Annotated in this window: 52 protein-coding genes and 5 pseudogenes (2 of these 57 running past the window's edge); 13 read left to right on the top strand and 44 right to left on the bottom strand. The window is 70.4% G+C overall.

The genetic code is table 11. The annotated features are described in order from the left end of the window. Positions 1–507 carry the 5' portion of an NCS2 family permease gene (locus ACWD4J_RS03085; protein WP_451393488.1) on the bottom strand. 954 nt of this gene lie to the left of the window's left edge, so 507 of the gene's 1,461 nt are visible here — the first part of the coding sequence; its start codon is at positions 505–507; the stop codon falls past the left edge of the window. 267 nt (positions 508–774) lie between these two features. Between ACWD4J_RS03085 and ACWD4J_RS03080 the strand changes: the two genes are divergently transcribed. The 3 genes from ACWD4J_RS03080 to ACWD4J_RS03070 all read left to right on the top strand — a co-directional run bounded on the left by ACWD4J_RS03080 (position 775) and on the right by ACWD4J_RS03070 (position 3,194). Then, entirely contained in the window at positions 775–1,344 is a 570-nt protein-coding gene (locus tag ACWD4J_RS03080) for a SigE family RNA polymerase sigma factor (protein WP_451393487.1), read from the top strand. Further along, positions 1,344–2,183 carry a hypothetical protein gene (locus ACWD4J_RS03075; RefSeq protein WP_451393486.1) on the top strand — a complete coding sequence of 280 codons (840 nt, stop codon included), beginning with the start codon at positions 1,344–1,346 and terminating at the stop codon, positions 2,181–2,183. The genes ACWD4J_RS03080 and ACWD4J_RS03075 overlap by 1 nt, the downstream gene beginning before the upstream one ends. 180 nt (positions 2,184–2,363) lie before the next feature. Beyond that, positions 2,364–3,194: a pectate lyase gene (locus ACWD4J_RS03070; RefSeq protein WP_451393485.1), complete on the top strand. Its 831-nt coding sequence runs from the start codon at positions 2,364–2,366 to the stop codon at positions 3,192–3,194. A gap of 116 nt (positions 3,195–3,310) precedes the next feature. Here ACWD4J_RS03070 and ACWD4J_RS03065 read toward each other — a convergent pair. The 18 genes and pseudogenes from ACWD4J_RS03065 to ACWD4J_RS02980 form a co-directional block, all read right to left on the bottom strand. Continuing rightward, a pseudogene (locus ACWD4J_RS03065) lies at positions 3,311–3,625 on the bottom strand (right-handed parallel beta-helix repeat-containing protein); the annotation flags it as partial. A 118-nt stretch (positions 3,626–3,743) separates the two neighbouring features. Further along, positions 3,744–4,541, bottom strand: coding sequence for an HAD family acid phosphatase (locus ACWD4J_RS03060; RefSeq protein ID WP_451393484.1), 798 nt, complete (start codon positions 4,539–4,541; stop codon positions 3,744–3,746). A gap of 128 nt (positions 4,542–4,669) precedes the next feature. After that, on the bottom strand, positions 4,670–5,782 hold the full coding sequence (locus ACWD4J_RS03055; RefSeq protein ID WP_451393483.1) for a right-handed parallel beta-helix repeat-containing protein: 1,113 nt from the start codon (positions 5,780–5,782) through the stop codon (positions 4,670–4,672). Positions 5,783–5,826: 44 nt separating this feature from the next. Then, positions 5,827–6,957: a pectinesterase family protein gene (locus ACWD4J_RS03050; protein ID WP_451393482.1), complete on the bottom strand. Its 1,131-nt coding sequence runs from the start codon at positions 6,955–6,957 to the stop codon at positions 5,827–5,829. Positions 6,958–6,959: 2 nt separating this feature from the next. Next, positions 6,960–8,258, bottom strand: coding sequence for a pectate lyase family protein (locus tag ACWD4J_RS03045; protein ID WP_451393481.1), 1,299 nt, complete (start codon positions 8,256–8,258; stop codon positions 6,960–6,962). A gap of 176 nt (positions 8,259–8,434) precedes the next feature. Further along, positions 8,435–9,268, bottom strand: coding sequence for a rhamnogalacturonan acetylesterase (locus tag ACWD4J_RS03040; protein ID WP_451393480.1), 834 nt, complete (start codon positions 9,266–9,268; stop codon positions 8,435–8,437). A 122-nt stretch (positions 9,269–9,390) separates the two neighbouring features. Further along, on the bottom strand, positions 9,391–10,737 hold the full coding sequence (locus ACWD4J_RS03035) for an ABC transporter substrate-binding protein (RefSeq protein ID WP_451393479.1): 1,347 nt from the start codon (positions 10,735–10,737) through the stop codon (positions 9,391–9,393). A gap of 134 nt (positions 10,738–10,871) precedes the next feature. Next, positions 10,872–11,927: pseudogene (locus ACWD4J_RS03030) on the bottom strand (pectate lyase family protein); the annotation flags it as partial. A gap of 37 nt (positions 11,928–11,964) precedes the next feature. Then, on the bottom strand, positions 11,965–13,551 hold the full coding sequence (locus ACWD4J_RS03025; protein ID WP_451393478.1) for a glycoside hydrolase family 43 protein: 1,587 nt from the start codon (positions 13,549–13,551) through the stop codon (positions 11,965–11,967). Then, positions 13,548–14,366, bottom strand: coding sequence for a DUF6807 domain-containing protein (locus tag ACWD4J_RS03020; RefSeq protein ID WP_451393624.1), 819 nt, complete (start codon positions 14,364–14,366; stop codon positions 13,548–13,550). Before ACWD4J_RS03020 ends, ACWD4J_RS03025 begins: the two co-directional genes overlap by 4 nt. Positions 14,367–14,398: 32 nt before the next feature. Further along, positions 14,399–15,580, bottom strand: a complete 1,182-nt coding sequence (locus tag ACWD4J_RS03015; RefSeq protein WP_451393477.1) for a Gfo/Idh/MocA family protein — start codon at positions 15,578–15,580, stop codon at positions 14,399–14,401. Continuing rightward, entirely contained in the window at positions 15,577–15,801 is a 225-nt protein-coding gene (locus ACWD4J_RS03010; protein ID WP_451393476.1) for a hypothetical protein, read from the bottom strand. Before ACWD4J_RS03010 ends, ACWD4J_RS03015 begins: the two co-directional genes overlap by 4 nt. Before the next feature lie 5 nt (positions 15,802–15,806). Next, positions 15,807–16,700, bottom strand: a complete 894-nt coding sequence (locus ACWD4J_RS03005) for a carbohydrate ABC transporter permease (protein WP_451393475.1) — start codon at positions 16,698–16,700, stop codon at positions 15,807–15,809. A gap of 17 nt (positions 16,701–16,717) precedes the next feature. Then, the gene (locus ACWD4J_RS03000; protein ID WP_451393474.1) at positions 16,718–17,674 is read right to left on the bottom strand and encodes a carbohydrate ABC transporter permease; all 957 of its coding nucleotides are present in this window, start codon (positions 17,672–17,674) and stop codon (positions 16,718–16,720) included. Between the two features lie 137 nt (positions 17,675–17,811). Beyond that, positions 17,812–19,569, bottom strand: a complete 1,758-nt coding sequence (araD, locus tag ACWD4J_RS02995; RefSeq protein ID WP_451393473.1) for an L-arabinonate dehydratase — start codon at positions 19,567–19,569, stop codon at positions 17,812–17,814. 42 nt (positions 19,570–19,611) lie between these two features. After that, positions 19,612–20,520 carry a dihydrodipicolinate synthase family protein gene (locus ACWD4J_RS02990; RefSeq protein WP_451393472.1) on the bottom strand — a complete coding sequence of 303 codons (909 nt, stop codon included), beginning with the start codon at positions 20,518–20,520 and terminating at the stop codon, positions 19,612–19,614. Then, positions 20,517–21,182, bottom strand: coding sequence for a GntR family transcriptional regulator (locus ACWD4J_RS02985; protein WP_451393471.1), 666 nt, complete (start codon positions 21,180–21,182; stop codon positions 20,517–20,519). Before ACWD4J_RS02985 ends, ACWD4J_RS02990 begins: the two co-directional genes overlap by 4 nt. A 153-nt stretch (positions 21,183–21,335) precedes the next feature. Next, entirely contained in the window at positions 21,336–22,106 is a 771-nt protein-coding gene (locus ACWD4J_RS02980) for an MBL fold metallo-hydrolase (protein ID WP_451393470.1), read from the bottom strand. A gap of 166 nt (positions 22,107–22,272) precedes the next feature. Here ACWD4J_RS02980 and ACWD4J_RS02975 point away from each other — a divergent pair, with 166 nt between their 5' ends. Further along, positions 22,273–22,599, top strand: coding sequence for a hypothetical protein (locus ACWD4J_RS02975; protein WP_451393469.1), 327 nt, complete (start codon positions 22,273–22,275; stop codon positions 22,597–22,599). A 147-nt stretch (positions 22,600–22,746) separates the two neighbouring features. Further along, positions 22,747–23,029 (top strand): annotated as a pseudogene (locus ACWD4J_RS02970) (FHA domain-containing protein); the annotation flags it as partial. Positions 23,030–23,693: 664 nt separating this feature from the next. Here the strand turns inward: ACWD4J_RS02970 and ACWD4J_RS02965 are convergent. The 3 genes from ACWD4J_RS02965 to ACWD4J_RS02955 all read right to left on the bottom strand — a co-directional run bounded on the left by ACWD4J_RS02965 (position 23,694) and on the right by ACWD4J_RS02955 (position 26,619). Next, complete coding sequence (locus tag ACWD4J_RS02965; RefSeq protein WP_451393468.1) at positions 23,694–24,284, bottom strand: TIGR03086 family metal-binding protein; 591 nt, start codon at positions 24,282–24,284, stop codon at positions 23,694–23,696. Positions 24,285–24,412: 128 nt separating this feature from the next. Further along, a complete protein-coding gene (locus ACWD4J_RS02960; protein WP_451393623.1) occupies positions 24,413–25,603 on the bottom strand; it encodes a hypothetical protein in 1,191 nt (396 codons plus the stop codon). Between the two features lie 56 nt (positions 25,604–25,659). Next, the gene (locus ACWD4J_RS02955; RefSeq protein ID WP_451393467.1) at positions 25,660–26,619 is read right to left on the bottom strand and encodes a 5-dehydro-4-deoxyglucarate dehydratase; all 960 of its coding nucleotides are present in this window, start codon (positions 26,617–26,619) and stop codon (positions 25,660–25,662) included. Positions 26,620–26,903: 284 nt separating this feature from the next. Between ACWD4J_RS02955 and ACWD4J_RS02950 the strand changes: the two genes are divergently transcribed. The 5 genes and pseudogenes from ACWD4J_RS02950 (at position 26,904) to ACWD4J_RS02930 (ending at position 31,431) form a co-directional block, all read left to right on the top strand. Beyond that, positions 26,904–27,713 carry an NAD-dependent epimerase/dehydratase family protein gene (locus tag ACWD4J_RS02950; protein WP_451393466.1) on the top strand — a complete coding sequence of 270 codons (810 nt, stop codon included), beginning with the start codon at positions 26,904–26,906 and terminating at the stop codon, positions 27,711–27,713. A gap of 313 nt (positions 27,714–28,026) precedes the next feature. Next, positions 28,027–28,788: a DeoR/GlpR family DNA-binding transcription regulator gene (locus tag ACWD4J_RS02945; RefSeq protein ID WP_451393622.1), complete on the top strand. Its 762-nt coding sequence runs from the start codon at positions 28,027–28,029 to the stop codon at positions 28,786–28,788. 193 nt (positions 28,789–28,981) lie between these two features. Next, positions 28,982–29,390: pseudogene (locus ACWD4J_RS02940) on the top strand (extracellular solute-binding protein); the annotation flags it as partial. After that, positions 29,383–29,949 (top strand): annotated as a pseudogene (locus ACWD4J_RS02935) (zinc-binding dehydrogenase); the annotation flags it as partial. The pseudogenes ACWD4J_RS02940 and ACWD4J_RS02935, both read left to right, overlap by 8 nt. A 255-nt stretch (positions 29,950–30,204) precedes the next feature. Beyond that, positions 30,205–31,431 (top strand): TerD family protein, encoded by a 1,227-nt coding sequence (locus ACWD4J_RS02930; RefSeq protein WP_451393621.1) that lies wholly within the window; start codon positions 30,205–30,207, stop codon positions 31,429–31,431. Positions 31,432–31,611: 180 nt separating this feature from the next. On the opposite strand, the gene ACWD4J_RS02925 is transcribed toward ACWD4J_RS02930, so the two are convergent. The 8 genes from ACWD4J_RS02925 to ACWD4J_RS02890 all read right to left on the bottom strand — a co-directional run bounded on the left by ACWD4J_RS02925 (position 31,612) and on the right by ACWD4J_RS02890 (position 40,525). Next, on the bottom strand, positions 31,612–31,839 hold the full coding sequence (locus ACWD4J_RS02925) for a hypothetical protein (protein WP_451393465.1): 228 nt from the start codon (positions 31,837–31,839) through the stop codon (positions 31,612–31,614). Positions 31,840–31,943: 104 nt separating this feature from the next. Continuing rightward, entirely contained in the window at positions 31,944–33,527 is a 1,584-nt protein-coding gene (locus ACWD4J_RS02920; protein ID WP_451393464.1) for a TROVE domain-containing protein, read from the bottom strand. Between the two features lie 491 nt (positions 33,528–34,018). Further along, a complete protein-coding gene (locus tag ACWD4J_RS02915; protein WP_451393463.1) occupies positions 34,019–35,479 on the bottom strand; it encodes an alkaline phosphatase PhoX in 1,461 nt (486 codons plus the stop codon). Between the two features lie 443 nt (positions 35,480–35,922). Continuing rightward, positions 35,923–37,362 (bottom strand): hypothetical protein, encoded by a 1,440-nt coding sequence (locus tag ACWD4J_RS02910; protein WP_451393462.1) that lies wholly within the window; start codon positions 37,360–37,362, stop codon positions 35,923–35,925. Between the two features lie 412 nt (positions 37,363–37,774). Next, positions 37,775–38,506 (bottom strand): SRPBCC family protein, encoded by a 732-nt coding sequence (locus tag ACWD4J_RS02905; protein WP_451393461.1) that lies wholly within the window; start codon positions 38,504–38,506, stop codon positions 37,775–37,777. 26 nt (positions 38,507–38,532) lie between these two features. Then, on the bottom strand, positions 38,533–39,231 hold the full coding sequence (locus ACWD4J_RS02900; RefSeq protein ID WP_451393460.1) for an ArsR/SmtB family transcription factor: 699 nt from the start codon (positions 39,229–39,231) through the stop codon (positions 38,533–38,535). A gap of 161 nt (positions 39,232–39,392) precedes the next feature. Then, the gene (locus ACWD4J_RS02895; protein WP_451393459.1) at positions 39,393–40,118 is read right to left on the bottom strand and encodes a DUF3618 domain-containing protein; all 726 of its coding nucleotides are present in this window, start codon (positions 40,116–40,118) and stop codon (positions 39,393–39,395) included. Beyond that, positions 40,115–40,525, bottom strand: a complete 411-nt coding sequence (locus ACWD4J_RS02890) for a phage holin family protein (protein WP_451393458.1) — start codon at positions 40,523–40,525, stop codon at positions 40,115–40,117. Before ACWD4J_RS02890 ends, ACWD4J_RS02895 begins: the two co-directional genes overlap by 4 nt. 251 nt (positions 40,526–40,776) lie before the next feature. Between ACWD4J_RS02890 and dapA the strand changes: the two genes are divergently transcribed. After that, on the top strand, positions 40,777–41,676 hold the full coding sequence (gene dapA / locus ACWD4J_RS02885) for a 4-hydroxy-tetrahydrodipicolinate synthase (protein ID WP_451393457.1): 900 nt from the start codon (positions 40,777–40,779) through the stop codon (positions 41,674–41,676). Here dapA and ACWD4J_RS02880 read toward each other — a convergent pair whose 3' ends face one another. Together ACWD4J_RS02880 and ACWD4J_RS02875 are read right to left on the bottom strand one after the other, a co-directional pair. Further along, positions 41,677–42,894, bottom strand: a complete 1,218-nt coding sequence (locus ACWD4J_RS02880) for a WD40 repeat domain-containing protein (RefSeq protein WP_451393456.1) — start codon at positions 42,892–42,894, stop codon at positions 41,677–41,679. Beyond that, on the bottom strand, positions 42,891–43,457 hold the full coding sequence (locus ACWD4J_RS02875) for a SigE family RNA polymerase sigma factor (RefSeq protein WP_451393455.1): 567 nt from the start codon (positions 43,455–43,457) through the stop codon (positions 42,891–42,893). The genes ACWD4J_RS02880 and ACWD4J_RS02875 overlap by 4 nt, the downstream gene beginning before the upstream one ends. 260 nt (positions 43,458–43,717) lie before the next feature. Between ACWD4J_RS02875 and ACWD4J_RS02870 the strand changes: the two genes are divergently transcribed. After that, complete coding sequence (locus ACWD4J_RS02870; RefSeq protein WP_451393454.1) at positions 43,718–43,927, top strand: hypothetical protein; 210 nt, start codon at positions 43,718–43,720, stop codon at positions 43,925–43,927. 16 nt (positions 43,928–43,943) lie between these two features. Here ACWD4J_RS02870 and dapD read toward each other — a convergent pair whose 3' ends face one another. From dapD to ACWD4J_RS02855, 3 genes are all read right to left on the bottom strand, one after another. Then, positions 43,944–44,939 (bottom strand): 2,3,4,5-tetrahydropyridine-2,6-dicarboxylate N-succinyltransferase, encoded by a 996-nt coding sequence (gene dapD, locus ACWD4J_RS02865; RefSeq protein WP_451393453.1) that lies wholly within the window; start codon positions 44,937–44,939, stop codon positions 43,944–43,946. Positions 44,940–45,116: 177 nt separating this feature from the next. Beyond that, on the bottom strand, positions 45,117–45,656 hold the full coding sequence (locus tag ACWD4J_RS02860; protein WP_451393452.1) for a TetR/AcrR family transcriptional regulator: 540 nt from the start codon (positions 45,654–45,656) through the stop codon (positions 45,117–45,119). Continuing rightward, positions 45,656–45,976, bottom strand: coding sequence for a DMT family transporter (locus tag ACWD4J_RS02855; RefSeq protein ID WP_451393451.1), 321 nt, complete (start codon positions 45,974–45,976; stop codon positions 45,656–45,658). Before ACWD4J_RS02855 ends, ACWD4J_RS02860 begins: the two co-directional genes overlap by 1 nt. Positions 45,977–46,258: 282 nt before the next feature. Here ACWD4J_RS02855 and ACWD4J_RS02850 point away from each other — a divergent pair, with 282 nt between their 5' ends. After that, a complete protein-coding gene (locus ACWD4J_RS02850; RefSeq protein WP_451393450.1) occupies positions 46,259–47,320 on the top strand; it encodes a DUF7847 domain-containing protein in 1,062 nt (353 codons plus the stop codon). Between the two features lie 26 nt (positions 47,321–47,346). On the opposite strand, the gene ACWD4J_RS02845 is transcribed toward ACWD4J_RS02850, so the two are convergent. The 9 genes from ACWD4J_RS02845 to sufB form a co-directional block, all read right to left on the bottom strand. Beyond that, positions 47,347–47,712: a VOC family protein gene (locus ACWD4J_RS02845; RefSeq protein ID WP_451393449.1), complete on the bottom strand. Its 366-nt coding sequence runs from the start codon at positions 47,710–47,712 to the stop codon at positions 47,347–47,349. A gap of 49 nt (positions 47,713–47,761) precedes the next feature. After that, positions 47,762–49,714: an Ig-like domain-containing protein gene (locus ACWD4J_RS02840; protein ID WP_451393448.1), complete on the bottom strand. Its 1,953-nt coding sequence runs from the start codon at positions 49,712–49,714 to the stop codon at positions 47,762–47,764. Positions 49,715–50,091: 377 nt separating this feature from the next. After that, positions 50,092–50,424, bottom strand: a complete 333-nt coding sequence (locus ACWD4J_RS02835) for a metal-sulfur cluster assembly factor (RefSeq protein WP_030403776.1) — start codon at positions 50,422–50,424, stop codon at positions 50,092–50,094. Next, positions 50,421–50,879 carry a Fe-S cluster assembly sulfur transfer protein SufU gene (gene sufU / locus ACWD4J_RS02830; RefSeq protein ID WP_351296297.1) on the bottom strand — a complete coding sequence of 153 codons (459 nt, stop codon included), beginning with the start codon at positions 50,877–50,879 and terminating at the stop codon, positions 50,421–50,423. Before sufU ends, ACWD4J_RS02835 begins: the two co-directional genes overlap by 4 nt. 13 nt (positions 50,880–50,892) lie before the next feature. Further along, a complete protein-coding gene (locus ACWD4J_RS02825) occupies positions 50,893–52,149 on the bottom strand; it encodes a cysteine desulfurase (protein ID WP_451393447.1) in 1,257 nt (418 codons plus the stop codon). Continuing rightward, a complete protein-coding gene (gene sufC / locus ACWD4J_RS02820; RefSeq protein WP_451393446.1) occupies positions 52,146–52,910 on the bottom strand; it encodes a Fe-S cluster assembly ATPase SufC in 765 nt (254 codons plus the stop codon). The genes ACWD4J_RS02825 and sufC overlap by 4 nt, the downstream gene beginning before the upstream one ends. 7 nt (positions 52,911–52,917) lie before the next feature. Next, positions 52,918–53,247, bottom strand: a complete 330-nt coding sequence (locus ACWD4J_RS02815; protein WP_351296305.1) for a non-heme iron oxygenase ferredoxin subunit — start codon at positions 53,245–53,247, stop codon at positions 52,918–52,920. Next, the gene (gene sufD / locus ACWD4J_RS02810; protein WP_451393445.1) at positions 53,244–54,422 is read right to left on the bottom strand and encodes a Fe-S cluster assembly protein SufD; all 1,179 of its coding nucleotides are present in this window, start codon (positions 54,420–54,422) and stop codon (positions 53,244–53,246) included. The genes ACWD4J_RS02815 and sufD overlap by 4 nt, the downstream gene beginning before the upstream one ends. Positions 54,423–54,488: 66 nt before the next feature. Further along, positions 54,489–55,880, bottom strand: partial view of a Fe-S cluster assembly protein SufB gene (gene sufB / locus ACWD4J_RS02805; protein WP_451393444.1) — the 3' portion only. Its footprint extends 30 nt past the window's final position; only the last 1,392 of its 1,422 coding nucleotides appear in the window; the start codon falls outside the window, past its right edge; it ends in the stop codon at positions 54,489–54,491.

The following is a 55,880-nucleotide window of genomic DNA, read 5'->3' as shown; positions in this document are numbered from 1 at the left end:
GATGAACAGACCGATGCCGACACTGATCGCCTGCTTCAACGGCTGCGGAATGGCATGCATGATCGCCTCGCGCAGCCCGGTGACGACCAGGACGCAGATGAGCAGGCCCTCGAGGACCACGAGGCCCATCGCGTCGGGCCAGCTCATCAGCGGGGCTATCTGGAACGCGACGACGGCGTTCAGGCCGAGACCCGCGGCCAGCGCGAGCGGAAGGTTTCCGCCGACGCCCATGATCACGGTCATCACGGCGGCCACCAGTGCGGTGGCGGTGACCAGTTCGGGCCCGTCCAGCTGATGACCGAATTTGTCCTTCGCGCTACCCAGGATGATCGGGTTGAGCACGAGGATGTAGGCCATGGTGAAGAACGTGGCGAAGCCGCCGCGTATCTCGCGGGCGAACGACGAGCCCCGGGCGGTGATCCGGAAGAACCGGTCCACGGGGTTGGCGGCCGCGCCGCCCACCGGTGGCCGGTCGGTCACCTGGCTCGTTCTGCTGGTCTCGGGCATGGGATCGGGCTCCTCGGATCATGCATGCGGATGCTGGCTGGATTGTTGCCGTGGTGAGCGCGTTTCAGGTTTTCTCCGTGTTACGGAAAGCGTTCGGCGAATCGTACGAGCCTGTGCACGTCGTTCGAATCCTCGTGCGGCCACTGGTACGCTCGCGCTGCTCGCCCCGGCGAGCACGGGGGCACCACGGACCGCACACATCACGGACACCACCGCACGCGTATACGCGCATACACGCGGGCAGCGCTGGGGGAAGGGGAGGATTCCGTGGGCACTGCCGTCGACGACCCGGCCGCGGAGTTCCATGCCTTCTTCGAGAACCACTACGCCGAACTGGCCCGGCTGGCCCATCTGTTGACCGGTGAGTCCGATGCCGCGGACGATCTGGCGGCCGACGCGTTGCTGGCGCTGTGGCATCACTGGGACCGGGTGCGCGCGGCCGAGCACCCGGTGGCGTATGCGCGGGGCGTCGTGGCGAACCTCGCCCGCACGCGCATACGCAGCGCGGTGCGGGAGCGGCGGCGTATCGCCCTGTTCTGGTCGCATCGCGACGAAGGGACCGAGAACCCGGACGTCTCGGCGGTCGTCGACGTCCAAGAGGCACTGCGGCGGCTGCCGTTCCGCAAGCGGGCCTGCGTCGTACTGCGGCACGGCTTCGACCTGTCCGAGAAGGACACCGCGCTCGCACTCGGCATATCGGTGGGTACGGTGAAGAGCCAGACCTCGAAAGCCATGGCGGAACTGGAGCGGTCGCTGGGCGCGGTGGACGCGCCGCGGCGGATGCAGACCGCGGCGACCGCCACAAGACTGCCCCGGCCCACGGGAGGGAGGGACTGATGGACAACGAACTGCGCACCCTGCTGCGTGATGCGGCCGAAACTCACCGGCCGGACCGGGCACGGATGCTGGCGCGCATCGAGCGCGGCATGGCCGCCCCGGATGCGTCATCGGGCGTCCACCGTCTTTCGCCGCGCCCGGTGTTCGCCTGGGCGCGGATCGTCGGCGCCACGGCGGCCGTCGCGGGCGTGATGGCCGTCGGCGGGTACGCGGTCGCCTCCGCCGTACGCGACGACACCCCCGTCGAGCAGAAGGTGGCGGTGTCGCCGAGCCCGGAGCCGTCCCCGTCGGCGACGACGAGCCGTGGACCCGCGCCGGACGACACCCCCAAGGCGTCTCCTTCGCCTCGCCGTACGGCGAAGCCGAGCCCGACACCGACGCGCACGCAGGGCGAGGAGGAGCCGTCGCGCACCCCGCAGGCGACGCCCGCGGCGAGCACCCAGGACGGACCCCTGTGGTCGGACGGGTCGATCGACCCGGGCAGCAGCGAGTACTGGGCGCAGAGTGACGTGACGATCAAGACGACCAAGGTGCTGACGTCGCTGACGGTCGAGCTGCACATCGCCAAGACCGACGGCGTCTCCTCGACCGGTGGCTGGCGGTCCCTGCCCGAGCAGGACTTCACCTACACGGTGGAGGAGAAGGACGGCTTCCTCGTCTACCGCTGGACCCTCAAGGACGGCCGTACGGTGCCAGCGGGCCAGTACGTGTTCGCGGGCCAGTACAACCACGCGCAGGGCGGCCGGGACGCCGGCGACGACTGGTATGCGGCGACGGCCCAGGCCGACGGTGAAGGCCTGAGCGTTCGGGGGGACTTCGCGCCGGTCTCCGGCGGCTGACGTCGCCGGATCAGGGGCCGGGGGCCGGTCAGCCGGCCGGGTTCCGGTTCGACGGCCCGGACCGGTGACGCCCAGCCCGGCGCCGTCGAAAGAATTCTTCCGTTCCGCGGCAACTTTTCGCGCGGGCTGCGGCAACCACAAGGCGCAGAGCGTCGGTTACCCGCACCGGAGGAACTGATCATGGCCTCAAGACCCGGACACCGCGCACGCCACCGCCGCCGCACCGGCCGCCGGCGTGCCGCCGCCGCCGGGTTCGCCGCGTTCGCGCTGACCGGTGCCGCCCTCATGACCAGTGCGATGCTCTCGCCGGCCGGCGCGGCCGGCGCGTGGCCGACGGCCAGGGGCGCCCGGGCAATCTCCTCCACCATCGACGTCTCGGGCACCTTCGACGGCGGCCTCAAGCGGTACTACGGCAGCGACGGCCTCGGCGGCGACGGCCAGGACGAGGGCCGGAATCCGGTCTTCAGGCTCGAGGACGGGGCCGTGCTCAAGAACGTCGTCCTGGACGCGCCGGCCGCAAAGGGCGTGCAATGCCAGGGAAGTTGCACGCTGCAGAACGTGTGGTGGGAGGACGTCGGCGAGGACGCCGCCACCTTCGGGGGCACCACCTCGTCGGCCGTGTACACGGTGTACGGCGGTGGCGCGCAGAAGGCATCGGACACGGTGTTCCGGTTCAACGGCGCCGGAAAGCTCGTCGTCACCAGGTTCCAGGTGGCGGACTTCGGCGAGCTGGTGCGTTCGTGCGGCACCTGCTCGACGCAGGCCGAGCGGTCCGTCGTCGTCAACGACGTGGACGTGACGGCACCGGGCGGCGCCATCGTCGGCATCGACTCCGGCCGCGGTGACACGGCGGCGCTGCACAACGTCCGGATCCACGGCGACACCGGCAAGAAGATCAAGCCCTGCGTCCGCTTCCAGGACGGCGACACGGGCGACGAGCCCGCTCAGATCGGCACCGGTGCGGACGGCACGTACTGCCGCTACACGGCCTTCGATCTGACCTACGGCTGACGGGCCGCGTCGCGTCGCCCCCCGGCGCCTGAGCCCGTCCGTGAGAGCCGCCGCCTCCCTCTTCCCCCCTTGGAGGCGGCGGCTCGGCACGTGCGCGGGCCGGTGGACGGCCGCTGTCAGTTCATGGTCGATCCGATGGTGGTCGAACCGGTCGTGAGGAACGTGGTGGCCGGCAGCGAACCGTCCGCCTTGCGCGCGCCGCACGCGGTCGTCGCGTCCGTGGACCTGAAGGACGGTGTGGAGATGCCGCTGTCCCAGTTGTTGCCGGCGCTGACCGTGGAGGAGCCCATCTTGGCCAGGCCGGCCTTGTTGTTCACGGCGAGGTTCCGCGCGAGCCGCGCCGTGCCGGTGGCGAAGTAGAAGCCCGACTGGGCGTTCGCGTATGCGGTGTTGCGGCCCAGCAGGATGGCTCCGGTGTTGCTGTTCTCGGTGAGGAACGGGCGGAGCCCCTCCGGAGGGTGCCTCCGGAGGGGTTTCCCTTCCCGCTTCCGCTCCCTTGTCGCCACCGTGGCCGAAAAGGTTGCCGCGGGCGTACCCCGAATTTCCGTTCTACTCCACGTAGTAGGTGGGGTTCGGGAACTTGTACGTCCGGTCGGCGTAGCCGCCCTCGAGGTCCGAGTACTGGTCGCCGAAGTTGGCCACGATGTCGTAACCGAGGGACTCGATGTGCTTGCGGGTGCCGGACTTGTACTGCACGGTCGTGCAGGTCCAGGTGGACGCCGTCGCACAGTCGCTCAGATACGCGGGCGGGTTCGCCTTGTCCTTCAGGAACATGTGGTCGGCGTCGAGGTTCACGTCGATGCCGTTCTTCTTGAGGTTCTCGACCGCGTACGGGCGCTGCGCCTCGCTCAGCCCGGAGTTGTAGAAGACCTCGACTCCCGCCTTCTGCGCGTACGCGATCAGCTCGGGCGTGCCGAAGACGGCGGGGCGGTCGGCCTTCGCCACATAGGCGGCCCAGGTGGTGCTGTTGTAGGTGTAGTTGGTTCTCCTCTCGTAGTCGAGGCTGAGCAGCAGGGTGTCGTCGATGTCGAAGACGACCGCGGGCTTGGCGCCCTTGTGCTCGGCCTTGGCCGCCGCCTGGGCGATGTACTTCTTGGCGGCGGCCTCGATGCGCGCCAGGTCCTGGGCGTACGGGCTGTCATCGGACGCCTGGTAGACGCCGTCGCTGTCGAGCGTGGTGCCGTAGTAGGAGTCGATCTCCTTGACGAGGAGCCCGATGTTGTGGGGCTCGGCGGTGGTGTTCTCGGTGGGGCGGTCGGCGGAGGCGACGCCGGTGCCGAAGAGGGCGGCGCCGGCGAGGGCGCAGGAGGCGGCCACCACGGCGGCGATGCGTATGGGCTTATGCATGACAGGTATCTACGCGCATCACACGGCGCAGCGCACGCCCCGTTGCCCGATCGATACCTTTTCCACAGGGAAGGTTGAACGACCGGGCTCAGGGCGTGCCGCGCGCAGTTACCAGTCCGTCGTCGTCACTAGTCCATCGTCGCGCCGATGGTGCTGCTGCCCGTGGTCAGGAACGTGGTCTTGGGCAGCGACCCGTCGGACTGGCGGGCGTTGTACGTGGTCGACGCGTCCGTCGAGACGAAGGACGGGGTGGAGATCCCGGAGTCCCAGTTGTTGCCGGATGAGACGACCGAGGAGCCCTTGTTGACCAGGCCGGAGCCGTTGCTCACGGCGAGGTTCTTGCCGAGCCTGGCCGCGCTGGTGGCGAAGTAGTAGCCCCACTTGCCGTTGGCGTAGGCCGTGGTGCGGTTGATGACGATGGCGCCCTTGTTGCTGTTCTCGGTGAAGCCGTTGCCGGCGTCGTCCCAGGCGGCCGAGTTGTTGACGACGTGTGCGACGGTCTCGCCGTCGCCGCCGAGCTTGTAGCCGTTGCCGTCGCCCGCGAAGGCCGAGTCGCCCCAGCGGTTCTTGCCGTTGCCGAAGGACCAGGTGTGCTCGATGGTCACCGGCGAGGAGAACGACCACAGGTCGATGCCGTCGTCCGAGTTGTTGTAGAGACGGGTGCCGGTGACGAGGTTGCCCGTGCCGGAGCCGAACTTGATGGCCACGCCGTCCGCGTTCTCACCGTGGCCCGCGGGGTCGTAGTTGCCGTAGCTGTCCAGGTTCTTGACCGTGTTGTTGGTCGTGTTGTCGCCGGTGAGCGTGAACCCGGAGTCGCCGCCGTTGATGGTCTTGATGTTGCTCCAGTACGTGGAGGCGCACGACTGGCACACGACCGCGCTGTCCGGCGAGTTCTGGAACGTGATGTTGGAGACCGTCCAGTAGTCGGCGGTCAGCTTGAAGATCCAGTCGCCGTCCGGGAGGTTCGACCCGTCGATCTTCACCGTCTCGGAGCCGTAGGGCTGGAGATAGATCCGGCTGGAGGACGTGCCGTTCGCCGTCGACTCGAGGGTCGCCGTCGGGTAGTACGTGCCGCCGCGGACCTGGATGGTGGTGCCGGCCGTGGCGTTCTTCAGAGCGCTGGACAGTTCGGCCGAGGTGCCGACCACGACGGTCGCGGCCTGGGCCTGGGTGGGCAGTACGGCGAGCCCGGTGCCGAGGGCGAGGGCCGTGACCAGGGTGGTTGCGATGCGACGCTGCATGAGTGCAGGTCCTTTCGTGGGGGGTGGAAGGAGCTTGCCGACCTCTATGCGGGCGGCTGTGCGCCCGGCGTCCAGTCACCGAGGTACGTCGCGCGGGTGTGCAGAGCGGCTTCGTCGTCGGTGAGCTGGGGCCGGTTCTCGGGCACGGTGATCTCCGCGCCCGGGCCTGTGTTGCGGTACTCGCGGAAGCGCTGGTCCTGCCACGGGAAGCTGCTCGACATGTTGGTGTAGGGCGCGACCGCGTCGATGCCAGGACCGATGTGGGTGTCGCGGACGGTCAGCATGGGCCTCGCGGTGGTGTCGGAGCTGGGCACCCAGGGGCGGGCCAGCTTGTAGTACGCCTCCGGGGCCTCGCTCGTGACCTGGCCCCTGGTGACCAAGTAGCCGCGCGGGTTGGCTCCGGAGGTGGACGGCGCGAAGACGAAGCCGTAGGGGGCCCCGGCCAGGTCCGTGCGGTCGAGGGTGTGGAAGCGGCAGCGCTCGAAGACGGCGGTGGCCCGGCCGAAGACGAAGTCGACGTCGCCCTCCACGTAGCAGTTGCGGAAGTACTGGCGGGCGAACACGCCGAGGGCCATCGAGTCCGCGTACAGCGTGTCCTGGTGCCCGAGGAACCGGCAGTGGTGGAACGCCGAGCGGTCGCCCTGCACCTTGATGGCGACGGCCTGGGTGCCGGTGAACCCGGGGTGGTCCGCGCGCAGCCAGTCGTTGGCGAAGGTGATCGAGCAGGCGGTGAAGCCGTCGGCCTGCACGGTCGTGGTGGCCGAGCCGGTCGTGCCGTACGTGCCGCCGCCGGGCTTCGGGGTGCCGGCCGCGTTGTCGTACACGATCACGACGTCACGCGCGTCCTCGGAGGCGCCGATCCACGTCATCTCCGTACGGGCGACGCTCACGGCGACCGTCTCGCGGTACGTGCCCGGGGCGATCACGAGCGTGTAGCCACTGCCGTTCGCCGCCGTCACGGCGGCCTGGACGGTGGTGAAGTCGCCGGCGCCCCCGGCGTCCACGTACAGGGTCCGCTCGGTGAGGCGGTCGGACGGCGAACCGTAGCAGCCGAACGGCGAGCCCTCGCTGACGTTGCCGGCGGCGTGAGCGCCGGACGGGAGGCCGAGCGCGAGTGCGGCTCCCGCGCCCGCGACCACGAAGGAGCGTCTGCTGAGCAGTGGTTGCCGGTTCATCGTCAGCAGACCTTTCCGGCGCCCGCGCGGTGGTCGACGATGCCGGGGACGGCACGCGGGTCGTCGACCTTCGTGCGCAGCGTCGGCGTCCATCCGGCGCCCGACTGGAGGGTCTCCCCGGGGATCTCCGCGTTGTGGACGGCGATGAGGTCGGTCAGCTCGCCGTTGACGTAGTTGTTCTCGGCGGTGAGCGGCGCCTCGCTCCACTTCTTCAGCGTCTTGGCGGCGCTGACGTCCTCGGGCAGCGAGAACGCGTTGTCCGACGCGTACAGATGGGAGGAGGCGCCGACGCCGAAGGAGTAGGTGTACGACTGGTCCCCGGTGACCGTGTAGTGGTTGTTGTACGCGTCGACCTGGCCGAAGCGGACGCGTGGCGCGCGCTCCACGATGCCCTCGAAGTGGTTGTGGTGGAGCGTGACCTTGAGCTTCCCGGCGTCGGTCGAGCCGGCGCTGTCGCTGTTGCCGATCATGAGGGTCTTGTCGTGGTTCTCGAAGGAGTTCCAGGACGCCGTCACGTAGTCGGCGCCGCGCACGATGTCCAGCAGGCCGTCGTGCTGCTGGTAGACCTCGCCGAAGTACGACGGCAGCGTGCTGTCGGGGTAGCGGCCGTCGGTGAGCGTGTTGTGGTCGATCCACACGTGGGTGGAGCCGTAGACGACGACCCCGTCGTACTCGGAGTTCCAGGCTCCGGTGGCGCCGTCGGTCGGGTCCCACTGCGGGAAGCAGTCGAGGGGGGCCTCGATGGTGAGGTTGCGGACGACGACGTTGTCGACGCCCTTGATCTGCAGGCTGCCGCCGAGGATCCCGGCATCCTTGCCGACACCGACGATGGTCGTGTTGGCGGGGACGTTCGCCTTGATGGCCTTGTCCTGGTTGGCGGCGGACGCGGCGCGCAGGTCCTCCTGCTCGCCGCTGACCGTGTTCTCGTAGCCCCAGACGGCCGGGTCGTAGTCGGCGAGGTACTGCTGGAAGTCGTACCCCTCGGCCTCGAAGGCGGAGCAGCCCTCGGAGACGGCGTCGATCATGCCCTTGACCTTGATGATCTTGGGTGCGGTTCCGCCGTCCTCCAGCGCGGCTCTGAACTCCGCCCAGGTGGTGACGGTGTAGACGTGCTCGGCGTCGGCCGCGGCACCGCCTGTCGTGCCGGTGCCCTCGGAGGCCCAGCCGTCGTTCGCGGCGAGGGTCTCGCGGCCGAGGTCGCGGTCCTGGGCCTGGGCGCTGGTGCCCGTGACGCCGAGGACGAGGGCGGTGCAGCCGACGAAAGAGGTAATGGCATGGGCATGCCATGATCGCGTGCGCATGGGTGCGGGTTCCTTTCGAGCGGAGACTTTCGCGCGGAGTTCGGAGGGTGCTTTCGACAGGGGCGAGTGGCGCGCTGCCAGGAGCGCGCGGCTGTGATGTCGTGCGGGCTCCGCCGCGTGGGCACGACGGCCGGCCACGGAGCCCGCGGATTCGAAGAGGGCCTACGGCACAGCGGCTACGCCTCCGGCCAGGTGATCCACGACTCCGGGATCTCGTCGTCGAGCCGGCGCACGTCGCGCGGCGCCAGCACCCGCCGCGCGACCAGCTGCTCGGCGACGAGCCGGGCCACGGCGATCGCGCCGGGCGGATTGAAGTGGGTGTTGTCCTGCTCCGTCTCTGTCCAGTTGAAGTACCGTTTCGTCTCCTCGATGCCGAGCTTCTGCCAGAGCGCCAGCGACAGGGCCTGGATGTCGAGGAGCGCCACGCCCTCCTCCTCGGCGAGGGCGCGCATCGCCGCCGGGTAGTCGCCGTGGGTGGGCAGGGCGTTGCCGCCCGCGTCGAACTTTCTGCGCTCCACCGGGGTGGCCAGCACCGGGCGCGCGCCGCGGGCCCGCGCCCCGTCCACGTACTGGCGCAGACAGTCCTGGTAGGTCGTCCAGGGCTCGGTGTACCGGGTGGGGTCGGCGGTCTTCTCGTCGTTGTGGGCGAACTGGATGATCAGGAGGTCGCCGGGCCGGATCGCCTCCAGGATGGTCGCGAGCCGTCCCTCGTCGATGAAGCTCTTCGAACTGCGGCCGTTGACCGCGTGGTTGGCGACCGTGATGTCCGCGTGCAGGAAGAAGGGGAGCGCCATGCCCCAGCCGGTCTCCGGGGCGGCGTCGGCGTACTTCTGGGCGGCGGTGGAGTCGCCGGCGATGTAGAGGCTGCGCATACGGCGAGCTCCCGAGCCGGAGGAGGTGGCGGATGCCGGGCCCTGTGCCTCGAAGGCCTGAGAGGTGCCCTCTGCCGCGAGGGCGAGGGGCAGGGCGGCGAGGGCCGCCGCGGTGGCCTGTCTGCGAGTGAGGGACACGTCGTTGTGCCTCGCTTTCACACGGGTGGTTCGGGCCGGCGGCGGGGCGCGAACCCGCGGTCCGCCGCCGGCCCCGTAACGTCAGACGGCCGGACGGCCGCTGCCTGTAAGCAGGGGCAGACTCAGTTCTGCTGCTGCTTCCATTCGGCCTGCGCCTTGTCGAGCTGGTCCGCGAGGGTGTTCAGGAAGTCCTTCGCGGACATCTTGCCGAGCAGCACCTTCTGGAAGTTCGGCTCGTTGTCGGCCTTGCTGACGGTGTTCCAGTCGGGCAGGTAGTACGGCAGCTGCACGATCTTGATGGAGTCGTCGTTCAGTGCCTCCGCGGCGAGCTTGGTGGGCTCTGCCTTCTGCACCCAGTCGTCCTTCGCGGCCTCGGTGTTGGCCGGGATGGAGCCCGCCGACTCGTTCCACTTGCTGTTGGACTCGTGCGAGGCGGCGAACTCGATGAACTTCCAGGCGGCGGACTTGTTCTTGCTGGACTTGAACAGGCCGAGGCCGTCCACCGGGTTGGACACCTGGACGCGCGTACCGTCGTCGAGCGTCGGGTTCGGGATGCCGCGGAACTTGCCCTCACCGAGCGCCTTCAGATGGTCCTGGTAGGAGCCCAGGTTGTGGCTGAGCATGCCGATCTGGCCGCTGTCCCACTGGGCGACCATCTTCTTGAAGTCGTTGTTGACGTCGGCGGACGGGGTGTCCTTCTTGTAGAGGGCGACGTACTTCTCCAGCGCCGCCACGTTCTTGGGGTCGTTGAGGGTGGTCTTGTCGCCGTTCCAGAACGAGGTGATGCCGGACTGCCCGTAGCTCGCGTCGATCGCCTGCGCGATGGAGCCCTCGCCGCCGCGGATGGTGTAGCCGAACTTGTTCTTCTTGGCGTCGGTGAGCTTGCCGGCGGCCTCGTAGAACTTGGACCAGGTGGTGGGCGCGTCCAGGCCCGCCGCCTCGAACAGGTCGGTGCGGTACCACAGCGTGCCGTTGTTGGCGGACGTCGGCACCGTGTACATCTGGTCGCTGCCACCCGCCGCACGGACGCTCTCCACCATGCCCGTGTTCAGCTTGCCCTTGAGCGAGCTGCCGTCGATGCGGTCGCCGAGCGGCTCCAGTGCCCCCTGCGCGGCGATCCCGGCGAGCATGGCCGTGCCCACGCCGCCGACGTCCGGCAGGCCGCCGCCCTGTATGGCCGTGTCGTACTTCGACTGGACGCTCTCGGCCGGGATGCCGACGTAGTTGACCTTGATGTTCGGGTTGGCCTTCTCGAAGTCGGCGATGATCTCCTTCCAGACGTCGGTGCGGACACCGCCGTTGTTGTCCCAGAAGGTGATCTCGCCCTTGCCGGAGCCCTCGTTCCCCTTGTCGCCCGCGGCACCGCTGCCGTCGTCACCGCAGGCGGTGGCGGTCAGCGCGAGTGCGGCGGTCAGGGCGAAAGCGGCTGCCGTCTGACGGCGCCCTCTGCTGCTGCGGATGCTGATCATGCTCGGCTCTCTTCTTCTGGATCTGACGGTGTGTGGGGCAGGTGCGGAGTGGTGCCTGTTCGGGTGGTGCGCGGGGGGTCGATGGCGGTACATCAGTGGCGGTACGGAGCTCAGCCGTCCGTACCGGCGAGGCCGGTGCCGATGTTCTGCTGAGGCCCGGAGAAGCGCGTGACCAGGGCGGGCACGGCGGCCGCCGGGTCCAGCCGGTAGTCGTAGAAGGCGCGCGGGTCGAAGGCCGTGCCCCACTCGTCGTGGCGCCCGGTGGTGTTCTTCAGGATCGAGCCGCGCTGCACCAGCTCGGCGGTGGCGTCGGCCTGGTAGGGGTGCTGGACGCCGTCGTAGTAGCTGTTCTCGATGACCATCTTGGTGTGGCCGCGCGACCAGTTGCCGTACGTCCAGACCGGGTCGCCGTCGGCGACCTGCGCGGAGAGGTAGTTGTTGTACAGATGCGCGTAGGCGCAGTTGTCGGCGGACGGGTTGCGCTGCTTGGTGCCCTCGAACCAGTTGTGGTCGATGGTGATCTGCGTCTTGACGTTGCTCGTCCAGCCGATCCCGAAGGCCTTGTTGTGGTTCGTGAACTGGTTGTAGGAGACGGTGATGTACTGGCTGTCCTTGCGGATGTCGAGCAGCCCGTCACCCATGTGCGTCAGCCGGTTGTGGTCGATCCACACGTGGTCGACGGTGTCCATCTGGATCGCGTCGAAGTCCGTCGTCTTGCCGTCCCAGTCACCCTCCACATAGCTGTCGCGGATGGTGAGGTTGCGGATGATGACGTTGCTCGTGCCGGGGCCCAGGTGCAGCTCGCCGTGGACGATCTCGCCGCTGGTGCCGACTCCGACGATGGTCTTGTTCGAGGTCACGACGATGTCCGAGCCGAACGGCTCGACGTCGATCGCTCCCGCGACGCGGATGACGTACGGCTCGGCGGCCCCCGCGTACGCGGCGAGCGATGCCTGGTCCGTAACGGTGACGACCTTGCCACCCGCTCCACCGGTGGTGCCGCCCTCGAGCGAGGCGAAGCCGTGCGGCTCGTCGGACCACCTGGGGGCCATGGACACCGTCGAGCCGGCGGATGCCTCGGCCGGGGCCATCGCCCCGAGACCGAGGGACGCCACCAGCGCGGTGCCGGCCGCCAGGGCTCTGAATCTGCTTGATCTGATCGGCAAGCGCTTGCCACGGAGGTGCTTCATTGCGGCTCCCAACAGGCGTACGTGCGGATGAAACAGCTCAGCCGATGGTTCTGAACTGCGTGAACGTGGCCGTCCCGGCGTGTCCCCGGCCGGGCGGAGCGGTGGCGAACAGGCCGAGCAGGGCACCGACCCAGCGCCACGGCGTGGCGGCGAAGACCTGCCCGGAGAGCTGGAATCCGTCGCCCGTGTCCGCGTGGAAGCGGCAGCGGGCGCCCTCCGAGACCTCGATCCGCAGCCGGGCCGTGCCGAGCGGCGCGGGCCGCGGATGCGCGGCGTCCCGGTCCCCGTCGGCGGTCTGCTCGGCGAACCGGTGCACCAGCAGGGCGTCCCCGTCGGCGCCGCGCTCGAGCCCGATCCAGCTGTACGCGTCGCCGAGCACCGCCAGCCCGGCCCTCGCGCCCGGTTCCTCGCTGTCCAGGCGCAGCTCGACCTCCGCGGTGAACTCGGCCGCGGGCAGCCGCTGCGTCAGCACATGCGGCAGCCGCCGCAGGTCGTGCGCGCCCTCGGTCCGTGCGGTGCTCTTCCGGGCGGTGCGTACGCAGGTCAGCCGCAGCCCGTCGCCCGGGTGCCGGCTCGTCCAGCCGTCCTGGGGGTTGGCCGTCCACTGCCACTGCGGTCCGTACCGACCGCCGGGGAAGTCGTCGTCGGAGGCCGGGGCGGACACGGGCTGCGCGGGCAGGTCGGGCTTGCGGTGGACGAGGACGGGCTCGCCGTCGTCGCCGAGCACCGGCCAGCCGTCGTCCGACCACCGCATGGGCTGGAGGTGGACGACCCTCCCGTACGCACCACGTTGCTGGAAGTGCAGGAACCAGTCCTCGCCGCGCGCGGTGCGCACCCAGCCGCCCTGGTGGGGGCCGTTGACGGCGGTGCGCCCCTGGGCGAGGACGACACGCTCCTCGTAGGGGCCGAAGAAGTCCCGTGCGCGCAGCGCGCCCTGCCAGCCGGTCTCCACTCCCCCGGCCGGGGCGAGGATCCAGAACCAGCCGTCGTGCCGGTACAGCTTGGGCCCTTCGAGCGTGAACCAGCCGGGGATGCGGTCGCCGTCGACGATCACCTCGCCCTCGTCGAGCAGCCCGGTGGCGTCGGGCCGCATCCGGTGCCCGGTGAGCCGGTTCTTGATCCCGGAGCGGGACCTGGCCCAGCCGTGCACGAGGTACGCATCGCCGGTCTCGTCGTCCCACAGCGGGCAGGCGTCGATGAGGCCCTTGCCGGCCTCGACGAGGTGCGGGGGCGTCCACGGGCCGTGGATCTCCGGGGCGTTGACCTGGTAGACGCCGTGGTCGGGGTCGCCCCAGAAGATCCAGAACCGGTCGTCGTGGTGGCGGATCGACGGCGCCCACACGCCGCAGTCGTGGCGCGGGACGGCGAACGCCTCTGCGGGTTCGAGCCGGTCCAGGGCGTGTCCGGCCAGGGTCCAGTCGACCAGGTCGCGGGAGTGCAGCAGCGGCAGTCCGGGGGCGCGGCCGAAGCTGGACGCGGTGAGGTAGAAGTCGTCGCCGACGCGCACCACGTCGGGGTCGGACCAGTCGGCGTTCAGGACCGGGTTGCGGTACGTGCCGTCGCCGAGGTCGGCCGTCCAGGGTGCCCGGTTCCCACCCGGGGAGCTCGTACTCGGGGAGGTCATGCGCCCACCGCCTTCCGGACGAGGGCCGCCGCCTGGTCCCGGTCGAGGCGGCCGTCGGCTACGACGGTGACGACACGGCGTACGGCGGTGCCGCCGGGGTCGAGGGGCAGCCGCGCGTCGTGGGCGAGCGACGAGCCGACACCGGGGTATTCGGCGGTGCGCACGAACCACGGGTCGCGGCGGGTCACCTCCGTGGCCCCGGCGAACACGAGCGTCCAGTCCCGGCCGACGAGAGCCAGCCAGGGGGCGCGGCTGCCGTGCACCGCCCGCTCCCCCACGGCGTGGGCCGTGAACACGTCGGGGGCAGCGGCCTCCTTGCGGGCCCGCCAGAAGAAGCCGCCGTACGCCGCGCCGGGGCGCCCGTTGGTGGCGGGGCTGCCGAGCGACAGGGCCCGGTCGGTCGTGTTGGTCAGCGAGAAGGTGAAGTCCAGCGCCCAGGCCCTGTCGCTCAGCGTGGTGGCGGCGACCGTGCGCCGCTCGCGCAGCAGCTCGCAGCCGCCCGCGACCCAGCGGAGCTCTTCCATGAACCCGTCGGGGTCGCTGAGCTGGAACGCCTGGTGGCGCTGGGCGCCGTGGTTGTCGAGCTCGGTGGGGCCCTGGTCGCGGACGAAGGTCCGGCCGCCCCAGAAGTTGTACCCCTCGACGTCGGGAACTGCGACACCGACGCCGAGGTGGTGCTTGTGGTCCGCCGGGCTCAGCTCCGTGACGGCGGTGCCGCCCAGCGTGGTGACGGGATGCAGATACGGGCGGGGAGAGAGCCGCGGGTCCAGTTCGGGCCGGACGGTGTAGCGGCCGACGGGCCGGCCCGCACACATCAGCACGAGGGACTCGGTGGTCACGGATGTTTTCACGATGCGGTCACCTCCTCGGACAGCGCCCAGGAGGCGCCCAGCTCGGAGTAGAGGGAGAGGGTGTCGGCGGCGGCCGCGACCAGCCCGTCGACGCCGGGCACGATCCTGCGGGGCGCACTTTCGCCGGGCTCGCTGCACCATGCCCCGGGCGGCAGCGCCACCGGGTCGGGGGCCTGCCGGATCGCCTCGACGACCCGCATGAAGGCGCCCGTCGACTCCGGGGTGACCAGCAGTTCGGCACCCCGGGTGAGGTGGTCGGCGAGGTTCTCCAGCAGATCCGTCCTGTCGTAGAGGATCTCGCTGGGACCGTGTCCCGCCCGCTGGAGCAGGACACGGTCCTGCTTGTACCAGAAGGTGATGCGGCCGCTGGTGCCGTGCACGACGACGTACGGCTCATCGGGCCGCTCCGCGCACAGGGTCGCCGCGATGGCGACGACACTGCCGCGCGTCGTGGTGATCCGTACGCACGAGGTGTCGTCGGACTCGATGGCGTTGGCGCGGAACAGCTCCGTCTCCACCGAGGCCACGTCGTCGGCGCGGGTGGCGCCGTCGAGCGCGAGGGCGGTGGCGACGGCGTGTGCGAGGGGGTTGGTGAGGACCCCGTCGATCACGTCCACGCCGTCGAGGCGGCGGTGTCCGGCCCAGGGGGCGCGCCGATAGTACGCCTCGTCGCGCGCCCACGCCCCGGCGGCGCCGATGCCCACCGGCTCGCCGATCGCTCCTTCTGTGACGAGTTCGCGGATGGCCGCGATCGCGTGCGAGCCGAGCGACTGGAAGCCGATCTGGCAGGCCACCCCGGCCACGGCCACGCCGTCGGCGATCCGCCGGAACTCCGCATACGAGGGCGCGGGCGGCTTCTCCAGGAGAAGGTGCACTCCGCCTTCGGCCGCCGTGAGCGCCAGGTCGGCGTGGGTCGGGATGGGGGTGCAGATCACGGCTGCGACAGCGCCCGTGGATTCCAGGAGGGCGGCGAAGTCCGCTGACTGCCGCACCTGGCCGAAGCCGTCGAGCTCCTCGGCGGTCAGGGGCGTCAACTCGCAGACTCCGGCGAGCCGGACGAGGCCCCTGGCCTGGAGGCGGCGGATGTTCTCCAGGTGCCATCGGCCGTGGCCGCGGGCGCCGGCGAGGACGACGGGAAGTGGTTCTGGTACCGGTGCGGGTGCGGGCGCGGTGCTCATCGGATCCTCCCGGCTCCGGCTCCGCGCGCGACGTCGTGGTCCGCCTTGGCCGCGCTGTCGATCGGGCCGTGCAGCGACGGGATCCAGCCGTCGTCGGCGGCCAGGGTCTCGCGGCTGAGGTCGCGGGTGTCGTCCGCCGACGCGGGAGCGCCGATCGCCGCCAACAGGGCGATACCAAGGGTTACTTGGAGGGCGCGGCGGCCTCTCAGTGAAACCGGCATGAGTCTCATCCCTTCACCGCCCCGGCGCTGAACCCGGTGACCAGCCACTTCTGGATGAACGCGAAGACGATCACGACGGGCAGCGCGGCAACGACACCGCCCGCGGCCAGCGCGCCCAGATCGACGCTGTCCGCGCTCATCAGGGTCGCCAGGCCGACCGGGATCGTCTGCTTGTCCTGGTTGCTGAGGAACATCAGGGCGAACAGGAAGTGGTTCCAGCTGTGCACGAAGGCGAAGGAGCCGACGGCGATCAGTCCGGGCCGCAGCATCGGCAGGACGACGGCGCAGAAGCCGCGGAAGCGCCCGCAGCCGTCGACCCAGGCGGCCTCCTCCAGCGAGTACGGCACGTTCTTGATGAAGCCGCTGATCAGGATCATCGACAGCGGCAGCTGGAAGACGGCCTCGGCGATGATGACGCTGCCCAGCGAGTTGATCATCCGCAGATTGGCGAAGATCTGGAACAGCGGCACCAGCATCAGCGCGCCCGGGATGAACTGCGAGCACAGCAGCGCCAGCATGAAGCCGCGCTTGATCCGGAAGTCGAAGCGGGCCAGGGCGTAGCCGCCGGCGAGCGCCACGACCGTGGTCATCAGCATGGAGGCGACACCCACGAGGAGGCTGTTCTGGAAGAACACCCCGAAGCTGCGCTCGGTCCACACCTTCTCGAAGTGCTCGAAGGTGAGCGGCCAGGGCAGCAGCGAGGTGGAGCCCGCGGGCCGGATCGCGAAGAGCAGCATCCAGTAGAAGGGGATGAGCGTGAAGAGCAGGTAGAGGCCGAGCGGCACATAGATCTGCCAGCGCGGGACCTCGTCCCAGGCCCGCTTCCGGCGCCCGGGTGCGGGACCGCTCGCCGCGGGGGGCACGGCGGCAGGGGCGGCGGGTGCGGTTGTCTCCACCATGTCGGCGTCCTTGGTGATCACTTGTCCTCGCCTCCGAACTTGCTCAGCCGCAGATAGACCATCGAGCAGAAGAGGAGGATCACGAAGGCGATGGAGGTCAGCGCGGAGGCGTAGCCGAAGTCGTGGGAGTCGACGGCGATGGAGGCGATGCGCAGCGGCAGCGTCGTCGTCTCGCCCGCGGGGCCGCCGCCGGTGAGGGTGTAGAGCAGGTCGACGTTGTTGAACTCCCAGACCGCGCGCAGCAGCGTGGACAGGATGATCGCGTCCTTCAGGTGCGGCAGCGTGATGTGGAAGAACTGCCGGACGCGGCCGGCGCCGTCCACCTCGGCCGCCTCGTACAGGTCCTTCGAGACGGACTGCAGGTCGGCGAGGATGAGGATCGCGAAGAACGGCACGCCGCGCCAGAGTTCGGCGGTGACGACCGCCGGGAAGACGGTGCTGGTGTCGGAGAGCCAGGACGTTCCGTACGAGCCGATCCCCATGTCGGCGAGGTAACGGGTGATGCCCGTCTGGGAGTTGTAGATCAGCAGCCAGATCGTCGAGGTGAGGACGCCGGAGACGGCCCACGGCGAGAAGACCAGCGCGCGGGACACGGCCCGTCCGACGAACGTCTGGTTGACGATCAGGGCGAGCCCGAGGCCGAGCAGCAGCTGCAGGACGACCTCGACGACCACCCACTGCAGGCTGAAGCCGAGGGTCGACCAGAACTGCGGGTCGTCGGTGAAGGCGGTGACGAAGTTCTCGAAGCCCGCGAAACCGTTCCGCCAGGGCTTGGTGGGGTTGTAGTGCTGCAGGCTGTAGTAGAAGACGCTGAGCACGGGGTAGGCGATGAAGCCCAGCATCAGCAGGGCGGCCGGCGCGATCAGCAGATACGGGAGCCGGCGCGGCGTCGCGCCCGTGCGGCGCCGTCGGGGCGCCCGGGACCGGGTGGGCGCCCCGGGTGGTCGTTTCGCCACGGCTGCGGCTTGGGCCATGACTGCGCTCCGTTCTGGGGGTCTGGTTCGGCGGGGCAAGCGCTTTCTCGACGGTCGAGGTGCTTGCCGGGCGGCTTTCGGGATACCGGCTGATCAGGGCGGGGCAGGTGGCGTCAGGTCGGGGGACGGCGGCTCGGTCAGCCCGCGTAGGGATCCGGCACCTTCCCCGGTCTGGCGAGGAAGGCGAAGTCGCAGCCGGTGTCGGCCTGGGTGATCTGCTCGTGGTAGAGCGCGCCGTAGCCGCGCTCGAACCGCTCGGGCGGAGGCGTCCACGCGGCCCGGCGCCGCGCCAACTCTTCTTCAGGGACGTTGAGTTGGAGGGATCGCGCCTCGACGTCAAGGTTGATCGAATCCCCGGTCCGTACGAGGGCGAGCGGCCCGCCGACGTACGACTCGGGTGCGATGTGCAGCACGCACGTCCCGTACGACGTTCCGCTCATCCGGGCGTCGGAGATCCGCACCATGTCGCGCACGCCCTGTTTCAGCAGGTGGTCGGGGATGGGCAGCATCCCGTACTCGGGCATGCCCGGGCCGCCCTTGGGACCGGCGTTGCGCAGCACCAGCACATGGTCCGGGGTGATGCCGAGGGCCGGGTCGTTGATGGTGCGCTGCATGGTCTTGTAGTCGTCGAAGACGACGGCAGGGCCGGTGTGCTTGAGCAGGTGCGGCTCGGCGGCGATGTGCTTGATGACGGCGCCGTCGGGGCAGAGGTTGCCGCGCAGCACCGCCACGCCGCCCTCGGTCGCGACCGGGTTGTCGCGGGTGCGGATCACGTCGTCGTTGTGCACGAGGGCCCCGGCGAGCTGCTCGCGCAGGGTGTCGTGGGCGACCGTGGGCCGGTCGAGGTGGAGCAGATCGGTGATCCGGGAGAGGAAGCCAGGCAGGCCGCCCGCGAAGTGGAAGTCCTCCATCAGGTACGGGCCGCCGCCGGGGCGGATGTTGGCCAGCACCGGGACCGTACGGGCGATGCGGTCGAAGTCGTCGAGCGTGAGCCGCACCCCGGCCCGCCCGGCCATCGCGATCAGGTGGATGACGGCGTTGGTGGAGCCGCCGAGGCCGAGGACGGTCGTCACGGCGTCGTCGAAGGCCTCGCGGGTGAGGAACTCGGACAGCTTCCGGTCCTGCCTGACGAGTTCGACGATGCGTAAGCCGGCCGCGGCCGCCATCCGGTCGTGCCCGGAGTCCACAGCGGGGATCGAAGAGGCGCCCGGCATGGTCACGCCCAGCGCCTCCGCCGCGGCGGTCAGCGTGGACGCCGTACCCATGGTCATGCAGTGGCCGGGCGAGCGGGCGAGTCCGCTCTCCAGCTCGCTGATCTCGCAGTCCCCGATGAGCCCGGCGCGCTTGTCGTCCCAGTACTTCCACATGTCGGTGCCGGAGCCCAGGACCTCGCTCCGCCAGTGGCCCGGCAGCATGGGCCCTGCGGGCACGAACACGGCGGGCAGGTCGACGCTCACCGCGCCCATCAGCAGCGCGGGCGTCGACTTGTCGCAGCCGCCCATCAGCACCGCGCCGTCGACGGGATAGGACCGGAGCAACTCCTCGGTCTCCATCGCCAGCATGTTGCGGTAGAGCATGGGCGTGGGCTTCTGGAAGGTCTCGGACAGCGTGGAGACGGGGAACTCGAGCGGGAAGCCGCCGGCCTGCCACACGCCCCGCTTCACCGCCTGCGCGCGGTCCCGCAGATGGACGTGGCAGGGGTTGATGTCGGACCAGGTGTTGAGGATCGCGATGACGGGCTTGCCCAGGTGCTCCTCGGGCAGATAGCCGAGCTGGCGGGTACGGGCGCGGTGGCTGAAGCTGCGCAGCCCGTCGGTGCCGTACCACTGGTGGCTGCGGAGCTGGTCGGGGCTGCGCCGCGCGTTCGCGGCGCGCCCCCTGTTCTCGCCGGTCATATCGACCACCTCTCGCTGGTCATCTCGACCGCCTCTCGCCGGTCATACGGACCACCCCGCGGCGATCGCAGCGACCTCGGCGCGCTGGGCCTCGGGCAGCACCTTGCTCGGGGCGCGTACGTCGCGGCGGCACAGGCCGAGCGAGGCCAGGGCCTCCTTGACGACGGTGACGTTGTTGGCGGAGCCGTGGGCGGCCCTCAGTTCCTCGAAGCGCCTGATCTGCTCCCACACCTTCATCGCGGCCGGGTAGTCGCCGGATCGAAGCGCTTCGATCATGTTCATGGAGACGGCGGGGGCGACGTTCACGAGCCCGGAGGTGAAGCCGGTGGCGCCCGCGGAGAAGTACGAGGGCGCGTACGGCTCGGCGAGCCCCGCGATCCAGACGAAGCGGTCCAGGCCCGCGTCGCGCGCGAAGCCCGCGAACCGGGCCGCGTCCGGCACCGCATACTTCACGCCGATGACGTTGGGGCAGGCCTCGCCGAGCTCGGCGAGGCGCTCGCCGCTCAGCGCCGCGTTGCGGATGTAGGGGACGACGCCCAGCTCGGGGACGGCCTCCGCGACCGCCCGGTGATAGTCGACCCAGCCGCCCTCGGAGACGTACGGATGCACGGGCTGATGGACCATCACCATCTGCGCCCCGGCCTCGCGGGCGTGGCGGGCGGCGGCGACGGCGGTCGGCACGTCGTGGCCCACGCCGACCAGGATCGCGGCCCGCTCGCCCGCCTCGTCGATCGTCAACTCGGTGACGTCCCGGCGCTCTTCGGGGGTCAGGGCGTAGAACTCGCCCGTGTTGCCGTTCGGGGTGAGGATCCGCACGCCGCCGTCGAGGATCCGGCGCAGCAGGGCGCGATGCGCGTCGTGATCGATCGTGCCGTCCTCGGTGAACGGTGTGACCGGGATCGCCACGACGTCGGCGAGCGCCGCCCGCTGGGGCTCGAACGTCGCTGTCATGCCTGCTCACCCACTCCCTTGGCCTCCCCGGGCTCGGGGAAGGCCCGTTGCACGAACGACGCGATGTGCGCGTGGAGGGCGCCCGCCGCGCCGTCCGCGTCGCCCTCGAGGGCGAGCCGCAGGATCTCCCGGTGTTCGGCGGCCTCCCGCTCCCAGGAGGGGTCGGCCGCCCAGGCGACGGCGGAGACCAGGGCCGCCTGGTCGCGGACCTCGTCGAGCATGCGGCCGAGCAGCGGATTGCCGCAGGGCACGTAGAGGGCGCGGTGGAACTCCCGGTTGGCGAGGGAGCGTTCGGCGGTGTCGGCGGCCCGGTCGGCGCGGGTCAGGGCGTCACGTGCCGCATCCAGGGACGCGCCGCGCCTGACCGCTCGCCGCAGCGCCTCGGGTTCCAGCAGCAGTCGCACGTCGTAGACCTCGCGCGCCATGTCCGCGTCCACCATGCGCACCGTGACGCCCTTGTACTGGTTCATCACGACGAGCCCGGTGCCGGCCAGGGTCTTGAGCGCCTCGCGCACGGGCGTCTTGGACACCCCGAACTGCGCGGCGAGCTCGGTCTCGACCAGCGCCTGCCCCGGCGTCAGCTGACCGGTGAGGATGCGGTGTTTGATCCCCTCCAGCACGAACTGCGTGCGGGAGGGGATCGGTGTGGGCACAGAGGTCATGCGCGCCTCTCGGATCTCGCATATCGCGTCTCATATATGACGTACGAAGTACGACGCGTTGAAGGTAGGAGGGGGCCTGTGTTTCGTCAACGCTTCCGACAGAAGAACTTCTTTGAACAGGCTTGAGCGCGTTGCGAGTTACGGCTGTGCGCGTTACGCGACGCCACCGATGACCTGGACGTTCCCTTCGCGGGCCGTCACCGTGGGTCCGCCGAACGCGGCAGCGGCACGCGCGGTCGCCGACTCGGGCGTGAGCGTCGGCCCGACATGGGTGATGAGGAGTTCGCGGACACCCGCGGCGCGGGCGACCGCACCGGCGTCTTCCGGCGTCAGATGCACCTGCTGCTGTTCGCTTTCGTGATGCCGGTCGATGTCGGCCTCGCAGAGCAGCACGTCGGCTCCGGAGGCGAGTCCGGCCAGTGCCGCGCACGGCCCGCTGTCCCCCGAGTACGCGAGTACGGCCCCGCCGCACTCGGCCCGCAGCCCGTACGCCTCGGTGTCGTGCACGACGGCCCGGCTGGTCAGCCGAAGCCCGCCGAGCCGCACTTCATGTCCGTCGTACAGCGCCTCGAATGCGAAGACGCCGTTCAGGAACGCGGGATCGGACCGCCCGAAGAACCCGGCGAGGCGGCGCGCGCAGTCAGCGGGCGCGTACACGGGGATGGGCGCCTCGGGAGTCAGCCCTCCGTACGCGAGCCCGTACACCGCCGACAGCAGATCGGCGTTGTGGTCCGCATGCAGATGCGAGATCCAGATCCCCGACAGTCGCGCGGGGTCGGTGTGCCGCTGCAACTCAGCGAAGGTCCCCGGTCCAGCATCCACCCACACCTCGGCCCCGCCACCGCTCAGCAGATACCCGGAGCAGGGACGGCCGGGCTGGGGGTGGGGGGAGGCGGTGCCGAGGGTGATGAGTGTCAGGGGCATGGGGGGAGGCTAGTCGGGCCTCACCGGTCAGGGAACGGCTTTCAAGAGCCCTGCGGACACGGCGACGCCGACCCCTGCCGCCTCGCCAACGGGGCCTATTGCACAGCAACTTGACCATGCGACTCCACTACGCCTTCGCTACCATGCGGCCTCGAAGGGGGCGGCCGTGAGCGAGCAGCAGGAGGCACGCAGTGCGCTCCTCGCTGCCCGGTACGCGCGCGCCAAGGACACCGTGACCACCATCGCAGCCCCTCTACTGGCAAGCGGTGGCTTGGGTCTGATCGGCGTCGTCGCCGCGGGCGAGGACAAGTTCCGGTGGCCCGGACAGGCTCTGCTGCTGGTGACGCTCGCCGCCATCCTGCTCGTCTCGTGCGGGCACCACCCCCCGGCGGCACGCACGCCGGCTGGCGCTGGACCGCCTTCGCCGCCGTCCTCCTCGCCGTCGCGATGGAGGCTGCCTGGACACTCCTGGAGCGCGGCGGCCTTGCCCTGAGGACCTGGCAGCGGCGCCGACGCCTGCGCCAGGCTGCCCGTTCCGCCATTACTTCCAACGGATAGAGGTGAGCTGCTGGTGAACAACCCCCATGACCAGGAGGAGCCGCACACTCCCCCCAACCCGACTCCTGATGTGGGCCATGGAGTGCCGGAACTCGTACTGGAATCGAACGGACGGACCTGGACGCTCGATGCGTCCAGGTCGTACACGCTCGGACGTGATCCGCAGGGAGACATCGTGTTCGGTGACGCCAGGGTGTCCTGGCGTCACGCCACGATCAGCTGGGGCGGCCGTAATTGGGTCATCGGAGACCTCGGCAGCACGAACGGCACCTTCGTGCAGGGCCAGCGGATTCACCAGATGGAGATAGGCCCCGGCTCCGCCGTACATCTGGGCAACGCGACGGACGGCCCGCTGCTGAACATCCAGGGCTGGGATCAGGCAGACGCCGCGGCCGGGTTTGGGCCGGTCGGATCTCCTGCGCGGCCTGAGCGGGGCCTTGCCGGTCCCCCACCCAAGCTCGAAGCCACGTCCAGCGGCTACCAGCGGGGCGTGCCACCGCCGCTGCACCTGAGCCCGCCACCGGCAGCACCCGCGCCACCGCCACTGCACCTGAGCCCGCAACCGGCACACCCCTATAGCCCGCCACCTCCACCGCTCTCGAGCCCGCCACCTCCACTGCTCCCGAGCCCGCCACCGTCATTGCTAGGACGTCGCTCCCGCATGGGAGGTGCCGGAGAGGCAGATGCGTGCCCTGGGTGTGGCGTGGTGTACCCGCGTATGTGGCAGCGGCTGCGCGGGGCACGTGGCCGCCACGAGGCCAACTGCCGGCTCGCATCCGTTCCCCTGCGCCATGTTGCCGGCCTGGACATGGCTGATGCCCTGCTCCTCCTGGGAGACGGGGAATCGCAGACCGGCGGGGACGAGACCCACTGACCCCGACGCCGACTCGAGCGCCACCTCAAGCCGGGAAACCGCCTGAGGCGGCTGCCGGGCGCCGGGTGCGCTGAGTGCACACGACACGGTTCCGGGCACCTCTTGCCGGGGGCCATTTGCTCCGGCGTCGCCACAGAGACAATCTCGTCAGTAGTTCAGGCCGGGCTCCAGCCCGGATCGCGGCCGCTCAGGCCGATGGCGCGATCCAGGAGCGGGGCGTCGGCCGGGACGGGGACGACCGGGCCGAACAGACCACCGCCGCCGGCCGGATCCTTGGCCGCCTCGGCGAGGAAGCTGTGTGCGGCCTCCAGGCTCGGGGTGTCGGGCGCGTAGTCCTGGCCCGTGGCGCGGGCCAGGTCCCAGCCGTGTACGACGAGCTCGTCCATGGCGACGGCGCCCGCCACCGCACCCGGCAGATCGACGCCGCCCGCGCGGGTCATGCCCTCCCACGCCCGCGGGTCCCGCCACGCCTCGGCCAGCTCGCCGAGCAGCTTCGGCAGGACGCTCCGCCAGTCCGGTTCCACGTCCGGCACGAACGATCCGGGGGAGGTGTCGGTCGTCGGGCCCAGGTCCTTGCGCGCGGCGTCCCGGAAGGCTCCGGTCAGCCCGAGGACGTGGCCCAGCAGATTGTGTACCGCGTAGTCCGGGCAGGGGGTGGCGGCGCCCATCTGCTCCACGGTCACGTGCTCGGCGAGCCGCGCCACCAGCCTGGTCTGCGGTCCGAAGTCGACAATGGGGTCGGTCATGGCGCTCTCCTCGCTGATCCTGGCCTCTCACCTCAATGAGACCCCCCGTGGACCCAGAACTCATCGCCGACGGCCAAGGCACTTTTCCGATCCCGCGGCCCACGCCTCAGACCCACGATGACCGGGCCTTACGCCAGCGCGGCCAGCGCCCCCCGTACCGCCTCCAGATCCCCGTCCGATGCCAGCCCGGCGTGGTACAGCCGCAGCTCCGTCGCGCCCGAGTCGGCCGCGCGGGCCGCGTCGGCCGCCAGGGTGGCCGGGCTGCCGCCCATGCCCGAGACGATCGTGAAGTTGGCCGCGAGGACGCCGCGCTCCCCGCGGTGCTCGGCGAAGGGCGCCAGCAGACCCGTGCCGCCCGTGCAGGGCACCACCACACCGTCGGCCACGGACAGGATGTGCGCGGGATCGACGCCCGCGTTCGCTCCGCAGTGGTACGAGACGGGGTCCGCGTGCAGCAGCACCTGGAAGCCGTCCGAGCCGTCCGTACGGGACGCGGCGGCGGCCGTGCGTACCGCCGAGACCGCGGCCTCCTGAAGCGTGCGGGCCGTTTCGTCGCGCCACGCGCGCGTGGCGGCCGCCGTTTCGGCGCCGAGGAGTTTCTCGATGGCCGGCCAGCCGCCCTCCGAAGGCGCGCCCCGCCATACGGGCTCCAGGGCGCCCCGGACGGTGGCAGCCAGATCCTCGGGGTCGAGCCCCTGTCGCGTGTAGCCGTCACGGCAGGACGGGCAGAAGCAGAGCGACATCAGGTACTGCTCGGCGTCGCCGAGACCGACGCCCGCGATCTTGTCGTGGGCGTGCAGGTGTGCGAGCCCGTACCAGCCCAGCGACTCCAGCTCGGTGCCGCGCGCGCCGGGCCGTACCGCCGCCTCGGCCGCCAGGTCGATCAGGTACGCGCGCGTGGCGGGCTGCGCGATGCACGGCGCCCAGGGATAGCGGTCGCCGTAGGCATTGACCACGGAGGTGGCCGGATGCTCGGCGCCCAGACGGGAGTTGTGCGCGAGCACGACCCAGGTGTGCACGTCGAGGCCCGCTGCGGCCAGGGCCCCGGCGGCCTCTGCGAAGGCGTCACCGGGTGCCCAGTCACCGGCGGGGTACGGCCGCAGACTCCGCCCTTCCCACCGCTCGGGGGACGGCGGGTACAGCACGGCGGCGTGCTCGGCGGTCACGATGCGGTGGCGCGGATGACGCGGGGTCAACGCGCGCGTGGAGTGATAGGCGGACGCGAGGGTCACCTGCCGGACGCCGAGGTCCGCGATACGGGCCGCGGCGTCCGGATCCCCGACGACGTCCCAGGGATAGACGAACACGGAGGTCTTCAGACCATCGTTCATGCGCTCAGACCATCTTTCATGCGTTCAGACCGTCATCCATGGGTTCAGACCGCCCGTCCTTCATGCGTCTCCTCCAGCAGGGCGTAACCGCGCTCGATCAGCCCGGCCAGGCGCTCGATGTGGTCCTGGGCGGGCTCGTGCAGCGGCGGCCGTACCTCGCCCACGTCGAGGCCGCGCAGCCTGACGCCCGCCTTGACCAGCGAGACAGCGTATCCGCGGCCCTGGTTGCGCAGCTCGACGAGGGGTCGGTAGAAGCCGTCGATGAGGCGGCCCGCGGTGGCGTCGTCGCCGGAGTTCAGCGCCTTGTGGAAGGCGAGCGCGATCTCGGGCGCGAAGCAGAAGACGGCCGAGGAGTAGAGCGTGACGCCGATGCCGCGGTAGGCGAGGCCGGTGAGTTCCGCCGTCGGCAGGCCGTTGAAGTACAGGAACTCCTGGCCGGGCAGCTCCTGGCGCACGGCGCTGATGATGCGCTGCACCAGGTCGAGGTCTCCGACGCCGTCCTTGAGGCCGACGATCCGGGGGTGCCGGGCGAGCTCGACCACGGTCTCCGGCGTGAACACGGCGTTGTCCCGCTGGTAGACGATGATGTCCAGCGAGGTCGCGTCGGCGAGCTGCGTGTAGTGCCGCACCAGCCCGTCCTGCCCGGCGATCACGAGGTACGGGGGCATGGCGAGCAGTCCGTCGGCCCCGGCTTCCTCGGCGAGCTTCGCGTACCGCACGGCGAGCGCGGTGCCGTATCCGGCGCCGGCGACCACGGGAACGCGGCCCGCCGCCTCCTCGACGGCCGCGGCGACGCAGGCCTGGAACTCCTCCGGCGTGAGCGCGTGGAACTCGCCGGTGCCGCAGCAGGCGAAGACGGCGGCCGCGCCCGCCTCCACACCGCGGCGGACATGGGCACGGTAGGCGTCGAGGTTGAGGGAGCCGTCGGGGCCGTAGGCGGTGACAGGGAAGAACAGCGGTCCACTGGGGTTGCGGAGCCGAGCGGCGAGTCGGGCTGGCGTCACGGGCTCTCCCTTGGGCGTCGCTGATCCCGACCGGCGTGCACGTTTCTGATCAACGTCTATATTTCTGAACCCGCTCAAGCTAAGGCGGCCTTCAGGGGCCGGTCAAGCGGGCAAAACCGCTCTATAGAAGGGAATTTCCGCCGTTCACGGAACGCCGGCGGAACACTCCGGAGCACCCGGCGGACACTTGACTGCACCATTGGCTGATCCCTAGCGTTTCCAAGGATGTGAATTCTGTACATGCACAAGGTCGTCCAGGGCGGCCTTGCCCCGAGGAGACCCGCATGCCCGCTCCCCGCACCGTCCTGCTCACCGGCGCCGCCGGCGGCCTCGGCACCCTGATGCGGGGGCTGCTGCCCGCCTACGGCTACGAGCTGCGCCTGTTCGACATGGTGCCGATCGAGGGCGAGCCGGACGCGATCGCCGCCGACCTCGCAGACAGGGACGCGCTGCGCGAGGCCGTGCGCGGGGTCGATGCGATCATCCATCTCGCGGGCATCTCCCTGGAAGCATCCTTCGACAAGATCCTCAAGGCGAACATCGAGGGCACGTACAACCTCTACGAGGCCGCGCGCGAGGAGGGCGTCCGCAGGATCGTCTTCGCCTCCTCCAACCACGCGGTCGGCTTCACCCCGCGCCCCCAGGGCGAGGACCCCCTGATCCCCATCGACACGCCGCGCCGCCCCGACACCTTCTACGGCCTGTCGAAGTCCTTCGGCGAGGACCTCGCCCAGCTCTACTGGGACAAGCACGGTCTGGAGACCGTCTCTGTGCGCATCGGCTCCTGCTTCATGGAGCCGACGAACGTCCGCATGCTCTCGCTCTGGATGTCGCCGGGCGACGGCGCCCGCCTCTTCCACGCCGCGCTGACCGCCGAGAACGTCGGGCACACCGTCGTCTACGGCTCGTCCGCCAACACCCGCCTGTGGTGGGACCTGTCGACGGCCCGCGCTCTGGGCTACGACCCGCAGGACGACTCCGAGCAGTACGCCGAGAAGCTCATCGCGGAACAGGGCGAACTCGACTTGGACAACCCGGACCATGCCCACCTGGGCGGTCACTTCTGCACGAACCCGCCGATCTGGCCGTACTGACACGTCTGACGCTGCCGGCACCAGCGCACCGACGCCGACGGACACCGGCGAACCCGCGGGCGGGCACCAAACGGGCTCGCCCGGCGCGCTGTTCGGGCATGTGAAGCGCCCGAATCCACTCGCACCCGCTCTCCCTGCCTGGTCCGCCGCGGGCACACCCCCTCTCGAACGGGCACAAACGGGCGGTATCGGCTCTGCAACGAGCCTGGTCACCACCTTCCCCCCGCTGTAGAACTTCCCCACAGAGCCCGAACGGGTTCTCCGGAGCCCGAACGGGCAGCCCGTGCGGGAAGTGCAAGGGGGTGTGGTGACCATGACGGCCGAGGAGCGTCAGCGCGCAATTGTCCGGGCGGCACGCCGGGCGGGCTCCGTCGACGTCGCCACACTCGCCGCCGACCTGGGCGTGGCCAGGGAGACGGTCCGCCGCGATCTGCGCGTGCTGGAGGACCACGGTCTGGTGCGCCGTACGCACGGTGGCGCCTATCCCGTGGAGAGCGCGGGATTCGAGACGACCCTCGCCTTCCGCACCACCATGCACGTACCCGAGAAGCGCCGGATCGCGGCCGCCGCGGCCGAGCTGCTCGGGGACGCCGAGACGGTCTTCATCGACGAGGGGTTCACGCCTCAGCTGATCGCCGAGGCGCTGCCCCGCGACCGGCCGCTGACCGTGGTCACCGCGTCACTGGCGACCGCGGGCGCGCTCGCCGAGGCCGAGAACACCACCGTGCTGCTGCTCGGCGGCCGGGTGCGCGCCGGGACGCTCGCGACCGTCGACCACTGGACGACCCGGATGCTCGCCGGATTCGTGATCGACCTGGCGTACATCGGGGCGAACGGCATCACCCGCGAACACGGTCTGACCACGCCCGATCCCGCGGTCAGCGAGGTGAAGGCGCAGGCCATGCGCGCCTCTCGGCGCACGGTCTTCACCGGGGTCCACACCAAGTTCGGCGCTGTCAGCTTCTGCCGTTTCGCGTCGGTCGGCGACCTCGAGGCCATCGTCACGTCCACCCGACTGCCCCTGTCCGACGCCCATCGCTACTCCCTGCAAGGGCCGCAGGTCATCCGAGTCTGACTCACCCCCGTCTGCGTACCGGACCGCGCCGGACGTAGTTCACCGCACCCACTGACACCCGTTATATCGCCATAAATCCAGTCGTCCACGTGCACAATCCTGCAGCCGACACGCAACACGCACACCCAGGAGCCGACATGCGCAACCAGTGCCGACCAAGCCGTTCCGACGGCGGCGACTCCACGCCAAGGACCACCTGACCATGCCCGAGAAGCCGACCTGGCAGCAGGTGGCGGATCTGGCGGCCCAGGTGGACGCCAAGGAGAAGGACATGAAGGGCATCTGCCTGCGCGGACTGCCCGGCTGGGGCGAGGCGCTGGCACCGCTGACCACCGTGGTCAACACCATGGGCGGCACCTGGTTCGACAAGGACTGGACGGCGCGCCTGGACTCCCCCGAGTTCAAGAAGGCGACGAAGTTCTATGTCGACCTGGTACGCAAGCACGGCGAGGCGGGCGCCGCGCAGTCCGGGTACGCGGAGTGCCTGAACAACGTCACCCAGTCCGACCGCCATGTGGTACGACTCCACGGCCGCGACCGGTTCACTGGAGGCCTCCGGCTCCCCGGTCAAGGGAAAGATCGGCTACGTACCCGCTCCGGTCGCTGTCCTGCGCGGTACGCGGCTACGACGTGCTGCGGTCCCGGCTCGGCGCCCACGTGCTGATCTACGGCTCCGGGACCATGGGCCTGATGATGCTGGAGCTCGCCAAGCGGACGGGCGCGGCGAGCGTCGACGTGGTCGACATCAACGCGGACCGCCTGGAGACCGCGCGACGGCTCGGCGTCTCCGGTTCCGCCGGAGACGCCGACGAGCTGGACCGCCCCCAGGGCTGGGACGTCGTCGTCGACGCGACCGGCAACGCGGCGGCGATCCAGGACGGCCTGGGCCGGGTGGCGAAGGCGGGGACGTTCCTGCAGTTCGGGGTCGCCGACTACGCGACGCGCGTCACGATCGACCCGTACCGGATCTACAACCAGGAGATCACCATCACCGGTTCGATGGCGGTACTGCACAGCTTCGAACGGGCGGCGGACCTCTTCGCCGGCGGCGTGCTGGACCCGGAGGTCTTCATCAGCGACCGGGTGCCGCTGGCAGAGTATCCGCGGGCACTGGAGCAGTTCGCTTCAGGCGTGGGGCGAAAGATCGTGGTGGTGCCGTGAGATTCTTTCCCCCACCCCGCCCCTTCCCGTAACTGGGGCTCCGCCCCAGACCCCGGTCCTCAATCGCCGGACGGGCTGAATTTTCAGCCCGTCCGGCGATTGAGGACGAGGCGGCGCAGCCGCCGATCAACGGGGGTCCAGGGGACGCAGCCCCATGGTTACGGGAAGGGGCGGGGTGGGGGAAAGAACCGCCAATAACCCCCGAGGTAAGGGAACGGTAAAGCGGACCCGCTCGTTATCCCAGGCATGACAGCTATGACCCCAGGCTCGAACATCCCTCTCACCGCCCCCCGCGTGGCGGTCGACGTCACCGCCCCGGTGCGGCTCGACGTATCGGGCCTGCTGCTCACCGCCGACGGCAAGGTGCGGTCCGACGAGGACTTCATCTTCTACAACCAGCCCGCAGGTCCCGGTGTCACCTACCGATCGGGCGGCGGCACCGCGCCGGACGCGATCACGGTGGACACGGCGGCCGTCCCCCCGGGCATCGAGAAGATCGTCGTGACGGCGAGCCCGGACGCGGCAGGACAGACGTTCCAGGGCATCGAGCCCACGGCCACCATCCGCAACGCCGACGACGGCTCGGTCCTCGCGACGTTCACCCCGCCGCAGCTCGGCACGGAGACAGCACTGGTGATCGTCGAGATCTATCTGCGCAACGGCGCGTGGAAGGCCCGCGCGGTGGGCCAGGGGTATGCGAACGGCCTGGCCGGTATCGCGACTGACTTCGGGGTGACGGTCGAGGAGGAGCCCGCCCAGGCCCCGGCCCCGGCGGCCCCGGTCCAGACGCCGCCTGCACCGCCGGTGGCGCCGCCCGCGCCCCCGGTGGACCCGCGCGTCGCGGCCCCGCCGGTCCCCGCCGCTCCCCCGGCCGCGGCGCCCGCCGCCCCCGCGCCCGGCGCCGGGAAGATCAACCTCGACAAGGGCCGCGTCAGCCTGCAGAAGAACCAGACGGTGTCCCTGGTCAAGGGCGGCCGCCCGCTGCTGTCGCAGGTCAAGATGGGCCTCGGCTGGGAGCCCGCCTACCGCGGCAAGGACATCGACCTCGACGCCTCGGTCATCGCGTACGGCCCGCAGCGCAACCACGTCGACAGCTGCTACTTCGGCAAGCTGTCGATCGTGAACGGCGCGATCAAGCACTCCGGCGACAACCTCACCGGCGAGGGCGGCGGGGACGACGAGGTGATCGTGGTCGACCTGGGCCGGCTGCCCCAGGACGTGACGGGCCTGGTCTTCACGGTCAACTCGTTCTCCGGCCAGAAGTTCACCGAGGTCGCCAAGGCGTACTGCCGCCTCCTCGACGCGGCGACCGGCGAGGAGCTCGTCCGCTTCGACCTGACGAACGCCGAGCCGCAGACCGGCGTGATGATGGCCAAGCTGATCCGCCAGTTCTCCGGCGAGTGGGAGATGACCGCGCTGGGCGACTTCGTGAAGTCGCGCACGGTCCGGGGCATGGTGAAGCCGGCGGCGCAGGCTCTGTAGCGCTGCGGGCCACCGGCTGGCAGGGGGGCGCGGGCGGGACGGGCATCGACGGACGTGCCAGCCCGCCGCCCGGCTCCACCTGTGTCCCGTGGACGGCCCGAGGGACTCCAGCCCGTCGGGCCGCTGGGTCTCAGGGCCTCAGGGCCTCAGGGCCTCAGGGCCTCAGGGCCTCAGGGCCTGTCAGAGCTTGACGAGCTTGGCAAAGGGACTCAGAAACCTCCCCTGGCGGCCCGCGAAATCGACGAGTACGGCGTGATCGCCCTCGACTCCGTTGACCCTTCCGAGTCCGTACTGATCATGTGAGACCCGGTCGCCCACAGCGAACTGCTCGATGGGCTCGGCCGGTGCTGGCGGAACATTGAAGGGGCTGGTGGGGAGGTGGCGTCGCGTACCTGGTGGCTTTGTCATCAGTCGCAGTATGCGCGCCGGGGACTGCAGCGCGCCAGGTTTACGGTGGTGGCCACGTATGCCGGGGCCCGGCTCCGGGCCGTTCCACGGCCGGCCGAGGCCGCTCAGTCCAGCCACGGCCAGCGCGCGTCCCGCGACGCCTCGAGCAGCGGCACCATCCGGAACGCCGCGTCCGACAGTCCCCCGAACACGTGCCGGTTGCCGGTGCCGGACGCGCCGTGGCCCGCCCGGTACCCGGCGAGGTTCCAGGTGTACACCGGGACGTGCGCCGGGACCTGCTCGGTCGGGTCGCCCGCCCCGTGGTACGTGGCCTGCTCGTCGGTGACGATCAGCACGCGGTCGTGCCGCCTGTAGTGCCGGCGTACCGCCTCGGTGGTGTTCGTGCCGCCGAGGTCGCCGAAGCGCCCCAGGACCTTCAGCACGGACTCGCCCTTGCGGAAGGGCACCTGTGCGCTGCCGGTGCCGAACTCCACCAGGTCGGCGTGCGCGGCCCGCATCGCGAGCGCCGCGCCGAAGACCGCCGCCGCGTCGGCACGGCTGAGCTCCGAGCGGTCGGACATCCGCGAGAAGAACATCGACCCCGAGCGGTCGACCAGGATCAGCGTCCGGCCGGGCAGCGCCGGGACGTTCGCCAGCGAGTGGCCGAGCGCCTTCTCCAGCGGGTACGCCCAGCGCAGCGAGGGAGCGTGCCGGTACGCGGCGAGGTAGCGGAAGGGGAACTGCCGCGAGCGCGCCACGGCCTCCGGGTCGGAGATCTCGATGGCGACCTGCGCCGCGACCTCGTCCGAGACCCCCGCCTCGTCGAAGTTCCTCAGGTTGCGGACCAGGGCCATCGCGCCCATGGACGGAATCACGGCCTCCCAGGCCGCCTTGTCCATCGGCCCCTGCAGCCAGCCCGCGAGCGCCTCCCAGGTGATGCCCGCCTCGGCGAGCCGCCCGACGCCGCCGGGCCCGGTGACGACCGCGCGCCGCTCGGCGACGGGCAGCGACATGAGCTCCCGGTGCGCGGTGAGCACACGGCTCGACGCGGGCGGGACGGCGGTGTCCGGGTGGTGCCGACGGTCCAGGGCGTACTGGAAGAGCTCGCCCTGCCACGGCTTGTCCGGGTCGGGCGCGGCGTGCACCAGATTGAGGATGTCGCCGAAGCGGTAGCCCTTGGACACGGTGTCGTACTTCAGCAGCGACTTGCCGCCGTACAGGCGGCGAACGGCGTCGGCGACGCCGCGCTTGACGGGCTTGGGCACATTGCGGCCGTGGGTCGCGGTCCAGTACGCGAGGAGCTCACCCGGCTCGTCGGGGCGCTGCAGTACGGACGCGACGACCTGGCGGTTCGCGGGGCCGTGGGTCGCTCCTGCGTCGAGGCGCGCCTTGACGTACTCGGCGGCGCCGACGAGCGAGGCGGTCCGCATGTTGCCCTCGCCGCGCAGCCAGCCGAGCAGGTCCGCGGTCCACTCCGGGTCCTCGACGGCGAGCTGCCGGACGAGCGCGGCGAACCGGTCGTCGCGGGCTTCGCCGCTCTCGTAGAAGGTCTGCTGCGACACGAAGTTGGCCACCGAGAGCAGAAAGAGCTCGGAGCGCGGGTCCCGGAGGTGGCCGGGGCCGCCCTCGTGGGTGCGGGTCCGCCGACCGGTCGTACGGACCGGCGAGGTCCCCTGCGGCTTGGCGAACCTGTTGTTGAAACGCGCCATGTGAATTCCCCCGAATTCATTCGTCTTTCGGAGGGAGGCGCGACAAAAGGAGGGTGCCCGAGGTCAGGAGTCGGCGACGGACTGTTCAGATGCTCTACCAATTGAGCTACACCGACCCGAAGTCGATGACGGGACTCGAACCCGCAACATTCCGATCCCCAAGAAGTAACCGTTGCCTGCGCACCGGGCACCCACCATTTGCTGCGCCTCCCGAGATCGAATCGGCGGCGGCATGGGATTCTTTTTCGAGAAGAAGTAGCCGCAGCCTGCGCACCGGAAGGTGCATGAAGTTGTGGTGTCCAGAGGTCGAGGCCGGCGGAACCGACAAGGTGCTCTGCCCTCTGAGCTACACCGGCGCGTGGTACCGGTGGCGGGACTCGAACCCGCGGCCGCCCCATTTAGAGTGGAAGTAGGTCCTGCCTTCGCACCTGGACGTGCATCACTCTAGGAGGCGTACCGCGGGCCGGGCCAACGAATTAATCTCCGTGAATTCAGCCGCGCTTCTGCCGCTTCCACGGCCCTGTGATCGCCAGCATGATTCCCGGCGTCTGGATGTTCGCGTACAGGGTCTTGCCGTCGGGCGAGAAGGTGACACCGGTGAACTCGCTGTACTCCGGCTCCGCCTCGGTGCCGAGGTTCATCTCGTTGCGCGCGATGGGGTACGTACGGCCGCTTTCGGTCGCGCCGAAGAGGTGCTGGATGCCCTCGCCGTCCTCGGCGATGACGAGGCCGCCGTACGGCGAGACCGTGATGTTGTCGGGGCCGTCGAAGGCGCCGTCGACGGACGGGTCGGGGTTGACACCGAGGAGCACCTTCAGCGTGAGGGTGCGGCGCTTGGGGTCGTAGAACCAGACCTGGCCGTCGTGCTGGACGGGGCTCTCCGCACGGGCGTACGAGGAGACGATGTACGCGCCGCCGTCGCCCCACCACATGCCCTCGAGCTTGCGGGCGCGGGTGACCTCACCGGCCGCGAACTGCTTGCGCACGGAGACGGTCTTCGCGTCGCGGTCGGGTACGTCGATCCAGTCCACGCCGTACACCGTGCCGATCTTCGTGGCGCGGGAGAGGTCGTCGACGAAGCGGCCGCCGGAGTCGTAGCACTTGGGGGCCTGCAGCACGCCGGCGTCGTCGGCGAGGGTGCGCAGCTTGCCGCGGCCGTGCTCGAAGCCGGCCGGCGGGGTCCAGCGGTAGAGCAGGCCGTTGGGGCTCGCGGCGTCCTCGGTGAGGTAGAGGTGGCCGCGCTTGGGGTCGACGACGACGGCCTCGTGGGCGTAGCGGCCGAGGGCCTTGATGGGCTTCGGGTCGTGGTTGGCGCGGGCGTCGCTCGGGTCGACCTCGAAGACGTAGCCGTGGTCCTTGGTCATGCCGCCCGAGCCGGCCTTGTCCTCGGTCTCCTCGCAGGTGAGCCAGGTACCCCAAGGGGTGGCGCCGCCCGCGCAGTTGGTGGAGGTGCCGGCGATGCCGACCCACTCCGCGACCCCGCCGCCGGGGCGCACCTCGACGACGGTGCAGCCGCCGGACGCGGCCGGGTCGTAGACGAGGCCGTCGGTGAGCGGCACCGGGTACGGCCAGTTGGCGCGCGGGCCCTTCAGCTCGTGGTTGTTGACGAGCAGCGTCGTGCCGCGCGGGCCCGCGAAGGTGGCGGTGCCGTCGTGGTTGGACGGGGTGTACTCGCCGGACTCCAGCTTGGTCCTGCCGCTGTAGGTGACGATGCGGTAGGAGAAGCCGGCGGGGAGGGCGAGGATGCCCTGCGGGTCGTCGACGAGAGGGCCGTAGCCGACGCCGTCGACGGCGTCGGCGGTGTCCTCGAGGTCCGCGCCGTCCACGGGCTCCGTGTCCTGGCTGGCGAGGGCGCCGGGCGCGGTGGCGAAGGCTCCGACGCTGCCGACCAGCGCGACACCGGCACCGGTGATCGCGGATCGTCTGGCGAAGTCCCTGCGGGTGAGCGACATGATTTCTCCTGAGGCCTGAGGGCGCGTTCGGCTGGCTGGCGATGTCGGGGGGGTGGCGCGGCGGGACTGTGTGCGGGGGTCACAGTGCCGCGCGCGCTCAAACGCCAGTTGAACTCCGCCCGACTTCTCCGGCCTCAGGAGACGTCCTTCCGTGGACCGGGCCCACCCCCCTGGGGGTGCGGGTACTGTCCACGGCACCCGTCGTCGTGGGTTGTGCCCACCCTCCCCCAGCTACCGCTGGGAGGTGCCCCCAGCCCTGCGGATCGCCTGCCCACAACGGTAGGGACAGCCCGCAGCCGCCGTCCGGCCGAAGGGGACGTGCCGGGATGTGCGCCCGCTGGGGGTACCTCCCAGGCCCTTAAGGCACTGGGGGAGTACATCCCGGCGCGGCCCCGACCCACCCACCGGCAGGTGGCGAACCCACCACCGGCCGGAGGCGCCCGTCACCCCCCGTGCGCCGACCGCGCCTTGAACGCCGCCTTGCGCGCTTCCTTCGCCACCTTCCTGTCGGGATGCAGCCGCCCCATCGCCTCGAGCACATCGGCCGTACCGGGATGGTCGACGCGCCACGCCGTGTCGAAGAAGCCGCTGTGCTGCTGCGCCAGGCCCTCCACCAGAGCCTGGAGCTCCGTCGAGTTGCCCTCGGCGGCAAGCTGCGCGGCAAGCGTGTCGATCGTCAGCCAGAAGATCATGGCCTCGGACGGCGGCGGCACGTCGCCCGCACCGTGCTCGGTGAGCCAGACGCGCGCGAGTCCGCCGAGCTCGGCGTCGTCGAGTACGGCACGCAGCGCGGGCTCGGCCGCGCCACCGACCAGCGACAGCGCCTGCTGGCAGCGCAGCCGCCGCAGCGGCGCTCCTACGTCGCCGCCCCGTGCGGCGCCGAGCAACTCCTCGGCCGCGGCGAGCGGTTCACGCCGTGCGAGCCACTGTTCGATCTCGGCGTGCGCCGCGACCTGCGGGAATCCGGCGGTGCCGTCGAGCAGGCCGTCGGCGTTCCTGTCCGCGAGGTCACCGACGGCGGGCACGTCGAGGCCCGCCTCCTGCATGCGCGCGCGCATGCCGTAGAGGCCGAGCGGGGTGAGCCTCACCATTCCGTACCGCGTGACGTCGATGTCGTCGGCGGGTGCGCCCGGCTCGTCGCCGGCCCCTTCGTCGGCCAGCAGGGTCTCGTCGACCGGCTGGAACTCCACGAGACCGACGGGTTCGAGCATCCGGAACTGGTCGTCGAGCCGCATCATGGCGTCCGAGACCTGCTCGAGGACGTCGTTGGAGGGCTGCCCCATCCCGTCGGGCACGATCATCGACGCGGCGAGCGCGGGCAGCGGCACGGGCTCCTCGCCGGGCCCGTCCTCGCTGACGCTCAGCACGTAGAGGTTGCCGAGCACCCCGTCGAGGAATTCGGCCTCCGCCTCCGGGTCCCAGTCCAGCTGCTCGAAGTCGATCTGTCCGTCTTCCTCGATGGCCTCGACGAGATCGTCGAGGTCGGGCACGGCCGCGTCGGCCAGCACGGTCTCCAGCGCGTCGAGCCAGAGGCCGAGGATGTCGCGGGGGCCGCCGGAGGTGATGAGGCCGAGGTTCTCGCCGCGGGCGACGGTGCCCTCCTCCTCGTCCGTGATCTCGACCAGGCCGGTGTCGACGGCGACGCGCCACGCCTCGCTCGCAAACGCCGCTCCGTCCTCGTCGTCCGCGAGGCCCAGCTCCGCCGCGGCGACCGGGAGCTGTTCGTCCACGAGCTCCCCGCCCGCCCCGACGCGGGTGTCCGGTCCCGCCCAGCGGGCGAGCCGCACGGCGCGGGAGAGCAGCGGCGCGGCGAGGGCGTCCCTCGCCAGCTCCGCTTCGGAGTGCAGCCGCACCGGCGGCAGCGTGGAGGGGCTTACGGACATCGGCTGGTTCTCCTCGGGACGTGTGGGGCGGCCGGTCCGCGAAGGTCCGACCGGGTCAGCCTAGACCGATATGACCGCGTGCCGCCTGCCCGTCCGCCCTCGTGGAGCGCCCCGCCGCCCGGGCCGGAACGAGATCAAGCCACGCGCCGCCGCGGTTCATGTTCCGGTCAGGGTTCGTCACCCGGGTCGCCCCTTGACAAGTCCCTTGGCGACACAAGAGATTGACGCGCGTAGAGAGCGAACGCGGGCCGCCATGTCCACGGCACCTGTCCCGTTCGGATCCCCCTCGGTCGCTGTCTGTTCCGCCGTGTCCGCCGTCGTCCGTCGTGCGCAACAACCGCTCGTGGCTCCCGTGCGTGACCGAGCCCGGCCTTCGTCGGAGGGCCGGGCTCAGGCGTGCCGAGGGGTGAGGTCAGGCGCTGAACACTCCGTTCAGCCAGTCCTGCCAGGCGAGTTCGTCGCGCTTCGCGTCGGCGTCCGGCGCGAAGTCGTGGATGCTGATGCCGACCGGTGCGCCCCAGTGATTGCGGCCGAAGAAGCGGATCAGCGCCTGGTCGGTGCGCAGCCCGATGAAGTACGGGTTGCGGAAGTCGACCACGGCGTCGATGAGGCGGCCCTCCGGCCCCCGGGCCTGGATGCGCGCTCCCTCGGCGGTGTCGTCCGCGAGGCCGAGCGCCTGCCCGACCGTGGTGAACGCGTCGGCGGCCGTGGACGCATCGGGCCCGTTGAAGGTGGCGAACGCGACGGGACGACCGGCGAAGTGCGTCACATACTCGCGCAGGGTGCGCAGATAGAAGTCGGTGTGCTTGGAGGCGCCGTCGTACTGGTTGTCCCAGTCGTCGGTGAAGATCCCGCTGTGCACATACCGCACCCAGGCATGCCTGCCCTCGTCGCGGGGCTCGATGGTGTGGTCGAGCTGGTTGAGCGACTGGGTCGGGAAGCCGACGTCCTCGCTGCGGACGGTGAACCGGTGCGGCGGATCCCAGTTGACGATGGTGCTGCCGAAGGGCCCGGCCCCGCCCTCGCGGGGCTCGAACTCGCTGGGCCACAGCCAGCCGCCGGTACCGGTGGTGATGGCGTCCCAGACCTGCTCGGGACTGGCGTCGACCTCGAATTCCCGGGCGATCTCGAATTCCTTGGACATGGTGGTGGCTCCCGTGGCTCAGTGGATCAGTGGGTCTGCGGATGCGGAGGGAGTGCGAGTGCGGGCGAGGCGGCGTCCGCCCCGTCCTCGGGGCGGAGGGCCGGGGACCGTGCGTCTGAGGGCCGCGCGTCGTCAGCGCTCCCGTCCTTGACGGTGGGGTGCACGCCGATGACGATCCGGTGATCGCGGCCGCCCTCCGCGGTCCCGTCGTGGTACTTGCGGATCAGGGCTCCGACGCCCTGGGTCAGCTCCTCGATGAACGCGGCGCGGTCGGCGGCGGTGGCGAAGCGCACCTCGCCGTCCAGGGCGTACGTGGCAAGCCGCTTGCGGGCCTTCGCGGCGCCCGTGATGAGCGACCCGACGTCCCGCACCAGACGGGCGGCGAGCGCGAGCAGCCAGCGGGCCGACAGCTGGTCGCGGGCGCGGTCCGGATCGGGCTGCACCGCCCCCAGGGCGAGCGGCGAGATGACGTACGACGCGGCGGTCGCCCGCATCAGCCGCTCGGTGACATTGCCCTTGCGGCGCTCTCCGGCCAGCTCGACGAGGCCGTGCCGCTCCAGCGCCTTGAGGTGATAGTTCACCTTCTGCCGCGGCAGCCCGACCCGCGGGGCCAGCATCGCGGCTGAGGCAGGGCCGGCCGCCAGCTCGGCCAGCAGGCGGCCCCGGATGGGGTCGAGCGACACGGCTGCCGCCGCGGGGTCCTCGATCACGGTCACGTCCAGCATGCGTCCACGCTCCCACCGAAAACTATTTTTGTCCAGACGATTGAGATTGTCGGAGTGGCGGACGGCGAGGAGAGGGCCCCAAGCGCAGGAAAGAGCGGTCTGCCGACGGAGTCCCATCCGCCGGCAGACCGCCGGTTCAGCAGGCCGTGGCGTTCAGCCCGCTACGGCACCGTCACCCGCCCTCGGCTCAGCATCTCGACCACCTGGTGGCCGCGGCCCCTGCGGCGGCCCCAGCGGCCGCCCGTCAGACGTGTGCCGCCCAGGCCGCTGGGGAGCAGGCGACCACGGCTGTGGCGCAGGCCGCTCGGCACATGCGCACTTCGACGCAGGTCGCCCGGGACGTGACGCAGGTTGCTCCGGATGAGGTGGCGGCCCAGCGGGGTCCTGACCACCTGACCGGCGCCGCTGCGGTGCCACAGCACTCCCCCCGCGACGGCCGAGGCCGCCCCGGTGCCGGCGATCAGCAGCGCCTGCGGGTGGCGCCGCCCGGCCCGGACCGCGGCGCTCGTGGCGCGACGCATCGGCTCGGGCGCGGTGGGCCGGGCAAGGTGCATCGCGCGCGTGGCCGTCTCGTGAGTCCGGACCTCGGCACCCTCGGCCCGCTCGCCCGCCGCGCCTGCGCCTGCCCCGCCTGCCTCGGCGGCGTACCCCTGCGGCGCTACTTCGGCGTGCCCGGCGCGCCCTCGCATCCGCCCCTTCACCTGCGTCGCCCGTTCACTCATCCGGCCGCGCATCTGCGCGGCCTTGTGCCGGGCGCGGCTCTTCAGGTCCGTCTTGGCCGCCAATTCCTCGACTGTCGCGCCGAGTTCCGCGCGGGTCTCCTCGATCTGCCGGCGCAGTTCGTCGGGCCCCTTGGCGCCGGCCCCGGCCCTCATGCCCTCTGTCATCGGTGCGCCCTTTCCTTGAGCTCCTCGACATCGGCCCTGACGCTGTGCATCGCCCGCTCGGGCAGCGGCGGAGCCGCACCGCGGAGCTGGCCGCGGCCGATCAGGGCCAGTACGCCGGCGATGACGAAGAGCACCCCGGCGATGATGAGCGCGCTCGCCCACACCGGCAGCGCCAGGGAGAGGGCGGCGGCGGCCGTGGCGGCGAGGGCCATCACCCCGACATAGGCGAGGGCGCCGGCCGCGCCGAGCAGCCCCCCGCCCCGCCCGGCCCGCTTGCCCTTGTAGGCGAGCTCCGCGGTGGCGAGCCGCATCTCCTGCCGCACGAGCGTGGAGAGCTGTGCGGTCGCCCGGCTCACCAGTTCTCCCACCGAGTGTTCCGCACGACGTTGATCCGTGACCGCGGTCATGTCCCGCCTCCCTCCGTCTGGGAGGACCGGGTACCCGCCGACGGCCGCGCTACCCCTGCTCCATGGCGCCCGGTCCGCCGGCCGGCTCTGGAACAGGTCCAGCCTCGCCTGCGGCAGCGCGGCCTCCGCGATCAGCTCGGGTACACCCGACGACACCAGGGCCTCACGCGAGCATCTCGTAGCGCTCCTTACGTTTACCGCTTAGGAGAATTAAGTAGAGCTTCACTGACAGGCTTGCCGATACTGCAGGCATGACCACCTCACGGCCTGCCGCTCCGTTCGGCCGCGCCCTCTGCGCCATGATCACGCCGTTCACCGACTCCGGTGCCCTGGACCTGGAGGGGGCCGGGCAGCTGGCCGAGCGGCTGGTGGCCGACGGCTGCGACGGGCTGGTGCTGTCCGGGACAACAGGTGAGTCGCCCACCACCAGCGACGCCGAGAAGTCGGCCCTCGTACGCGCCGTGGCCGAGGCGGTCGGCGACCGGGCGACGGTCGTCGCGGGCGTCGGCAGCTCCGACACCCGGCACACGGCCGAGCTCGCCCTGGAGGCGGAGAAGGCGGGCGCGGACGGTCTGCTGGTCGTCACGCCGTACTACAGCAGGCCGCCCCAGGACGCGGTCGAGGCGCATTTCCGGGAGATCGCGGACGCCTCCGGGCTGCCGCTGATGCTCTATGACATCCCCGGCCGTACCGGCACCCGGATCGAGCCGGACACGATGCTGCGGCTCGCGGAGCATCCGCGGATCGCCGCCGTGAAGGACTGCGCCTACGACCTGCTGGGCACCCAGAAGGTCCTCGCGCGCACGGACCTCGCGTACTACACGGGCTGCGAGGAGTTCATCCTGCCGCTGTACGCGGTGGGCGGCGCGGGCTATGTGTCGACGGTCGCCAACGTCGTGCCGCGCCGGCTGCGCGGGATCCTCGACGCGTACGACGCGGGTGACACCGCGGGCGCCGCGCTGCGGCAGCGACAGGCGATCCCGCTCGTCGAGTCGATGATGGCGTCCGGGCTGCCGGGCACGGTCACGGCGAAGGCGCTGCTCGGGGCGCTCGGGCTGCCCTCGGGCCCGGTGCGGGCACCGCTGAGGCCCGCCGGCCGCGAGGCGACCGACGGGCTGGTGGCTGCGTACGAGCGGCTGACGGCCGCCTGATCAGCGTTCGGCGAAGACGGGCGTCCAGCGCCCGGCCGCGCCGTCGTTCCCCTTGCGGAAACCGCTCAGCGATACGACCTTGTCGCTGCCGATCGTGACGAGCACGAGCCGATTGTGGAACTCGTTCGTGCCCGGCGTGATGTCCCAGGCGATGAGCCGCTTGTCGTCGGCCCAGGCGAGCAGCTGCTGCCCGTGCACCTTGTAGATCCGCTTGCCGGTGTAGGGGTCGATGATCTCGGAGGCGGTCGTCTTGTTGCCGCCCGCGAAGTCGCCCGCGGCGAGCTTGCCGTCCGGGGACAGCCTCGCGTCGACCCACCAGCGCAGGTGCTTCTCGTCGGCGGGCTTGGCGACCTCCTTGCCCGAGAAATCGTAGTACTGCTCGTGGGGAGCCGTCGTGATCCCGGAGTACACCAGCTTGCCGTCGTGGCTGAAGGCGAAGTCCTGGCGGACGTTGAGGTCTTGGCTGTTGTAGGTGACCTGGCTCCAGGAGCCCTTGCCGGAGTCCACGTCGATGACGGAGAAGCCGGTCCGGTCCGACTGACCGTACTGCGGCATCCAGTCGTTCTTCTTGCCGTCGCCGTCGCTGTCGTAGTCCGCCCTGTACCGCAGGTCGGGGTTCTTGTCGTACGTCGTCGCGACGAGCTTGCTGCCGTCGGACGAGAACTCGACCCCGCCGACACCGTGGTCGACCGGGATCCAGCGCTCGACCTCGCCGGTGAGCAGGTCGAGGAGGCCGATCCGCTTGGCGGGCAGGTCCTGCTCCAGGACGGCGGCGGTCCGCATACCGGGAGCGACAGCGATGTAGGACCACTTGGTGGTCTTCACGTACTTGCCGGTCTTCTGGTCCAGAAGCGAGTACGTGCGCATGGCGACGCCGCGGTCGTCCGTCTGCTCGACGAGGCTCGAGGTGTAGTACGCGGCCAGGGCGACGTTCCCCGCGGCGATCAGGTCGCGCGGTGGCGTCTGGTCCGGGTGGGCGATGATGTCGCTCTCGTTCATCTCGCTCGCGAGGCGTACGTCGTCCTTGCCGGCATCCAGCAGCGGCACCGCCACGGCGACGGCGACCACGGCGGCGGTGGCCGCGGCGGCGCACGCGAGCCCCCGGGTCCGGCGGCGCCGTCGGGCCGTCAGCACCCGGTCGGCGAAGTCCGGTCCAGGCGGCGGCTGTTCGGCGGCCTGTTCGCGCAGCGAGTCACGTACCAGCTCTTCGACGTTCACGGACGCACCTCCACGGGCGAGAAGTCACGGGACGGCTGCTGTACGGCGTCTGCGGGGCCGAGTACGGCCAGTTCGGGGGCGAGGTCCCGCAGCCGGGCGAGGGAGCGGTGTGTGGTGGAGCGGACCGTGCCGACCGAGCAGCCGAGGAGGCGGGCCACGTCGGCCTCCGGCAGGTCCTCGAAATAGCGCAGGACGAGGACGGTGCGCTGGCGGGCGGTGAGCCGGGCCAGCGCGGCGCGCATGACGATGCGCAGGTCGGCCTCGCCGGGCCCGTGGTCGGCGCCGTGGTGCGCCCGGCTCTCCGGCAGTTCGGGCACGCTGAGTTCGCGCCGCGGCCACTTCAGCCGCCAGCGGCTCACCTGCTGCCGGTAGAGGATCTGCCGTACGTACGCCTCGGGCTCGTCGATGCGGTGCCAGCGTCCCGCGGCCTTGATCAGCGCGTTCTGCAGCAGATCCTCACCTGCGTGCCGGTCGCCGCCGCTCAGCAGAACGGCGGTCTTCAGCAGCGCGGACGACCTGTTCGCCACGAACTCCCGGAAGTCTTCCTGGACCTCGGCATCCATCGTCACCTTCTCTTGTTGTCCCTGGGTCTTCCTCGACTGGCCTTGCTGTCCTGGGTGACGTCTGCGGCGGCCCGCCGCTATGCCTGTGTCCAGGAAAAAAACAAGCGGGCGGCCCGCACCGGATGCCGGTGCGGGCCGCCCGCAGGGAAAACAGGCCTCCGCGGGCGGGTCCAGGCCGAAAGCCGCTGCCTGGCCCGCGTGTTTACACTTTGCCCGAGCTGGAGCTGCCAGCCGTGTCCGTACCAGGGAGTTGGCCCCGCATGGATCAGCGTCTGCGCAGACTTCTCCGGGGCCTCCTCAACTGCGTCGGGGTCGTGTGGTTCGGCTACCAGGCGATAGCCGGGGACGGCCCCTTGCAGATCTTCTCGGTCCTCGTGCTGGTCTTTGTGGCGGCACTGGCCGTGCTCGCGGTCCTGGACCGGGTCCTCCCCCGGCCGAAGCGGCGTCGGGCGCGTGAACGCGCCGAGTGAGGACCCCGTTCCAGGCTCAGTTGTGGCTGTGGAGCACGTCGTTGAGGCCGCCCCACACCGCGTTGTTCGGGCGGGCCTCGACGGCGCCCGTCACCGAGTTGCGGCGGAAGAGGATGTTGGAGGCGCCGGACAGCTCGCGGGCCTTGACGATCTCGCCGTCGGGCATGGTCACGCGGGTGCCCGCGGTGACGTAGAGACCGGCCTCGACCACGCACTCGTCGCCGAGCGCGATGCCGACGCCCGCCTCGGCGCCGATGAGGCAGCGCTCGCCGATGGAGATGACCACGTTGCCGCCGCCGGACAGGGTGCCCATGGTGGAGGCGCCGCCGCCGATGTCGGAGCCGTCGCCGACGACGACTCCTGCCGAGATACGGCCCTCGACCATCGACGTGCCGAGCGTGCCCGCGTTGAAGTTCACGAAGCCCTCGTGCATCACCGTGGTGCCCTCGGCGAGGTGCGCACCGAGCCGCACCCGGTCGGCGTCGGCGATACGGACGCCCTTCGGCGCGACGTAGTCCGTCATGCGCGGGAACTTGTCGACGCTGGTCACCTGGAGGTGCAGGCCCTCGGCGCGGGCGTTCAGCCGGACCTTCTCCAGGTCGTCCACGGCGACCGGGCCGAGCGAGGTCCATGCGACGTTGGCGAGGAAGCCGAAGATGCCGTCCAGGCTCTGGCCGTGCGGCTTCACCAAGCGGTGGGAGAGCAGGTGCAGACGCAGGTACACGTCGTGGGCGTCCAGCGGCTTGTCGTCGAGGGACGCGATGACCGTACGGACGGCGACGACCTCGACGCCGCGGCGGGCATCGGGGCCGATGGCCTTGGCGGCGCCCTCACCGAGCAGCTCCACGGCGCGCTCGGCGCTCAGCCGCTCCGTGCCGGCCGGGCCGGGCTCGTCGGACAGCTCGGGCGCGGGGAACCAGGTGTCGAGGACGGTGCCGTCGGCGGTGACGGTGGCAAGGCCGGCGGCGACGGCGCCGGTGGTGCGAGGTGCAGTAGCAGTCGTGTCGGTCATGCCAGAAACCTAACCGGCGGGGGGCCGGGGAGGCGAACCGGTGAAGCCGTCGTCTCAGGTGCCGGGCGCGGGGGCGCGTACACGGTGATCGCCGGTACCGACACGTACGGTTCGGCCGGCGCTCCCCTGCGGGCGGGGTGACGGCACCGCCGGTGTCGCGGCGGCCCCCCACTGCCGTCAGAGGATGAGCCGCGCCAGCATCTCCCGCGCATACGCCTCGTCGTACTCGCCGCCCGTCAGCAGCACCTGCAGGCAGATGCCGTCCATCAGCGCGACGAGCGCCCGCGCCGTGACCGGGTCCGTGCGGTCGGCGATCAGGTCGGCGAGGTCCTGGCACCACTCGGCGGCCACGGGTCGCAGTGCCGGGCGGCGTAGGGCGGCGAGATACAGCTCGTACTCGAGCTCGACACCGGTGCGCTCGCCCGCGAGCCACTCCCCCATGAGCCCGGCGAGTTCACCGGCGAGGTCGGTGCGGCGGTCCTCCAGTGCGCCCCGGCTCCGCACCACCTTGACGAAGCCCTCGTTGGCCTGGCGCAGGGCGGCGACCATGAGCTCGTCCAGCGTCTTGAAGTGGTAGGTGGTGGAGCCGAGCGGCACATCGGCCTCGGCCGCGACGGACCGGTGGCTGAGCCCGGCGATGCCCTTGTCGCCGACCACCCGGATCGCGGCGTCGATGATGCGCTGCCGCCGCTCGGGGTCGTACCGCCGGGCGGCCATCAGTGGGCACCGCCGAGGTTGAGCAGCACGACTCCCGCGATGACGAGCGCGATGCCCGCCACCTTGACCGCGGTCATGGTCTCGCCGAGGAACACCATGCCGATCGCGGCGATGACCGCGGTGCCGATCCCGGCCCAGATGGCATACGCCGTGCCGACCTCGACCGTCTTGAGCGTCTGCGCCAGCAGGGCGAAGGCGACCAGGTACCCGGCCGCGGTGCCGAGCGAGGGCCAGAGCCTGCTGAACCCCTCGCTGTACTTCATCGCCGTGGTGCCGGCCACCTCGGCCAATATGGCTCCCGCGAGCAGTGCGTATCCCATGCGTACGAGTGTACACATCGTTGCGTACGCCCGTACATACGAGAGGTTTGCGTTCCCTTGAGCCGAGGCCGCGCGCACACCGGTTATCGTCGTCGCGATCACGTGGGGGCCACGGGATACGGACGCCCGGGCCGGGCAGCGGTCCGGCGGTGATACGGAGCGTGGAAGACAACCATGGCGGACATACCGCGGCCGGGCGGCAGCAACCCGGCTGACTCTTCAGGTCCCTCGAACTCGGGCGGACCCGCCGGCCCCGGCGGCCCCCCGGGATACGGCGGACCCATGGGCTACGGCCCGCCCGGGGGCTGGGGCCCACCTGGGGGCTGGGGCGCCGGATGGGTGCCGCCGCCCCCGCCGAAGCCGGGCGTCATCCCACTGGCTCCCCTCGGCATCGAAGCCCTCTTCGGCGGCGTGTTCGCGACCCTTCGGCGCTACGCCAAGCCGCTCCTCGGTTCCGCCCTGGCGGCGTACGCCGCGCTGACGGTCCTGATGGCGGGCTTGCTCGCGCTGGCCTACGCGGCCGTGAAGGACCAACTCGACGCCGTCTACGCGCCGGACGCGCACGTGGAGTGGGATGATGTCCGCCCGATCCTGACGGCGTTCGGCGTGGCCTGGGCCGTCGGTCTGATGGGGGCGCTCGCGGTCACGGCCTTCGTCCAGGCGTCGTGCGCGGCCACGCTCCGCGAGGCGGTGCTGGGCCGTCGTACGACTGTCAGAGCCGTCGCCCGGCACGCGCTGTCCCGCACACCGGCGGTGCTCGGCATCATGCTGCTGCTGACCCTGATCGCGCTGGTGCCGTCGGCGCTGATCGTCGCCGCGAGCGTCGGCCTGTTCATCGCCGCGCTGTCGATGTCGTCCGGCCCGGCTCTGGCGGCCGGCCCTTTCTTCCTGCTCTTCCTGCTGACCGTGCCGCTCGCGATCTGGCTGTACGTCCTCTTCGGTTTCGCCCCTGCCGCGGCCGTACTGGAGTCGGCGGGCCCGGTGACGGCGCTGCGCCGCTCGGCACGGCTCGTGCGGGGCGCGTGGTGGCGGATATTCGGGATCACACTGCTCGGCGGCCTGATGGTGGTGGTCGCATCGCTCGTGGTGCAGGTGCCCCTCACGCTCGCCGAGCCCGCGGCCGCACCGTACTCGCCCGCCGACCCGTCACCACAACTCTCGGACTTCCTGCCCCACATGGGCGTGTATCTGGTGCTGTCCCTGGTGGTGAGCCTTCTGGTGCAGGTGCTGACGGCGGTCTTCCTCCCGCTGGTCACCACCCTGCTCTACGTCGACCAGCGCATCCGCAAGGAGGGCCTGGCCGACACACTGGCCGCAGCCGCGGCCACGCCCCCGTCGGCGTAGCCGCTCGCGGCGCGATCCCCCGGGCTTCAGTCGATCAGCGACTTCTTCGGCCGCAGGACGCAGAACTCGTTGCCCTCGGGATCTGCGAGCACCACCCACGTGACGCCCTCGCCCTGGCCGACGTCCACCTGGCGCGCACCGAGCGCGATGATGCGGTCGACCTCGGCGGCCTGGTCGTCGGGGGCGAGGTCGATGTGCAGCCGGTTCTTCACGGTCTTGGTCTCGGGGACGGGGAGGAAGCACATCCCGGGCATCGCGTGCTCGTCGGCGCCGATGACGATCTCGTCGTCGGCCTCGAAGAGCACGCGCCAGTCCAGAACTTGGCACCAGAAGCGGGCCAGCGACGGCAGATCGTGCGTGTCGACGGCGATGTGGTACAGAGAAACGGCCATGCCCGCAGTGTCACCTGCTTCGGCCGCCCCCACAGCGCAACGCGCCGGGTCAGCCCTTGCGCATGCGGCGCGCTGTGATCAGTACGGCCACACCACACCCCGCCAGCAGCAGTACGGCGAAAAGGGCAGCCGGGAAGTCGGCCCCTGTGGCGGGCAAGGAGTCGCGTTCCTTGCCGGAACCGCCTTGGTGGGGTGGCCGGTTGGTCGGCAGGGGCGTACCGGCCGTGTGGGTGGGACTCGCCGTGAGGGTCGGACCGGCCGTGGCGGTGGGAGTGCCGGTGGGACTGGGAGTCGAGGGCGAGGGCGACGGCGAGGGCGACGGTGAGCTCCCGGTGACGTGGATGGTGACCGTGCCGGTGTCGCACAGCTGTGGTGTGCCGTTGTCGCAGGCGGTGACGGTGAAGGTGTCGGTGCCGGTGAAGCCGTCGTTCGGGGTGTAGACGAAGTGACCGTCGTCGTCGACCGTCACCGTGCCGTTCGCGGGCGGGCTGGAGAGGCTGACCGTCAGCGCGTCGCCGTCCGGATCGCTGACCGGTACGTTCCCGGAGACGGGCGTGTTCTCGACGGTGCTGACCGTGACGTCGTCGACGACGGGAGGACGGTTCGGGCTGCTCGGCGTGACGACGGTGGTGACCCGGGCCGCGTCCGAAGTCCCGTTGTTGTTGGCGGGATCGGGGTCGGTGGCGGTGGTGGTGCCGGAGACGGTGTCGGTGAGAGTGCCGGACTCCGGGGCCGTGCCGGTGACCGTGAGCTGGATGGAGTCGCCTGCCGCGAGGTCCCCGACGTCCCACGTGACGGTGGTACCGGAGACGGTGCCGCCGTCCGAGGCGGTGACATCGGTGAGCTCCGCAGGCAGGTTGTCGTGGACGGTGACCGCGGTGGCGGTGTCCGGGCCGGAGTTGGACACCGTGACGACATAGGTGACCTGGCCCCCTGCGGCGACCTCGGCGGGGCCTTGCTTGGTGACGGACAGATCGGCGGTGTTCTCCGGCTGCGAGCTGACGCAGCCCGCCGGCACATGGTCCGGGTCGACGGTCACCTCGGCTCGGACCACGTTCTCCACGGTGCCGGAGTAGTAGTCGAAGATGCCGCCGGTGACAGGGGTCGTGTCGTAGAAGCGGATGGGGTCACTGCTGGAGTCCCCGGCGAAGGTGCCGGAGGTCTCCGTCTGCCCGGTGAACCGGAATCCGCCGAAGCCGGTAACCGTGCTGTCGTTGTCGAAACTTGAGCCGCTGATCACTCCGGCGGCGGTCTGCCGGATGCTGCCGGACTCGATATTGCCGAGCCAGTCGGTCAGAGTGATGACGCCGCTGTTGGTGACGGTGCCTACGTTTCCCCAGCTTCCGTCGATGTCCATGAGGCACTGGTTGTCCACCACCGCGGTGGAGCTGGTTTCGTTGATGGGCCCCTGGATCGTGAGGGTGCCGCGGTTGCTGACCGTTCCGCTGAGGGTGAGGACGCCCGTGGTCAGCGAGCCGTCGTTGGTGACCGTGCTGTCGGACGACACGCTGATCGACCCCGTGGTGACGGTGCCCTCGTTGTGGAGCAGGCTGCCGTCGCGGAGCGAGAGGCCGTTGTCGTAGTTCAGGGTCGCTCCGGGCTCGTTGTTCACCGTCAGGGTGCCTGCCGCGTTGAAGCCCGCGGTCTGGGTGGTGCCCGCGTTCTCGAGGGTGAAGCCGCTCGCAACGGGGATGAAGCCGAGCGTCGCGGTGCCCTGGACCGCCAGGGTCCCTGCGGGACTGTTGGCCCAGGCGGGTGCGAAGGACGCGCTGTCGTCCACGCACAGGACGGCCCCTGCGGGGAGCGCGGCCAGGCCGCCGGTGTATTCGCCGTTGGTCAGCAGCACGGTCTCCCCCGCTGCGACGCTGATCAGGTCGGAGGATCCGCCGCTGATCGTGCGGGTCGGCGCGGCGCAGACCGATGCGTAGTCGGCCTCGGCGAGGGGCTGGGGCATGGCGGCGAACACCAGGACGGTCAGTGCCAAGGCAGCGGGCAGGCGCATGGAGCACTCCGTATCGCTTGACGGACCCCGAATGAGGGGAAAGTGCGAATGCACCGTAATGCGAAGATTGCTCCACTTAGCCCAGGCGCGCCTGACGCTGCTGACGTGCCCTCAGTGGGGTAGCGACGGCCAGACGGAGGTCCCGCATGGCCAGCTCGCTCAACTGGTCGGCCACCGGCCGTCATTGACGCGAACGCGCCACTTGATCGTCGGCCCGCAGCCTCACGCGCGCCCGGCGCAGCGCCCCACGCGCCGGTAGCGCACCAGTTCACTGACAGTGCAGCAGTTCGGCGGGTTCGGGCCAGAACGGTCGTGCCCGCCGGCCGGATTACGACCGGCGGGCACGACCGCCATGACTACCGAGAATGCAGATCGGCTCAGACGTTGAAGCCCAGCGCCCGAAGCTGCTCCCGGCCGTCGTCCGTGATCTTGTCCGGGCCCCACGGCGGCATCCAGACCCAGTTGATACGGAGCTCGCTGACGAGGCCGTCCGTAGCCGACTTGGCCTGGTCCTCGATGACGTCGGTCAGCGGGCAGGCCGCGGACGTCAGCGTCATGTCGACGGTGGCGATGTTCGCGTCGTCGACGTGGATGCCGTAGATCAGGCCGAGGTTGACGACGTCGATGCCCAACTCGGGGTCGACGACATCCATCAGAGCCTCACGGAGTTCTTCCTCCGAGGCCGGCTTCATCTCAACGGTCTCGCTCATGCGGTCTTCGCCTCCTCCGCGAAGGCCTGGGCCGTCGCGTCCTTCCACGCCATCCAGCTGAGCAGCGCGCACTTCACCCGGGCCGGGTACTTCGAGACTCCGGCGAACGCGACCGCGTCCTCCAGGATCTCCTCCATCGCGTCGTCCGGCTCGATGCGGCCCTTGGACTGCATCAGCTCCAGGAAGACGCCCTGGATCTTCTGCGCCTCGGCCAGCTCCTTGCCGACGAGCAGCTCGTTCAGCACGGAGGCCGAGGCCTGGCTGATGGAGCAGCCCTGGCCCTCGTAGCTGATGTCCTCGATCCGCTCCCCGTCGTACTTGACGCGCAGGGTGATCTCGTCGCCGCAGGTCGGATTGACGTGGTGCACCTCGGCGTCGCCATCACGCAGACCGCGCCCGTGCGGGTGCTTGTAGTGGTCCAGGATGACGTCCTGGTACATCGAATCAAGCTTCACTGGCAGCAGCCCCTCAGCCGAAGAAGTTCCGTACGTGCTCCAGGCCGTCCACCAGAGCGTCGATCTCGGCCGGTGTGGAGTACAGATAGAACGACGCTCGTGTGGTCGCAGGAATTCCGTACCGCAGGCACACCGGTCGGGCGCAGTGGTGGCCGACCCGGACCGCGATGCCCTGCTCGTCGAGGACCTGGCCCACATCGTGGGGGTGTATGTCGCCGAGCGTGAAGGAGATCGCGGCGCCCCGGTCCTCGGCCGTCGTCGGGCCGATGATCCTGAGGTCGGGGACCTCGAGCAGGCGCTTCACCGCGTACTCCGTGAGCGCGTGCTCGTGGGCGGCGATGTTCTCCATGCCGATGGAGTTCAGGTAGTCGATGGCCGCGCCCAGACCGACCGCCTGCGCGATCGGCGGGGTGCCCGCCTCGAACTTGTGCGGCGCCGGGGCGTACGTCGACGAGTGCATCGAGACGGTCTCGATCATCTCGCCGCCGCCGAGGAACGGCGGCAGGTCCTCGAGGAGCTCCTGCCGTCCCCACAGGACGCCGATGCCCGTCGGGCCGCACATCTTGTGGCCGGTGAAGGCCACGAAGTCGGCCTGCAGGGCCTGGACGTCGAGCGGCATGTGGGGCGCCGCCTGCGAGGCGTCGATCAGCACCAGCGCACCGACCTCCTGGGCGCGGCGCACGATGGCCTCGACCGGGTTGACCGTGCCCAGGATGTTGGAGACCAGCACGAACGAGACGATCTTCGTCTTCTCCGTGATGATCTCTTCGATGTTCGAGAGGTCGAGACGGCCGTCGTCCGTGAGGCCGAACCACTTCAGCTTCGCGCCGGTGCGCTGCGACAGCAGCTGCCACGGAACGATGTTGGAGTGGTGCTCCATCTCGGTGATGACGATCTCGGTCTCGTGGTCGACCCGGTAGGGCTCGTCGGCCCAGCCGAGCATGTTCGCCACGAGGTTGAGCGACTCGGAGGCGTTCTTCGTGAAGATCACCTCGTCGCGGCTCGGCGCGTTGATGAAGGCGGCGACCTTGTCGCGGGCGCCTTCGTACTCCGCCGTGGCCTCCTCGGCGAGCACGTGCACGCCGCGGTGGACGTTGGCGTTGTACCGCTCGTAGTAGGCGTTGAGCACGTCGAGGACCTGGCGCGGCTTCTGGGAGGTCGCCGCGTTGTCCAGGTACACCAGCTTCTTCCCGTCGTGGACCAGGCGGTCCAGGATCGGGAAGTCCTTGCGGATCGCCTCGGTGTCGAGGAGGCCCGGCAGCTGTGTCACGCGGATGCGCCACCCTTCGTGTATGCCTCGTAGCCCTCGTTCTCCAGCTTGTCGGCGAGCTCGGCGCCGCCGGACTCGACGATGCGGCCGGCCGCGAAGACGTGGACGTAGTCGGGCTTGATGTAGCGGAGGATCCGCGTGTAGTGCGTGATCAGCAGGGTGCCGACCTCGCCGGTCTCGCGCACGCGGTTGACGCCCTCGGACACGACGCGCAGGGCGTCGACGTCGAGGCCGGAGTCGGTCTCGTCGAGGATGGCGACCTTCGGCTTGAGCAGCTCGAGCTGAAGGATCTCGTGGCGCTTCTTCTCACCGCCGGAGAAGCCCTCGTTGACGTTGCGCTCGGCGAAGGCGGGGTCGATCGAGAGGCGCTCCATGGCCTCCTTGACCTCCTTCACCCAGGTACGCAGCTTGGGGGCCTCGCCACGGACGGCGGTGGCGGAGGTGCGCAGGAAGTTGGAGACCGAGACGCCGGGGACCTCGACCGGGTACTGCATGGCGAGGAACAGGCCGGCGCGGGCGCGCTCGTCGACGGACATCGCGAGGACGTCCTCGCCGTCGAGGGTGACGGTGCCGCTGGTGATCGTGTACTTCGGGTGACCCGCGAGGGAGTAGGCGAGGGTCGACTTGCCCGAGCCGTTGGGGCCCATGATGGCGTGCGTCTCGCCCTGCTTCACGGTCAGGTCGACGCCCTTGAGGATCTCCTTCGTGGCGTTGTCGGCCTCGACGGTGACGTGCAGGTCTCGGATTTCAAGCGTTGCCATGGGTGCCTCAGGACTCCTGGGTGAGGGAGACGAGTACGTCGTCCCCTTCGATCTTTACGGGGTATACGGGGACAGGGCGCGTCGCGGGTAGGCCGGACGGCTTGCCGGTGCGGAGGTCGAAGCTGGAGCCGTGCAGCCAGCACTCGATCTGGCAGTCCTCCACCTCGCCCTCGGAGAGGGAGACGTTCGCGTGCGAGCAGATGTCGTAGATCGCGAACACCTCGCCCTCGGTACGGACGACCGAGACCGGCGTGCCGTCGATGTCCACCCGCTTCGGGGTGTCATCCTCCAGCTCGCTCAGTCCGCAGACGCGTACGAACTTCGACGGGTCAGTCATCCGACCGCCGCCTCCAGCTCTGCCTCGATCTTCGCGATGAGGCGCTCCTCGATGTCCTCGACACCGATCTGCTGGACCAGCTCGGCGAAGAAGCCGCGGACGACGAGGCGGCGGGCGTCCTGCTCCGGGATGCCGCGGGCCATCAGGTAGAAGAGCTGCTCGTCGTCGAAGCGGCCGGTGGCGCTCGCGTGGCCGGCGCCGACGATCTCGCCGGTCTCGATCTCCAGGTTCGGCACGGAGTCGACGCGGGCACCGTCGGTCAGAACCAGGTTCCGGTTCATCTCGTAGGTGTCCGTGCCCTCGGCCTTGGCCTCGATGAGGACGTCGCCGATCCACACCGCGTGCGCGTCGTCGCCCTGGAGCGCGCCCTTGTAGGCGACATTGGACTTGCAGTGCGGGGTGTTGTGGTCGACCAGGAGGCGGTGCTCCTGGTGCTGGCCCTCGTCGGTGAAGTACAGGCCGAACAGCTCGGCCTCGCCGCCCGTGCCCGCGTACGTGACGCGCGGGTGGAGACGGACGAGGTCGCCGCCGAAGGTGACGACCACGGACTTGAAGCTCGCGTCACGGCCGACCAGCGCGTTGTGCTGGGCGACGTGCACCGCCTTCTCGTCCCAGTCCTGGATGGAGACGACGGTGAGCTTGGCGCCGTCGCCCAGGATGTAGTCGACGTTGGCTGCGAGCACGGCGTCACCGGTGTGGTCGATGACGACGACGGCCTCGGCGAAGTTGCCCAGCTCGATCACCTGGTGGCCGAAGGCGACCCCGCCCTCGCCGTGCACGGCGATCCGGATCGGGGTCTCGAGGACCTTCTCCTCGGGGACGGTCACGACCGAGGCCTTCTCGAAGGACGAGTACGCCTGGGCGGCGACGCGGTCCACCGGGGTGCCCGCCTTGCCGAGCCGGGCGTCGTCGCGCCCGACGGTCTCGACGATGACGCCCTCGGGGGCCTCGACCTCGACCTTCACACCGGTTCCGTTGGCGACCGCGGTGCCGTCGTGCAGCCCGCGCAGCCGCTCCAGCGGCGTGAAGCGCCACTCCTCCTCGCGGCCGTGCGGCACGGGGAAGTCCGCCACGTCGAAGGACGGCGGCGCGCTCATGCGCGTGGCGACGGTCGACTCCGCGGCGACCGCGATCGAGCCGGCGGTGGTGGAGCCCACCGGAATGTTCTCAGCCATGGCTGTCGTGTTGCTCTCTTCCTACGTCTACGAGTCTTCAGGCTGCTGTGCGGGAGCGGGGCCGGATCAGCCGACCGCGCCCTCCATCTGCAGCTCGATCAGCCGGTTGAGCTCCAGCGCGTACTCCATGGGCAGCTCCTTGGCGATCGGCTCGACGAAGCCGCGCACGATCATCGCCATCGCCTCGAACTCGGAGAGACCGCGGCTCATCAGGTAGAAGAGCTGGTCCTCGGAGACCTTGGAGACGGTCGCCTCGTGGCCCATGGACACGTCGTCCTCGCGGACGTCGACGTACGGGTAGGTGTCGGAACGCGAGATCGTGTCGACGAGCAGCGCGTCACAGAGCACGTTGGACTTCGAGCCCGCGGCGCCCTCGCCGATCTCGACCAGGCCGCGGTAGGAGGTACGGCCGCCGCCGCGCGCCACCGACTTGGAGACGATGTTGGACGACGTGTTCGGCGCCATGTGGACCATCTTGGAGCCGGCGTCCTGGTGCTGGCCCTCGCCCGCGAAGGCGATCGACAGGGTCTCGCCCTTGGCGTGCTCGCCCATCAGGTAGACGGCCGGGTACTTCATCGTGACCTTGGAGCCGATGTTGCCGTCGATCCACTCCATGGTCGCGCCCTCGTACGCCACGGCGCGCTTGGTGACCAGGTTGTAGACGTTGTTCGACCAGTTCTGGATGGTCGTGTAGCGGCAGCGGGCGTTCTTCTTGACGATGATCTCGACGACCGCGGAGTGCAGCGAGTCCGACTTGTAGATCGGGGCCGTACAACCCTCGACGTAGTGCACGTAGGCGCCCTCGTCGACGATGATCAGGGTCCGCTCGAACTGGCCCATGTTCTCCGTGTTGATCCGGAAGTAGGCCTGGAGCGGGATCTCCACGTGCACGCCCGGCGGGACGTAGATGAACGAGCCACCGGACCACACGGCCGAGTTCAGCGAGGCGAACTTGTTGTCGCCGACCGGGATGACGGTCCCGAAGTACTCCTTGAAGAGCTCCGGGTGCTCCTTCAGCGCGGTGTCGGTGTCGAGGAAGATGACGCCCTGCTCCTCCAGGTCCTCGCGGATCTGGTGGTAGACGACCTCCGACTCGTACTGGGCGGCGACACCCGCGACGAGGCGCTGCTTCTCCGCCTCGGGGATGCCGAGCTTGTCGTACGTGTTCTTGATGTCCTCGGGCAGGTCCTCCCAGGACTCCGCCTGCTTCTCCGTGGAGCGCACGAAGTACTTGATGTTGTCGAAGTCGATGCCCGACAGGTCCGAGCCCCAGGTCGGCATGGGCTTCTTCTCGAAGAGCTTCAGGCCCTTGAGACGGAGCTTGGTCATCCACTCCGGCTCCGACTTCTTCGCGGAGATGTCCCGGACGACGTCCTCGTTCAGGCCGCGCTTGGCAGAGGCACCGGCCTCGTCGGAGTCGGCCCAGCCGAATTCGTAGTTGCCCAGGCCCTCGAGCTC

Source organism: Streptomyces sp. NPDC002577 (assembly GCF_053594815.1).
This window is presented reverse-complemented; position numbering and strand designations above follow the sequence as displayed.

Coding starts and splice junctions, on each gene's coding strand:
- ACWD4J_RS02980 (WP_451393470.1), bottom strand. CDS start 22,106: ATGCCCCTGACACTCATCACCCTCGGCACCGCCTCCCCCCACCCCCAG.
- ACWD4J_RS03045 (WP_451393481.1), bottom strand. CDS start 8,258: ATGCGCACGCGATCATGGCATGCCCATGCCATTACCTCTTTCGTCGGC.
- ACWD4J_RS02835 (WP_030403776.1), bottom strand. CDS start 50,424: ATGAGCGAGACCGTTGAGATGAAGCCGGCCTCGGAGGAAGAACTCCGT.
- ACWD4J_RS02930 (WP_451393621.1), top strand. CDS start 30,205: ATGACCCCAGGCTCGAACATCCCTCTCACCGCCCCCCGCGTGGCGGTC.
- ACWD4J_RS02925 (WP_451393465.1), bottom strand. CDS start 31,839: ATGACAAAGCCACCAGGTACGCGACGCCACCTCCCCACCAGCCCCTTC.
- ACWD4J_RS03015 (WP_451393477.1), bottom strand. CDS start 15,580: ATGAGCACCGCGCCCGCACCCGCACCGGTACCAGAACCACTTCCCGTC.
- ACWD4J_RS02860 (WP_451393452.1), bottom strand. CDS start 45,656: ATGGCCGCCCGGCGGTACGACCCCGAGCGGCGGCAGCGCATCATCGAC.
- dapA (WP_451393457.1), top strand. CDS start 40,777: ATGACCACCTCACGGCCTGCCGCTCCGTTCGGCCGCGCCCTCTGCGCC.
- ACWD4J_RS02965 (WP_451393468.1), bottom strand. CDS start 24,284: ATGACCGACCCCATTGTCGACTTCGGACCGCAGACCAGGCTGGTGGCG.
- sufC (WP_451393446.1), bottom strand. CDS start 52,910: ATGGCAACGCTTGAAATCCGAGACCTGCACGTCACCGTCGAGGCCGAC.
- ACWD4J_RS03020 (WP_451393624.1), bottom strand. CDS start 14,366: ATGTGTGCGGGCCGGCCCGTCGGCCGCTACACCGTCCGGCCCGAACTG.
- ACWD4J_RS02870 (WP_451393454.1), top strand. CDS start 43,718: ATGGATCAGCGTCTGCGCAGACTTCTCCGGGGCCTCCTCAACTGCGTC.
- ACWD4J_RS02890 (WP_451393458.1), bottom strand. CDS start 40,525: ATGACCGCGGTCACGGATCAACGTCGTGCGGAACACTCGGTGGGAGAA.
- ACWD4J_RS02950 (WP_451393466.1), top strand. CDS start 26,904: ATGCCCGCTCCCCGCACCGTCCTGCTCACCGGCGCCGCCGGCGGCCTC.
- ACWD4J_RS02915 (WP_451393463.1), bottom strand. CDS start 35,479: ATGTCGCTCACCCGCAGGGACTTCGCCAGACGATCCGCGATCACCGGT.
- ACWD4J_RS02920 (WP_451393464.1), bottom strand. CDS start 33,527: ATGGCGCGTTTCAACAACAGGTTCGCCAAGCCGCAGGGGACCTCGCCG.
- araD (WP_451393473.1), bottom strand. CDS start 19,569: ATGACCGGCGAGAACAGGGGGCGCGCCGCGAACGCGCGGCGCAGCCCC.
- ACWD4J_RS03075 (WP_451393486.1), top strand. CDS start 1,344: ATGGACAACGAACTGCGCACCCTGCTGCGTGATGCGGCCGAAACTCAC.
- ACWD4J_RS02855 (WP_451393451.1), bottom strand. CDS start 45,976: ATGGGATACGCACTGCTCGCGGGAGCCATATTGGCCGAGGTGGCCGGC.
- ACWD4J_RS02905 (WP_451393461.1), bottom strand. CDS start 38,506: ATGTCCAAGGAATTCGAGATCGCCCGGGAATTCGAGGTCGACGCCAGT.
- ACWD4J_RS02985 (WP_451393471.1), bottom strand. CDS start 21,182: ATGACCTCTGTGCCCACACCGATCCCCTCCCGCACGCAGTTCGTGCTG.
- ACWD4J_RS03005 (WP_451393475.1), bottom strand. CDS start 16,700: ATGGTGGAGACAACCGCACCCGCCGCCCCTGCCGCCGTGCCCCCCGCG.
- ACWD4J_RS02850 (WP_451393450.1), top strand. CDS start 46,259: ATGGGCTACGGCCCGCCCGGGGGCTGGGGCCCACCTGGGGGCTGGGGC.
- ACWD4J_RS03070 (WP_451393485.1), top strand. CDS start 2,364: ATGGCCTCAAGACCCGGACACCGCGCACGCCACCGCCGCCGCACCGGC.
- sufD (WP_451393445.1), bottom strand. CDS start 54,422: ATGGCTGAGAACATTCCGGTGGGCTCCACCACCGCCGGCTCGATCGCG.
- dapD (WP_451393453.1), bottom strand. CDS start 44,939: ATGACCGACACGACTGCTACTGCACCTCGCACCACCGGCGCCGTCGCC.
- ACWD4J_RS02910 (WP_451393462.1), bottom strand. CDS start 37,362: ATGTCCGTAAGCCCCTCCACGCTGCCGCCGGTGCGGCTGCACTCCGAA.
- ACWD4J_RS03055 (WP_451393483.1), bottom strand. CDS start 5,782: ATGCAGCGTCGCATCGCAACCACCCTGGTCACGGCCCTCGCCCTCGGC.
- ACWD4J_RS03035 (WP_451393479.1), bottom strand. CDS start 10,737: ATGATCAGCATCCGCAGCAGCAGAGGGCGCCGTCAGACGGCAGCCGCT.
- ACWD4J_RS02945 (WP_451393622.1), top strand. CDS start 28,027: ATGACGGCCGAGGAGCGTCAGCGCGCAATTGTCCGGGCGGCACGCCGG.
- ACWD4J_RS02895 (WP_451393459.1), bottom strand. CDS start 40,118: ATGACAGAGGGCATGAGGGCCGGGGCCGGCGCCAAGGGGCCCGACGAA.
- ACWD4J_RS02815 (WP_351296305.1), bottom strand. CDS start 53,247: ATGACTGACCCGTCGAAGTTCGTACGCGTCTGCGGACTGAGCGAGCTG.
- ACWD4J_RS02875 (WP_451393455.1), bottom strand. CDS start 43,457: ATGGATGCCGAGGTCCAGGAAGACTTCCGGGAGTTCGTGGCGAACAGG.
- ACWD4J_RS03010 (WP_451393476.1), bottom strand. CDS start 15,801: ATGCCGGTTTCACTGAGAGGCCGCCGCGCCCTCCAAGTAACCCTTGGT.
- ACWD4J_RS02840 (WP_451393448.1), bottom strand. CDS start 49,714: ATGCGCCTGCCCGCTGCCTTGGCACTGACCGTCCTGGTGTTCGCCGCC.
- ACWD4J_RS03000 (WP_451393474.1), bottom strand. CDS start 17,674: ATGGCCCAAGCCGCAGCCGTGGCGAAACGACCACCCGGGGCGCCCACC.
- ACWD4J_RS03050 (WP_451393482.1), bottom strand. CDS start 6,957: ATGAACCGGCAACCACTGCTCAGCAGACGCTCCTTCGTGGTCGCGGGC.
- ACWD4J_RS02990 (WP_451393472.1), bottom strand. CDS start 20,520: ATGACAGCGACGTTCGAGCCCCAGCGGGCGGCGCTCGCCGACGTCGTG.
- ACWD4J_RS02900 (WP_451393460.1), bottom strand. CDS start 39,231: ATGCTGGACGTGACCGTGATCGAGGACCCCGCGGCGGCAGCCGTGTCG.
- ACWD4J_RS03060 (WP_451393484.1), bottom strand. CDS start 4,541: ATGCATAAGCCCATACGCATCGCCGCCGTGGTGGCCGCCTCCTGCGCC.
- ACWD4J_RS02845 (WP_451393449.1), bottom strand. CDS start 47,712: ATGGCCGTTTCTCTGTACCACATCGCCGTCGACACGCACGATCTGCCG.
- ACWD4J_RS03025 (WP_451393478.1), bottom strand. CDS start 13,551: ATGACCTCCCCGAGTACGAGCTCCCCGGGTGGGAACCGGGCACCCTGG.